Raw genomic sequence first — 57,079 nt, forward strand, 5'->3', positions numbered from 1 at the left:
CCTCTACCGCCTGCAGTTCGGTGGCACCCAGCCCACGACGGTGAAGATGGAGCCGTACGCGGTGCCGCTGCTGTCGGACATCCCCGGCATCGGACCGGTGCTGTTCCACCAGCTGCCGCTGGTCTACCTCGCCTACGTGCTCGGCCCCGTCGTCGCGTACCTGCTCTACCGGAGCAGACGGGGCCTGCGGCTGCGTTCCGCCGGGGAGAAGCCCGAGGTGCTGGACTCGACCGGTGTCGACGTTGCGCGGGTGCAGTGGAGCGCCGTCCTCGCCGCCGGCGCCCTCGCCGGGCTGGCCGGTGCGTTCCTGTCCGTGGGTCAGGTCGGGTTGTTCGCCGAGAACATGACCGCCGGACGCGGATTCCTCGCGCTCGCCGCCGTCGTCTTCGGGCAGTGGCGGCCCTACGGCGTAGTCGCGGCCTGCCTGGTCTTCGGCTTCACCGACGCGCTCCAGCTGCGCCTGCAGTCGATGGGCGCGGTGCCGCAGCAGGTGTGGATCGCGCTCGTCGCACTCGGCCTCGTGGTCGGCGCCGTAGGGGCGTGGCGGGCCCGGCGCTCGGGTTCGCCGCTGCGATGGGTGCTGCTCGGGGCGGTGCTGTGTGTCGTGGTGGGGACCTTGGGCGCTGCCCTCGTGCCCGGTTTCGCGCTGCCGTCGCAGTTCTGGTTGAGCCTGCCCTCCGTGCTCAGCCTGGTCGCGCTCGCCGCCTCGGCGCGGCGGGTCCGCGCCCCCGCCATGCTCGGGCGGGCGCTCCCCGTCCGAGGCTGAGCACACCCGAGACAATGGCCCCGCAGGCCGACTGGCTGCGGGGCCCTCGTTCGAGCGCCGAGATCAGAGATGGCCCTCGTCGCGCAGGCACTCCGCGAACGCGGCGACGGTCGCCAGCCTGCTGTCGGCGTCCCCGCCGAGCGGGAACACCGCCATGCTGTCGATGCCCAGCTTGTCCAGCGTGCGGATGTGCTCGCGGGCCGCGGCCCGGTTTCCGGACAGAGACATCCGGCGCACGAAATCGTCTGGCAGGAGCGCCGCAGCTCTCTCCGCCTCCTGGAACTCCCCGCCCGCGTACTGCGCACGGACCTGCTCGACCAGCTCCGGGGACAGGCCCGCGAGCCCGCAGTAGACCGGCGTTGTCATCGGGAACCACGCGGCGATCGTGCGGCCGGCGGCAAGGGCGACGTCCTCGTCCTCGTCGATTGCCCCATAGGCGAAGACCGTGATCTTCGGGCGCGAGTCCCGGCCCGCCATGTCCACGCCGCGGTCGATGTGCTCCAGGGCATAGGTCAGTCCGTCCGGGTGCAGGCCCGCCAGCAGGATGACGCCGTCGGCCACCCGCCCGGCCAACTCCAGAGTCTTCGGGCCGCTCGCCGAGATGTAGACGGGAATGTCCTGGCGAGCCGGAAAGCGCAGGTGCGCGTCGTCGAGGGTGAACCCGCGCGCGGTCATGTCGACGTGCTGGCCGGTCCACAGCCTGCGGGCGGCGGTGATGGCGTCCTCCAGCAGGGCGAGCCGCGCGGGCTTGAGGCCGAGGGCCTCCAGCGGCCGATCACCCGCGCCGATGCCGTAGACAGCGCGACCGCCGGAGATCTCGTCGATCGTCGAGATCCCGACGGCCGCCATGGCCGGGTGCCGCGTCACCGGGTTGGTGACCGCGGTGCCCAGCCGCAGGCGATGCGAGTTCGTCGCCGCGAGGGTGAGGTAGGAGTAGCAGTAGCGGGAGTGCAGGGACGAGTCGGTGAGCCAGAGGTCGGCGATGCCGACCTCCTCGACCCGCCGGACCATCGAGACGAACTGCTCGGGTGCGTAGACCGGCTGGAGCGCGACGCCGCCGTACATGTGGGGAACCTTCCGGAGTGTGGGTCAGACGACCGGCCAGGCCGGCGCCGGGTCGATGCCGATCTTCTTGAGGATTCGGCGGTCGGTGGCCTCGACCTCCTCGCGCAGTGCGTCCTCGTCGAACACGGTGCTCTTCTTGTTCTCCAGTACCACCTGTCCGCCGATGAGGACCGTGTCGACCGAGTGGCCGGTGACCCCGTAGGCGAGGTTGGCGATGGGGTTGTGCAGGGGGCGCCAGTCGTAGTCATTCGTGTCGAACACGACGAGGTCGGCCTGCTTGCCGACCTCCAGGGACCCGGTGACGTCGTCGAACCGCAGGGCCCGGGCACCGCCCAGGGTGCCCAGCTCCACGGCGGTCTCGGCGCTGACGGCCGTGGGATCCTCCCGGGCGTCTCGCGGCAGCAGCGCGGCGAGGTAGATGGCGCGGCAGATGTCCTGGTGGTTCGAGCAGTTCTCCGCGTCCGTGCCCAGTCCCATCGGGACGCCCGCGGCGATCAGCTCCGGCCACTTGCTGTGCTGGGTGGTCCCCTTGGCCAGCTTCAACGCCGTACTGGGGTTCCACGAGACGGTCGCGCCGGTGTCCGCGATGGCGGCCACGTCTTCCAGGTCGAGGCTCGTGACGTGGTTGAGCAGGGTGTACGGGTTCAGCGCCTTGATGCTCGCGGTGTGCTGGATCGGGCGCTCGCCGAAGACCTGCAGCTCGAGGGCCACCTCACGCTCGCTGGTCGACTTGTGCTGCACCGCGAGGGTCTGTGACTCCTCGGCCAGCCGAGCGGCGGCGACGGTCAGCTCGTCGGAGCAGGTGGTCACACCCTCGACGCACACGGCCGGGCGGATCCGCTCGTTGCCCAAGGCCTGTACGGTCTCCAGGCCGTGCTCGAGGCGCTTGATCGCGGCGGCGGTGTCGAGCGCCAGCCAGTCCGGCAGGCCGGCGTCCCCGCCGGAGCCGCGCTGGTCCCACGTCCACAGGCCTATGCGCGCGCGCATGCCGGACTCGGCGATGGCGGGAAGGACAGCGTCGATGTGGTTGCAGCCGGGCTCCTCGAACAGCGTGGTGCCGTTGCGGATCATTTCGGCCGTGGCGTGGCGCGCGTAGACGTTCATGTCCTCGGGCTCGAGCGACGAGAACGACGGGTAGATGAAGCGACGCAGGGACTCCAGCGTGGTGCCGCCCTCGGGCATCGCGCCCTTTGCGCAGCACAGCAGGTGCCGGTGGCCGTTGGCCATGCCGGGCAGCACGACGGCCTCCGGTCGGTCGATCCGCCGAGCGGGCCGGTAAGTCCGGTCCAGCTCCGCAGCCTTGCCGACGGCGACGATGACGCCGTCGGTCACCGCGACGGCACCGTCCCGGACGATCCGCCGCTCGGCGTCCACCGTGATCACCCACCCGGCCGTGACGAGCAGATCGCAGGACGCTGGGGACGCGGTGGGGTCTGTCATGAGATCTCCTGAGGCAGGAAGCACTTGAGATCGCAAAACTCCCTCAGGCCTCATGGGCGTGTCAAGAGCCCACCAGTGACGCCACTCCCCCCGCGTGTTACCAGTACGTTACTGCTGCTCAATGCGACTACACGACCCACCAGTTCGGTCTTGCCAACCATGAGATCTTGAGATCTCATTCCTGTGTGAAGCCTTCAACGCGTCCCCCAGGCGCAATCGCCACCCTCTACCACTGGGCCAACGGCCAGAAGGTCGATGGCAAGTCCGGCCGGTTCTCGGACGTGACGAACCCGGCCACCGGTGAGGTGACCGCGTCGTTGCCGTTGGCGTCGGAGGAGGAGGCCGCGGAGGTGATCGCGGCGGCGAAGGCGGCGTTCCCGGCGTGGCGGGACACCTCGTTGGCGAAGCGGACCCGGATCCTGTTCTCGTTCCGGGAGTTGCTCGATGCGCGGGCGTCGGAGTTGGCGGCGATCATCACCTCCGAGCACGGCAAGGTGCTCTCCGACGCCGCCGGTGAGGTGGCGCGTGGCCAGGAGGTCGTGGAGTTCGCCTGCGGCGCGCCGCACCTGCTGAAGGGCTCGGCGACCGAGAACGCCTCGACCAGCGTGGACGTGGCGTCGATCCGCCAGCCGCTGGGCGTCGTCGGGATCATCTCGCCGTTCAACTTCCCGGCCATGGTGCCGATGTGGTTCTTCCCGGTGGCAATCGCCGCGGGCAACACGGTGGTGGTCAAGCCCTCGGAGAAGGTGCCCACCGCGGCGCTGTGGATGGCCGAGCTGTGGAAGGAGGCGGGGCTGCCCGACGGCGTGTTCAACGTGCTCAACGGCGACAAGACCGCGGTGGATGCGCTGCTGACGTCGCCCGACGTGAAGTCGATCAGCTTCGTGGGCTCGACGCCGATCGCGCGCTACGTGTACGAGACGGGCACGGCGCACGGCAAGCGGGTGCAGGCGCTGGGTGGGGCGAAGAACCACATGGTGGTGCTGCCGGATGCGGACCTGGACCTGGCCGCGGACCAGGCGATCAACGCCGGGTTCGGCTCGGCCGGAGAGCGGTGCATGGCGATCTCCGCACTGGTCGCGGTGGGCGAGATCGCCGACACCCTGGTCGGGAAGATCCGCGAGCGGGCCGTGGCGCTGCGCACCGGGGACGGGACGCGGGACTGTGACATGGGCCCGCTGGTGACGTCGGCGGCCAAGGACCGAGTGTCCGGCTACATCGACGCCGGTGAGTCGGCCGGGGCGACGCTGGTGGTCGACGGGCGGCAGGGCCAGTTCGAAGCCGAGGGTGCGGGGTTCTTCGTGGGCCCGACGCTGTTCGACCACGTCACGTCCGACATGTCGATCTACACGGACGAGATCTTCGGCCCGGTGCTCTCGGTGATCCGCGTGGACACGTACGAGGAGGCCGTAGAGCTGATCAACGCGAACCCGTACGGGAACGGCACGGCGATCTTCACCAACGACGGGGGTGCGGCGCGGCGGTTCCAGAACGAGGTGGAGGTCGGGATGATCGGCATCAACGTGCCGGTGCCGGTGCCGATGGCCTACTACTCCTTCGGGGGCTGGAAGAACTCGCTGTTCGGCGACACCCACGCCCACGGTGTGGAGGGCTTCGGATTCTTCACCCGCGGCAAGGTCGTGACCACCCGCTGGCTCGACCCGGCCGCGCGGGAACAGCACGGCGGCATCAACCTGGGCTTCCCCCGGAACGTCTGAGAGCCCACCTGGGTCACCGTTTTGGTCACCGCTTACGACCGATCATGACCTCTGCGACTGAACATGAGCCAAGATCGTCGAGCAAACGAGGCCGCTCTCACCAGCACGAACGCTCATCGGAGCCCGCGTTGGAACACCCGACTCCCCTCCAGCGGGTTGAGGGTTCGATTCCCTCGCGGCGCATGCAAACTAGTAGGTCAGACCGGTTGTCGGTTTGGCCTGTTAGCTTTTTCCGGAGATCGAGTAGACGTTTATCCCAGGGTTAGGGCCGGGTTAGGGCGGCGCTCAATAGAATGGTTCAAGGGTCAGTGTCGACCCCCTGTCCAGGATCGCCTGTCCAGGTTTTCGCCACGGTCGAGGCGGTCTTCAACTTTTGTCGCATCATTGCATGGCTCATTCGCGAGCTATAGGAACGGCAGAGGGTGAGAATCCGTGGGGGTCTCGGATGCGATACACGGGAAATGGGCGTCCACCGTCACCACCTCGGCCCGCCGGCAAACCACCTCGGTCCTCCCGAATACCACCAAGCCGACCGCCGGTCACGAAGCGCTGACGGGCAGGCCCTGTTCGGGGCGATCATGGCCGGCGCGGCCGGCTACCTGCTCAAACGCGTGTGCGGGGCCGAAGTGATCGCCGCGGTGCGCACCGTCGCCGGCGGCGGCTCGCTGCTTGACCCGAAGGCGACCGGGCGGGTGCTCGACCGGCTCCGCGACGGACACGCCGACGCAGACCCGCGTTACGCGGCCCTGTCCGTGCACGAACGACGAGTCCTGACACTCCTCGCCGCGGGGCCGACCAACCTGCAGATCGGCGCGCAACTGCACCTGGCGGAGAAGTCGGTGAAGAACCACGTCTCGACAATGCTGCACAAACTCGGCCTCACCCGCCGGATCGAAGCCGCCGTCTACGCGATCGAGCATGGTCACCAGTCGTACTGACCAGCAGGAGAGCGCGGGGCGACCCGCCGGGCGCGGTCCTCGAACCCGCGCTGAGAGCACCCAGTCGTCCCTTCACGCAGGCACGTCGGCGTCGGGGGGTCTTGACCCCGGCTCGCGGACACGGGGTGGATGACGACGCCGGCATGGCGGTAGCTGTGTGGGTGCGTGTCCATGAACCGGGGTCAGGGCCCGACGGTACGGCTGCGTTGCGCGAACAGATCGCGCAAGCTCATCGACCCGGCTATGGGGAGTGGCTCATGGCGCGGCGGCGGTACTGATCGCCACGAAGTCACGCCGCCGCCTCGAGTACAGCCGCGCCGGTCTCGGTGAGCCGGACCGGGCCCGGCGTCGGACCGGCGACGATGAACCCGGCGGCGCGAAGGCGCGGCGCCACGAACTGGTCGCTGAGGCAACGGCCGTCGATCAGCAGGGCGTCGTCCGTGGCCGCGGAAGCCACGCACCGGCCCGCGGCGACTGCTCGGAGAACAGCGCGGTCCCGATGGCTGAGAACGGCGGGTGTCGTCGTGTGCATCGTCGATCACCTTCTGGATACCGATCCGATGCCGGAAAGACTCCACCCGGCGCGCACCGTGGGCCATCCCGCTGGCGCTACACCCGGATGGGCGCGGGCCTACGCTGCCGATGGGGGAAGACCCCCATCGATCCGCCACGATGCGACTCGCGTCGAAGGCGGCGACCGCCGGCAGGCGGCCACGGTCGATCACGGTCGCCGCATGCTGTCGCCCGTGGAGGGCTTCCCGACGAGAACGGCGCCGGGGCCGAGCTGAACCCGTGGCGATGGGGCGCGCCTCCTGGCGATCCGGAGGGGTGGACGGCACGGCGCGTGACCGGCGAGGGCCGAGCCGGCGGCGACGATCTCCCGGGCATGGGTGCCGGGCCAGCGCGTCGGGGTCGATAATCGCGGGATGATGCCGGCCACATCCGCTCGCAGCCTCACCGGCCCGGAGGGGCCGGGACGTCCATGACTGGCCTGCGGGCGGTCGTCGCCGACGACGACGTCCTACTTCGCGAAGGACTGGCGAGCCTGCTCGACCGCAACGGCTTCGACGTCGTGGGGCAGGCCGGCGATGCCCTACGGCTTCTCGAGCTGGTCCGGGAGACCACTCCTGACCTGGTGATCGTCGACATTCGAATGCCGCCGGGATACGCCACCGAAGGGCTGGACGCGGCCAAGGAGGTCCGCCGGGAGCTGCCGACGACGGGGATCCTCGTCCTGTCGGCACACGCCGAGGTCGACCATGCGATGGGGTTGCTCGCGAGCGGGCGGGGCATCGGCTACCTACTCAAGAGCCGGGTCAGCGATGTCGCGGAGTTCCTCGAGACGCTCGAACGGATCGCCAGGGGCGGTTCGGTCGTCGATCCGGCTCTGGTGCAGGAGTTGGTCACAGCGAGCAAGCGCAACGACCCGATCTCCGGAGTGAGTGAACGGGAACGCGATGTGCTGGCGCTGATGGCGGAGGGCCGGTCCAACGCGGGTATCGCGCGCCGGCTCTGGATCACCGAAGGTACCGTCGAGAAGCACGTGCGCAGCATTCTGATGAAGCTGGGCCTTCCAGACACCACGGATGACCACCGTCGCGTGCTCGCTGTGCTCACCTATCTCGACACGCGCTGATCGGCCTTGCGCTGCGGGTCGTGAGCGGACCGGTGACCAGCACGGTTGTCCCGGGTGCCGGGCGGGCTTGTGACCTCGGTGTGCCGCCGAGCGCCTCCAGCGGATCGCGCCGGCCGATGAGGCGGGCGCGCCCTGGGGACCGCCGCCACCTACCCCCGTCGCGCGCACCGCCATGTGCAGTGGCCGTCCCTCGCGCTGAGCAAGACGCTCACCTGCGCCGGCGTGCTTCGCCGGTTGGTTCAACGCCTCCGACGCGAGGTGGTATGCCGCCACCTCACCAGATCGACCACAGTCGAATCTGCGGCGCTACCCAGCCATCCGTCATGCTCATCCGCTCCGGCGCCGACGCTCGTGGCCGCAGGGATCAGCAGTCGTTGCCGCGGAGGAGATCGCAGACGGCGCTCGCGGAGAGGAGGTTCTTCGGCAGGAATCCGGCGGCAGGGCTCAGCGCGATCAGATCGGCGAAGTCCTCCGGGTCGCGGGTGGAGATCAGGACGACGCGCGGATGAAGATCGGGGAAGTCCTCGACGAAGCGGCGGGTGAGTTCGAAGCCGCTCTCGGTGCCGAGGCTGATGTCCACGAGTATCACGTCCGGGTGCAGCTCCTCGGCCTTGTCCAGGGCCTCCGCCTGGGTGGTGGCGGTGCCGACGACCTCCAGGCCGTCGCTGGTCAGCCGATCCCGGGCGACCGCGAGGAATCGTTCGTTGTCGTCCACGATCATCAAGCGCCCCACATGAAGCAGGGTCGCAGTCCTCGCGAGCTGCCCGCATTGCAGGTAGCGGGAAGGCGGGCGGGCAGCGCCGATCCCGGGCTACGGATGACACCGCTGCTGGGATGGCAGCAGCCTGGGCCTTCTGGTAGGTGTTCGGGGTCTGGTAGCGGCACCAGGAGTGCCGGGAGGAGTGCCGCCGGCGGGTCGTGTAGCGGGGTTGAGCCAGCGGAACAGCTCGCGGCGCCAGGACCCCCTCCGGCAGGATCCCCTCGATAGCGCCCTGCCCCGATCACCTTGCTCGGAACTTGTCGGGCCGTCGGCTCGGTCAGCCGGAGATCGCGCGGTCCGGGCCCGATGGGAGCTCGGCCCGCACGGTGGTGCCTGCGCCGGGCCCGGTGTGCACCCAGAGCCGGCCGCCGAGCGTCTCCACCCGATCCTTGAGCCCGACCAAGCCCGTTCCGCCGGCGAAGTCGGCGCCGCCACGGCCGTCGTCGCGTACCAGGACCCGCAGTCCGCCGCCGGGGTCGACGGTCTCGACCTCGACCTCGACGGTGGATGCCTGCGCGTGCTTGGCCGCGTTGGTCAGCGCCTCGCAGACGACGTAGTAGGCGGCGATCTCGATGGGCTCGGGCAGGCGCCGGTCGACCTGCACGTCCAGTTCGACCGGGACCGCGGAGCGGCGGGCCAGCCCCTTCAGCGCGGGGCGCAGTCCGCCTTCGGCGAGGATCGCCGGGTGGATGCCGCGGGCGAAGTCGCGCAGCTCGTCCAGGGCACCGGTCAGCCCGGCGGCCAGGTCGTCCAGCAGCGCGGCCAGCTCACCGGCCCCGGGCGGCACCGCCGCCTGCGCCGCGTGCGCCTGCAGGGCGAGCAAGACCAGCCGTTGCTGGGCGCCGTCGTGCAGGTCGCGCTCGAGGCGCCGGCGGGTCTGGTCGGCGGTGGCGACGATCCGCGCGCGTGACGCGGTGAGCTCGGCGTAGAGCTGGGCGTTGTCGAGGGAGACGGCGAGTTGGCCGGCGATGAGCTTGACAGCGTCGAGCCGTTCGGTGGTGAACGCGCCGCGGATGAGGCGGTTTTCCAGCAGCAGCACCCCCCGCAGGGTGCCACGGTTGAGGATGGGCAGGGCCAGCAGCGAGCAGCAGGCGACGTCGGTGAAGTAGGGGTCGCGGGCGAACCGGTCGTCGCGGGTGGCGTCGTCCACGACCAGCGGTTCACCCGTGCGCTGGGTGTAGCGCAGCACCGACAGCGGCACCGCGTGTTCGTGGCCGGTGCCGCCGGCCGGGACGGTGCCGCCGCCGGGTGCGGGCAGCAGCCAGTCGTGCCGGTCGTCGCCCCATAGCAGCAGGTGTACGCCGGTGGCGCCGGTCATCGCGCCGAGCACCTCGGCCACGCGGGCGTGCAGCCGGTCGATGCTGGTCTCGGAGCTCAGCGCCTGCGACGCGGAGAGGATGCCGAGCAGGTCGATGGTTCCTGTCGTGACCGTGGAGAAACGGGCCGGGGCACCGGGCTGGTCGCCGCCGGGCCCGGCGGTCGTATCGGGTTGTGGCCGCAGGGTGGGGTAGGCCCAGTCGAGTTGGTCGACTTTCGCGGTCGCGCCCCAGGTGAGGTACTGCTGGCGGGCTTGGGCGAGCAGGTCGTGGCCGGCGTGTTCGAGGCCGTGGGCGAGGTGGAAGCGGGCCGCGCGTTCGGCGATCAGGGCTTGATGCCAGGGGCGGCGGCGCCCGGCGGCCTCGCGCCGGGCGGCGTCGAAGGCGAGGGCGGCGGCGTGGAAGTCGCCGACGGCCCAGGCCCGTTCGGCCTCGACAAGCCGCAGCAGGTGCAGGAAGTTCTCCGGCGCGTCCGCGGCGCGGGCGCCCAGCCACTGCGTCACCTCGTCCAGTTCGGACAGCAGACTGCCGCGCTCGTCAGCGTCCGCGGTGCGGGCCTGCTCGGCGAGGGCGAGCCCGTGCAGCAGGTGGGCCACGGCGGTCGGGTAGAGGCCCAGGACGGCGGGTAGCAGCGGCATCGCCGCGGCGGTGTGCCGCGCCAGGGCGACCGCATCGCCGAAAACGACGGCCGCGATCGCGTGGCTGATATGCGCGAAGAGAAGCGCCATCGGGTTGTCGGCGTGCCGGTCGATGGTGGCCGTCTGACCGGCCGCGGCGGCGCGTTCGCCGCGCAGCACACCGGCCAACCGCCGGAAGGGGTCGAGCCACTGGCCGGTCTGTTCGCTGCCGGTGCGCCACGCGAAGGCCAGCCCCACCTCCACCTCGGCGACACAGACGTCCAGCGTTGGCGCGCAGTCCAGCAGGCCCGAAACGGTCAGGTGGTAGGTGTAGCTGGCGTAGGTCAGTTCGCCGCCCGCGATCAGCCCCTCCCGGGCCCGCCGAGCCGCGTGGACACCGTTTTCGATCGGTTCGAACCAGCAGGCCAGGATCGCGAACAGGGAGCGCGCCTGCGAGGTGTCGGGCTCGTAGCCGCGGGCCTCGCCCAGCGCCAGGATCCGCCGCACCGCCCGGTACCCGGCGGCGTAGTCGTCGCGCAGCGTCACAGCGGCGAAGGCCGCGATGCTGGCCGGGCCGACCAGGGTAGGGCCCGGGCCGTGCGCGATCCAGATCCGCAACGCTTCCAGGCTCAGCCAGGCGATCGTGGCGTGGTCGGGGACGAAGTAGGCCGCCGGCAGGACCGCGTTGAGCAGACGGCTCGCGGCGAGCAGCGCGGGCTCGGTGACGTCCGGCCGAGCCAGATCATCCGCAGCTTCGGTGTGGTCCAACCACCGGTACAGATAGCAGAACTGGCCGTCGAGCTCGGCCGCGAGCCGGTCCGCCGCCGGGACGGAGACGCCCAGCTCACGCAGCGACTCCAGGCCGAGCTCGATCGCCTCGGCAAAGCAGTTTCGGTGGGTCAGGCTGCGCACCTGTACCGCCGTCGCGGTCGCGCGCTCCACGGCGGTAGGGCACAGCCTTTCGATCGTGCGGTACTCCTCGTCCGCCTCGTCCAGGCGCCCCAGGCCGTACAGGGCGGCGTGCCGGGCGGTGTGCACCTCGATCAGCGTGGCGGTCTCACCCGGTTCGATCAGCCGCAATGCCGCGGCCAGCAGCGCGTTCTCCAGCGCGTGGTCCCCGATCAATACCGCCTGGGCGGCGGCGCGCCGCAGCAGCCCCACGACCCGACGCCGCTCCGCGGGGTCGTCGACCGTGTCGATCACCGGCAGGTACTGTTCGGCGGCGACGGCGAACAGGTCGGGCACCTCGGCCAGCCGTCGGGCCGTGGCCAGCTGCAGGGCGCGTCGCTGCCCCGGGTCGAGCCCGCGCAGGATCGCCTCGCGGATGCGGTCGTGGCGGAACCGCACCGCCTCGTGGGCGCCGGGCTCCATGACGAGAAGGCCTTCGTCGAGGGCGGGCGCCAGCATCGGTTGCAGCTCGGCCGCTGGGTCGCCGGTCGCGGTCTGCAGCAGGCTCAGCTCGGCCCGCCCTCCCAGACACGCCATCGTCTCCACCAGCTGCCGGGACCGCGGCGGCATGGCCTCGAGCGGGGTCGCCAGCAGCCCGGCGGCCTCGGGGCGACCCAGGCGAACACGCACGGCCGCCGTGTCCCACCGCCAGCCCGTGGCGGTCGCGGTGAGCACGCGGTCGCGGCGCAGCGCGTTGAGCAGCTCCACCGTCTCGTAGGGGTTGCCGGACGCGTGCGGGGAGATCGCCTCGACCAAGCCCGCCGCGGCGGCCCGGTCCACGTGCAGCATCTCGCCAACCATGGCGATGGTGTCGGATACCGGCAGGTTGACCAGGCGCAGGTGCTGCACCCCGGCCTGCTCCCGCCATCGGGACAGGGGTGCCGCCAGCGGATGTGCCGCATCCAGATCACCATCGCGATACGCGGCCACCAGCAACAAGCCGTCGATCGGCTCCTCGCCCAGCACCAGGTCGACGAGGCCGAGCAGGGTGCGCCCGGCCCACTGCAGGTCGTCGAGGAACATCACCACCGGTCGTGTCGGCGAGGCCACGGCACGCAACACGGCCGCATCCGTCCGCTGCGCCCGCACCTGCGCGGTCAGCGGATCTCCCGCATCGGGCGGCACCGCCAGCAGCGCCGCGTACTCCGGCACAACCGCAGTCAGCAGACCCGCGTTCGGGCCCACCGCGTTGAAGATCCGTTCGCGGACCTGCGCCAGCTCGTGCTCCGGCTCGGCCAACAGCAGCCGACCCAGCGCGCGGATCGCCTGATGGCCTGCGTCGAACTCCAGATCCCGCCGGTACTGGTCGAACTTGCCGGCCACGAACCAGCCGTCCCTGCCGGTCACCACCGGCCGCAGCTGATCGACCAAGGCGGTCTTGCCCACCCCCGGCGCCCCACTGACCAGTACCCCACGGCACTGGCCACGCAGTGCGTCCTCGAACGCCGCCTGCAGCGTCGCTGCCTCGACGTCGCGTCCCGCCAGCCGCGCCGGTGGCAGCAACCGCAGCGGAACATCGTGCTCACCGACCCGCAGCGCCGGCGCGCCGGGGCCTGTCCGGGCGTCCCGCACCCGCTCCAGGTCGTAGGCCACGCTGTCTGCGCTCTGGTACCGGTTGTCCGGTTCCTTCTCCAGCAGATGCATGATGATCTCGGACAGCGGCGGTGGTATTGCCGCGTTCACCTGGGCCGGCGGCACCGGCACCCGAGCCAGATGATCATGCGTGAGCCGCAGCGGGTCCCCGAAGCCGAACGGTGGCTCGCCGGTCGCCAGCTCGTACAGCGTTGCACCCAACCCGTAGAGATCGGCACGGTGATCCACCGATCGGCCGGTGCGCCCGGTCTGCTCCGGCGCCAGGTACTCCAACGTCCCCACGATCTCGGTGTGGTGGGTGAACTCCGGGCGGATCTCGGCGAAGGAGGTCGCCAAGGCGAAATCGACCAGGCACGGGACACCGTCGTCGGAGATCACGATGTTGGCCGGGGTGATGTCGCGATGCATCACACCCCGCCGGTGCATCCCCGCCACAGCCTGGGCCAACCCCACCGCCAGCCCGATCAGGACGTCGACCGGCAGCGGCCCGGCCAGCCCCTCCAGGCTGGTGCCACCATCCGCCAGCACGAGGGACCCCGGGCACCGGGGCGCCTCGAGCTGCGCCACCCCCACGACATCGCGCAGCCGCTCCAGCGTCGCCACCTCGTGCCGCAGCCGACGCTCGGCGTCGGGTCCCAGCGGCTCCTTCCGGATGACCGTGCGCCCGGTCAAGAACAGCCGACTTACGCGCGCGCGTTCGCTCTGGTGCAGGACTTCGGCCTGCGGATCTCGGCCCGGCAGCGCCCCATCTGCCTCCATCCGACACCTCCACGCACGGCCGGACCCGGCTCACACCCCGTGCCTACACCTGTTCGAGGGCGAAGGCGACTATCCGTCAGACCGAGACAGGGCACAACCCCGCTTCGCGGCACCGGCACGGGGGAGTTGCCGGCGGACGGGTTCTCCGGAGGGGGAGACCTCCATCGGCGCGGAGCCGCCCTCGGCGCTCGGGCTGCTCTCGACGAAAACGACGTCCGGGCGTAGCTCGTCGGCCTTTGCCAGCGCTCTGCCTGTGTCCTGGCCGTACCGACGTCGTCCAACCGTCGCGGCCGAGGTGGTCTCGCGCGACGTCGGCAAACCGCTCGTTGTCGTCCACGATCATGCACCGCACACCGGCTCAGGATGGCAGCCGAACAGCCCTCCGCACATTGCAGATAGCGGCAAGCCGAGGGGAGCCCCAGCCGGCATCGGAGATGGGCGGGAGCCGTAACGACACGCCGACCTCGGGCCGCCATTCTTGAGGTCGTGGACACCGCAGTGATCGGTAGCGCGATGACTGACTACGTGCGCACCGAGGGCACGACGAGGATACGTGCTGACTATGCGCCGCGCACATGGCCGCGTCGCTGGAACCCACAGGTCACCACATCGTCCGCTTCCCCACTCCGGGCCCGGTCGATCCGGGCGGCTGCGCCGCGGTCGCCCGGATCGCCGGTCCTCGCGGCCGCCCGCGAAAGGGCCCGAGGAGACCAGAGATCACCGACCCCCGCCGGGTGGCGTGACGCGACCCGCTGCCCGGCGGACCGACCAGCCGCGGTGGACAGACCGGGCGCGGTCCGTATCGAGCTGATCGGAGTTGTCATGCCAGTCTCAGCGGCGCTCCTCATGAGGATCGCCTCAGCCATTGCCCGCGCCGCGACGGTCACCAGTGTCAGCCCGCAGGTGGAAAGCCACGGGGTGCCGCGTTCCCCCCAGCGCGGCACCCCCTTCCCCCTGGCCTCCAGCATGCCCACGACGGTTGCGCCGCCTGGTGGGGCAACCGCTGGGCAGCATCGCCCCGGGCGCGCGGACGAGGCGCCGAGTCTCCCTGGTGAGAAGGGATCCCGATGATCAATGTCAAGCTCTCCACCCGGTCGCTCGCAGCGGCCAGGTCCGTCGACCCCTACGTGACCCCGGCCGCGGTGCACGCGGCCGTCGAGATCGCGGTCCTCGAACAACTCCGTGAGGTCGTGAGCTGGGACCCGGACGCGATCCAGGCCCGGATCGCCCGCATCGAGAAGGCCACCGGTGGCTCGTGATGACGCGTCCCGCACCGGGCCGACACCCCGGCCCGCTCCCTGACACCGCAGTTCCGGGACGCCCCCGCCGAGGCCACCGGCCTCCGGACGGCACCGTAAGCGACCTGCTCTGCGACTGGTGCGGATGGTCTCCGAAGGACTGCGCGTGCCAGCCCGACACCCCGGCGACCCGCGCCCCCGTCGAGGCCCGCCACGCCGCGGCGGTGCGGCTCGCCGCGGCCCGACCCACTGAGCCCACGTCGCTGCACCCCGGGCTCGGCCACTGGGTGGCCACACCCAAATGGCGCCGCACCCGCTGACCGCGCCCGCGCCACCCTTGATCGCCTCGTGCTGCTCGGTCCACGTCCGCGCCTCACAGGCCGAGTGCGGGCAGCACCAGATGCGCTTTCGGGACGCCGGGATCAAGCTGACCTCGGTGACTTCGACGATCCTCGGCAAGACCGGACGGGCGATGCACGTCGGTCTTGCGGCCGGGCACGATCTTCACACGTGGGGCTGCGTCCTCAGGGATGGTGTACGAGTCCCTCGCTGGTGAGCGGCGTGGCGTCGTGCCGTAAGACGGCCACCACGTGATCTTGACGAGTACCGACCAAGGATGTACTCCCAACCATCGGCGGATCTCGCGGCGCTCCACACGACGCCCGCGGCGAGGACCTGGTCGAGGGAGCGCCCTTTGGACGATGTTCGCCCCCAGCGTCTCGGTGTCAGCCTGCGGGACACCTGATCAGCTGCGCCAGGACCTTGGCGTCCGCCGGGTCCTTGAGATCCAGGACGGCACTGTCCGGGCTGACCGGCAGCCACGCCGGCCCGATCGGCTCGAGCACTACCTCCAGCCGGGTCCCCGGGCGGCGCCGGCCAGCGCGGCCCGGGACGGCTCGGCCACCGTCCGGCCGGTCCGGCGCCGGCACACCTGCTGGCCGGTCTCGTCGAGCACTGACCGTCGAGTGCGCCCCTCCTCGACCCGGCGAGGGGTGCGCGCGACGACCGGGCCTGCGCCAGCAGGAGCAGCGAGCGGCTCAGCCTCCTGTCACCACGGCCACCACTCAGGACTGTTGAACAGGTGCCTCTACCAATCGACCTGCTCTCCGCCCTTACCCCCCTTGACGTCGGTCGGACGGCCCCACCGTGAGCGGCGTCGGAACGCGCGGTCGCGCTCAACGGGATGCCTCCTCGGGCGGCGTCTGCTCACTCGTAGTGGTATCGGCACGCAGCGATCCGGACTTCGTCGTCCTCGACGCGATACACCAGGCGGTGCTCGTCGGTGATGCGCCGGGACCAGTAGCCGCGGAAACCGTGTTGCAGGGGTTCGGGCTTGCCGATGCCCTCGTTGCCGTTACGGATGATGTCCTGGATCAAGCTGTTGATGCGTTTGAGCACCTTGCGGTCCTGGGCCTGCCACCACAGGTAGTCCTCCCACGCCCTGGAGGCGAACACGATCTTCACGCCTCGTGCAGCTCCTGGACCTGCCCACCACCGCCCTCCAGCTCTTCGATCGACGCCAGGAGCCTGCGGGCGTTGATGGGCGAGCGCAGCAGGTAAGCAGTCTCCTTCAACGACTCGTAGTCATCGAGCGCCACCATTACCACCGGCTCGTGTCCGGCCCGGGTGATGATGACCTCCTCACGGTCGTCGGTCACCGAATTCAGGGTCTCCGCGTACCGGGCCCTGGACTCGGAGTACGACATGGTCCTCATAGCCACCTCCACACGACGTACGTAAAATTGTACGCGTTCCTAGCAGGCTGCGACCAGCGAGAACCCGCCCGCACAGGACGGCCAGGGGCACGACGCGGCGGTGGCGTTGACGCCTGCGGAGGCCTCAGTTGCTCCACGGAAACTCCCGAAAGGGAGTCACATGCTCACGCTCCTGCCCCGATCGGTCTCACCAGGGGCCGGCTGCCGGCTTCACGAGGGGCATGGTGCCTCCATCTGGCCGTTCCCTGAACACCGACACCTCTGCCAGCACTCATGGGCAGTCTGCAGGCCGCGATCTCGCTGGCCATGCCCGATGCCCGCTACGACCGCCCACGGGTCGGAGTGGGTGACGGAGGTGCGCCGAGAGCCGCGGAGGTCGACCAGCCTGCGACTCCTCGGCTTGTCAGCGCCGCGATCGCGAACTCGACGATGCTGTCGAACTCGGGCCTGCCGCTCGGCGAGGCATCTCCCGACACCATCTGCCACACGGCACCACGGACGCCTCCCGCTACGACTCCGGCCGGGCGATGCCGGCGTTGTGCTTATGTAGCACCCGTTCCGCGGCCCTGACGTCCCCGCTTGCGATCGCGTCCACGAGCTGCACGTGCACCCGGTACCGCTTCTGGTGGAAGCCTGCGAGCGGGCGCTCGGCCCGGTCGCTGGCGATCGCGATCGTGTGCTGCTCGATGAGGTTGAGCAGGCTGACGTAGAAGGCCTTGAGGATCGGCCGCGGGCTCACGTCCGCGATGACCGCGTGCAACTGCCAGTTGGCGTGCAGGAAAGCGATGCCGTCGTCGTCCCGCACCGCGGCCGCCATGTGGTCCAGCTGCTCGCGCATCAACGCGACGTGATGGCTGGAGTGGTGCTCGACGGCGTCCTGGATGAGCAGGGGGTCGAGGACGTCACGGATGTCCATGGCCTCGGTGACCGATGCGGCGTTCGTGTCGAGCTGCAGTACGGCGTGCCCGAGCTGGGCCATCGGGGACCGTTCGGCGACGAAGAGCCCCCCGTGCGGCCCGCGCCGGAGCTCGATCTGCCCCTGCGACTGCAGGATCCGCAGGGTCTCGTTGAAGGTGCCGACGGAGACCCCGGTCCGCTCCCGCAGCTCGTTCTTGGTGCCCAGACGCTCCCCGGGGCGCAGCTTGGCGATCACCTCGCTCAGCTGTGCGGCGACCTGGTCGGCCCGACTCGGCGCCGCGGCCGCGCGCCTGACCAGCGGGGCGAGATCGACGGCGACAGCCGACGCGCCACCGTCGACGGGCAAGCCGTCCGGACGAGATGTGGTCACCGAGGGTGCCTCCTGTCAGCGTCTCCGCGGCGTTGCGCCGCCCAATCACCATATTCACAATACTCAACCTTGACCGGCGAGCGGAAGTGATGCAGTCTTCCGAAGGCCGTATTCATCATGTTCATTGGAGAGCACATGACCGCCGCTGCCCCCGTCGGCACGAGCCCCGACGCCTCGGACGTCGGTGCCATCCCCGCCGACGTCGACGTCTCCACGCTCTCGCGCGACGAGCTGATCGCCCACAACCTCAAGGTGGTCGAGGCACACTTCCACAACGAGAACCCGGAGAGCATCGACAAGGCCATCGCCCTGTACGGCCCGGACATCGTGTGGGAGGCGCCCAACCGCGGTCAGGTCTACACCGACCCGGCCCAGGTGCGCGAGGCCTACATGGCGATCTTCCGGACGGTGCACTTCAACCGGGCGATCACGCTGCGCCGCTTCGCTACCGAGACCCACGTGTTCGACGACCAGCTGTGCGACCTCACCGTAGTCGGGGACGAGATGCCGAATCTCGGCTTTCCCCCGGGCGCCCGCATCAGCATGCGGCTCGTGCACTGCTTCGAGATGAAGGACGGCAAGATCGCCCGCGAGATCGCCTACGAGATGTCGCGCCCCTACGGCGGTCCTACGGACTTCGACTCGGTCCCCGCGGGCTCGCCGGTCGAGGAGTTCCCCGACGGACCCCACTTCGCGGACCTGCCTCCCATCCGCTTCGACGACAGGAAGTCCTGACATGCGACTCATCGGGTTCACTGCCGAGGACGGCGAACGCTGGATCGCCGCCCGGGACGGCGACAAGGCCCGCCCGCTGGCGCCCGCCGAGAAATTCTACGGGGACTCGCGCCGCTACCTCGACCATCCCTCCGAGGAGCTCGTCGACGTCGCGAGCCTGGACCTGGCGCCCGCCGTGCCGATCACGGCGCGGATCTTCTGTGTCGGGATCAACTACCGCAGCCACGCGGGCGAGTCCAAGGAGCTCGCGGGGCTGGACGAGCCCGCCCTCCCGATGATCTTCGGTCGCTGGCAGCAGACCCTGGTCGTCGAGGGCACCCCGGTGCCCGCCCCGCCGAACGAGGCCGGGCTGGACTGGGAGGTCGAGCTCGCCGCCGTCATCGGGTCATCGGTGTGGCGGGGCGACGAGGCGACCGCGCTGGAGCACGTGCTCGGCTACGCGGCGTTCAACGACCTCAGCGCCCGGCGCAAGCAGCTCGAGACCCCGCAGTTCACGATCGGCAAGAACGCCGATCTCTCGGGTCCCATCTCGGAGATCGTCACCGCCGACGAGGTCGGCGACATCAGCGGCGGGCTGCGGGTGACCACGCACGTCAACGGCGAGCTGATGCAGGACGGCAACACCCGCGACCTGATCCACACGCTCCCGCGGATCATCGCCTACATCACCGACACGCTCACCCTGCAGCCCGGCGACGTGATCGCCACCGGCACACCGGGTGGTGTGGGGGCCGGTCGGAAGCCGCCAATGTTCCTCACCGACGGCGACGAGGTCGTCGTCACTGTCGACCAGGTCGGGTCCGTGCGAACGCCGATCGTCGCCCCGCGCGACTGACCGCGCCCCCGCGATTCCCGCAGAGAGAGAGTGTCCCAATGACACCGGACCTGACCCACTTCATCGCAGGCAAGCGCGTCTCGGGGACGAGCGACCGGTTCTCCGACGTCTTCGACCCGAACGCCGGGACGGTCGCGACTCGGGTCCCCCTGGCCTCCACCGCAGAGGTCGACGCGGCGGTCGCCGACGCCGTGGCGGCCCAGCGCGAGTGGGCGAGGTGGAACCCGCAGCGCCGGGCCCGGGTCCTGCTCCGGTTCCTGCAGCTGGTGAACGAGGAGATCGACGCGTTGGCCGCACTGCTCGCGAGCGAGCACGGCAAGACCGTGCCGGACGCGCGCGGGGACATCCAGCGCGGACTCGAGGTCATCGAGTTCAGCGCCGGTGCCCCCCACCTCCTCAAGGGCGAGTACTCGACCGAGGCAGGGACCGGCATCGACGTCTACTCGATGCGCCAGCCGCTCGGCGTGGTCGCCGCGATCACCCCGTTCAACTTCCCCGCGATGATCCCGCTCTGGAAGGCCGGACCGGCCCTGGCCAGCGGGAACGCGGTGATCCTCAAGCCCAGCGAGCGGGATCCCAGCGTGCCGCTGCGGCTCGCGGAGCTGTTCGCCGAGGCCGGTTTGCCGCCGGGCGTGCTCAACGTGGTCAACGGTGACAAGGAGGCCGTCGACGCGATCCTGCACCACCCCGACATCCGGGCCGTCGGGTTCGTCGGATCGACCCCGATCGCCGAGTACGTCTACACCACGGCGACCGCGAACCGGAAGCGTGCGCAGTGCTTCGGCGGCGCCAAGAACCACGCGATAATCCTCCCCGACACCGATCTCGACCGCACCGTCGACGCCCTGATCGGCGCCGCGTTCGGCTCCGCGGGCGAGCGGTGCATGGCGATCTCGGTTGCGGTCCCGGTCGGCGAGGAGACCGCCGACCGGCTCGTCGAGAAGCTCGCCGAGCGGACCCGCGGCCTGCGCATCGGGGTGTCCTCCGACGAGTCGGCCGACCTCGGCCCACTGGTCACGGCGGCAGCGAAGAAACGCGTCGTCGACTACATCGACCTGGGCGTGCAGGAGGGTGCAGAGCTCGTCGTCGACGGGCGGGACTTCGTGCTCGACGGCCACGAGGAGGGCTACTTCCTCGGCGGTTCCCTCTTCGACCGGGTCACCCCCGACATGACGCTCTACCGCGAGGAGATCTTCGGGCCGGTCCTCGTCGTCGTCCGGGCGAAAGACTACGAGGAGGCGCTGCGCCTGCCGTCCGAGCACGAGTACGGTAACGGCGTCGCGATCTTCACCCGCGACGGTGACGCCGCCCGCGACTTCGCCGCCCGGGTCGACACCGGGATGGTCGGGGTCAACGTCCCGATCCCGGTGCCGCTCGCCTACTACACCTTCGGCGGCTGGAAGGCCTCCGGCTTCGGCGACCTCAACCAGCACGGCCCGGACGCCTTCCGCTTCTACACCAAGACCAAGACCGTCACGTCGCGCTGGCCGAGCGGGGTCAAGGACGACGCGAGCAGCTTCGTCATCCCCACGATGGCCTGACGGCCCCAGAAACGGAGAAGGACCATGCACGCTGCGGTGCTCCAGGCCCACGACCGGCCCGTCGTCCTCACCGACGTGCCCAAGCCCGTCCCGGGTGCGGGCGAGGTGCTCATCCGGGTCCGCGCCGTCGGCATCTGCGGCACGGACGTCAAGGTGACGACCGGGCTGATCCCGAACCTGCCGCTCCCGCTCATCCCCGGCCACGAGGTGGCGGGCGAGGTGCTGGAGGACGTCGGCGACCTGCGTGCCGGGCAGCGGGTCGCGGCCTACATCTTCCAGCCTTGCGGGGTCTGCCAGTGGTGTCGCCGTGGCCAGCAGACGATCTGCGCGACCTCGCCCCGGATCGGCTTCGAACGCGACGGCGGCCTCGCCGAGTACCTGGTGATGCGCCCGCAGGACCTGCTGCCCTTCTCCGACGAGCTCGACTTCGCCCAGGCCGCGGTCACCATGGACGCGGTCCTCACCCCATGGCATGCGCTCCGCACCCAGGGCGATGTGCAGGAGGGCGACACCGTCGTGATCGTCGGGGCAGGCGGGCTCGGCCTCCACGCGGTGCAGATCGCCAAGGCGCTGGGGGCGCGGGTGGCCGTGATCGACGTCGACGAGGGACGTCGGGAGTTCGCGGTGAAGCTCGGGGCCGAGCTGGCCGTCGGCCCCGAGGAGGCGCCCGAGCTGCGCGTCTGGACGGGCGAGGGCGCGGACGTCGTGCTCGAGGCGTCCGGCGCGCCCGCGGGCTTTGCGGTCGGGATGGACCTGGTCCGTCCCGGCGGGACGGTCGTGGTCTGCGGCTACAAGCCCGGGTCGGACCTGCCCGCCGACTCGATGCGGCTGGCGCTCTCCGAGATCACCGTCGTCGGCTCCCGGAGCGGGTCCCTCGCCGATGCACGGGACGCGCTGCGCGCCGTCGAGGAGGGCCGGATCGCGCCGCTGATCGCCGACACCGGGTCACTGGCCGACGTGCCTGACTTCCTCGAACGGACCAGGCGGGGCGGCGTGCTGGGACGCACCGTCGTCCGGCTCTGACCGGCCCCACCCATCCCGAGACCACCACAGCCGTACCGACCGAGAAGAGTGTGGGACAACGATGTCGAAACGCCTGGAAGGCCTGGTCGCCTTCGTGACCGGCGCAGGCCGAGGACAGGGACGCAGCCATGCCGTCCGGATGGCCCAGGAGGGCGCCGACGTCATCGCCGTGGACGTCTGCCGCAACATCGACGGCGTCACCTACGACATGGCCGACGAGGCCGACCTCAAAGAGACCGCCCGGCTGGTCGAGGCGACGGGACAGCGCGTCGTCGCGCGGGTCGCCGACGTCCGGAACATGGCGTCCCTCGCCGCCGCCGTCGACGAGGGGGTCGGCGAGCTCGGCAGGCTCGACATCGTCTGCGCCAATGCGGGCATCAACATCCCGTCGTCCGACGGCACCCTGAGCGAGGCGGACTGGCTGCAGGTCATCGACGTCAACCTCACCGGGGTGTGGCGCACGACCACGGTGTCCGTCCCGCACATCCTCGCCGGCGGCCGCGGCGGCTCGATCATCCTCACCAGCTCGGCCGCGGGTCTGCGCGGCTACGCCAACATCGTGCACTACACCGCCGCCAAGCACGGGGTGAACGGCCTGGTCAAGACCCTGGCGCTGGAGCTCGGCCCGCACCGGATCCGGGTCAACACGCTGAACCCGACCCAGGTCGACACCCCGATGATCATGAACGAGGCGAGCTACAAGCAGTTCTCGCCCGAGGCGCCGAACCCGAGCCGGGACACCTTCGCCCCGGTCTCCCAGTCGATGCACGTCCTCCCGGTCCCGTGGGTGGACCCGGTCGACGTCAGCAACGCCGCGGTCTTCCTCGCCTCTGAGGAGTCCCGCTACATCACCGGCATCGCCCTCCCCGTCGACGCAGGCGTCCTGCTCAAGTGAAGAAGGAAACCCCGATGACACTGAAGTCCGGACTCGGAGCCGCGCTGTGCTCCGTCGCCCTTCTCGCCCTCGCCGCCTGCGGGCAGGCGGGCGGTGACTCCGCCTCGTCCGACGTCGAGGGGACCGGCACCCTCGACGGCGGCGGCAAGCAGATCGTGCTGTTCTCGCCGTCGGCGGCCAACGTCTACAGCGGCAGCGTGATCAAGGCCGCCACGGAGACCGCCCAGAAGTACGACTACACCCTCAAGGTCTTCCAGAACGACTTCGACCAGTCGCAGCAGGACCAGCAGGTCCAGCAGTTCCTGGCCAGCGGGGAGAAGCCCGCGGCGATCATCTGGTGGCCGAGCAACGTCGACGCGAGCGTGAACTCGCTGCGCCAGCTGTCGCGGGTCGCGCCGGTCATCCAGATGAACCAGGCGGTCCCGGAGGAGGCGAAGCAGTACGTCAAGGCGTACGCGGGCGCCAACGACCTGGTCGTCTCGGGCACCGCGGGTCAGGAGGCGCTGAAGGCGCGCGACGAGGCCGTTGCGGCGGGCAAGCAGCTCGCAGACCCGAACGGCAACCTGATCGAGTTCCGCTTCGGCACCGGCTACAAGGGCGGAGACAACCGGCACCAGGGGTTCATGGACGCCACGAGCGCCAATCCCTTCACCGTGCTCACCGTCGAGGCCGCCACCGCCGGCTTCGACGCCCAGGACGGCTTCAACCACGCGTCGCAGATCGTCCCGAAGTTCAAGGCCCAGGGCATCGACTTCGTCTACGCCCAGAACCTCGACATGGCCTCCGGCGTCGTGAAGGCGCTGGAGCAGAACGGGCTGACCCCGGGCAAGGACGTCACTGTCGTCGCGGGGAACTGCTCCGGGAACCTCGAGCCGCTCGCGAACGGGAGCGTCTACGCGGCGGTCATGCAGCCGCCGCTCATGGAGGGCAAGCTCGCCGTCCGAACCACGGTGCAGTACCTCGCCACGGGATCGGTGACCGACGAGGAGGTCACCCTCCAGCCCGACGCGCAGGAGCCCGAGCTGACGGTCGCGCCCCCGCCGCGGGCGACGTACCTGCCCGCCGCGGCGCTCACCAAGGACACCATGAACAGCCTGACGGTCTGGGGTCTGTCCGGCCCCCAGTTGTGCAGCTGACCCGATGACCATGAAGACCGAAGAGACCGTCCTGTCCCTCCGGGGGATCACCAAGACCTACGGCGCCGTGCACGCGCTCACCGACGCGACGTTCGAGCTGCGGGCGGGCGAGGTGATGGCGCTGCTCGGCGAGAACGGCGCGGGCAAGTCGACCATGGTCAAGGTGCTGTCCGGCCTGGTCCAGCCCGACGCGGGCACGATCCAGATCGCGGGCGAGCAGCGCGAGCTGCGGTCCAGCGCGGACGCCCAGGCCGCAGGGATCGCGGTCGTGCAGCAGGAGTACAGCGCGGTCCCCGCGCTGACCGTGGCCGAGAACCTGGCGCTGGGTGACCGCACCCGATCCTGGTGGTGGTCCCGCCGGACCCTGCACGCGGGTGCCCGTGAGGTGCTCGACCGGGTCGGGCTCGACCACGTCGGCCCCGACCGCGTCGTCTCCACCCTCAGCGTGGCCGAGACCCAGCTCCTCGAGCTCGCCCGGATCCTGCTGCGGGACGCCCGGATCCTCATCCTCGACGAGCCGACGGCCGCCCTGTCGGACCGGGAGATCGCCCGGATCCTCGCGGTGATGCGCGATCTCGCCGACGAGGGCCGGAGCATCGTCTACGTCACCCACCGGCTCGACGAGGTGTTCCGCCTCGCCGACCGGGCGACCATCCTCAAGGACGGGCGCAGCCGACCACCGGTCCCGGTCGCCGACCTCACCCACGACTCCATCGTTTCCCTCATGCTCGGGCGGCGGCTGGCCAGCATGTTCCCAGACCGGACACCCGTCGACGACGCGGCACAGCCGCGAGTCGAGGTCCGGGGACTGCGCGCCGCCGGTCTGACCGCCCCGGTCGACCTGGCCATCCGGCCCGGGGAGATCGTCGGGCTGACCGGGCAGCTGGGCAGCGGCGCGAGCTCGCTCGTGCGGGCGCTGGCGGGTACCCTCCCCGTCGCCGAGGGCGAGGTTCTCCTCGACGCTGAGCCCGTCGACCTGCGCGGGAGGTCCCGCGGCATCCGGCAACGGATCGCCTACTGCTCGGACGACCGGAAGAAGGACGGGATGTTCCCCGGTCTGCCGGTCCTGGCGAACCTGTCCTCACCATGGCTGGCCGCGGTGTCGCGGGGGTCCTGGATCGACCGGCGCCGAGAGAAGGAGAAGGCCGCGGACATCGCCCGCGCGTTCTCCTTCGACACCCGGCGCCTCACCACCGAGATCGACACGCTTTCGGGCGGCAACCAGCAGAAGATCGTGCTCGGCCGGTGGGCCGGTGCGGAGCCCCGGCTGTTCCTCATCGAGGAGCCCACCCGTGGGGTCGACGTCGGGGCCCGTGCCGAGATCTACACGAAGCTGCGGATGCTCGCCGACCAGGGCGCGAGCATCGTCGTCTGCTCGTCGGACTCCACCGAGATCCTCGGCCTGTGCGACACGGTCCTCTCCTTCTACCGCGGCCGGGTCACCCGGCAGGCGGCCCACTCCGATTGGAACGAGGAGTCCTTGATGGCGGCCACCCTGCACGAGGGAAGGGAGCGGGCCGCATGAGCGACGTCGACCTCGCCCCACCCGCCCGGTCGACCCCGCCGGCGGCCGAGCCCGCGCGGCGGAGCCTCGGCTCCCGCACCGTCTCGGTCGGTCCCCTCCCCGCCGCCCTGCTCCTGCTGGTCCTGGTCGGTACCGCGACCACCAGCGGGTTCGCCACCGTCGACAACATCCGCGCGATCCTGACGGCGGCGTCGATCACCGGCATCGTCGCGGTCTGCATGACCTTCCTGACGCTCTCGGGGAACTTCGTCTCGCTCGGCGTCCAGCAGAACACGGTGCTGGCCGCGATCCTGTTCCTGTCCCTCACCGCCGCCGGGGCACCGCTCGTCCTGGCGGTCGGCGTCCCGCTTGTCGTGCTCGTCGTCATCGCCGTCGTGCAGGGCGTGGTGGTGGCCCGCGGGATGAACACGGTCATCACCACGCTCGCCGTCGGGGCCATCCTCTTCGGCGCGATGTCCTCGGTCACCGGTGGTCAGGTGATCACCACCGGTGGTCGGAGCGTCGGCGTCCTCGGGCAGAGCCTGCTCTTCGGCGTCCCGGTCGTGGTGTACGGCCTGGTCGTCGTGACGGCGGTGGCGTGGCTGATCGCCACCCGGACGTCCGTCGGCAGGCGGTGCCTGCTGCTCGGCGCCAGCCGCCCGACCGCCGTGCTCAGCGGCGTCAGCATCACGCGGACCACGGTCTTCGCGTTCGTCGTCCTCGCCGTGGGCGCGACGATCGCAGGGGTGCTCACCGCGGCCCAACTCGGTCAGGCCACGGCCAACGACCTCAGCACGCTGACGATCGACGTCGTCGCCGCGGTGCTCGTGGGCGGCACGGCGATGGCGGGCGGGTCCGGCTCGCCGGTCCGCTCGGCCGCGGGTGCCCTGCTCATCGCCCTGCTGAACAACCTCATGGTGCTCAACGGCTTCACCACCGGCTGGCGCCTCGCGGTGCAGGGCGCGCTCGTGGTCGTCGTCGTGCTCGCGGTGCAGCGGTTCTCGAGGGCGGCCCGATGACCCGCCTCGCCGTCTCGCTCCACCGCTACGGCGTCCAGGTGGCGATCCTGCTGGTCGTCCTCGTCGTCCTGACGACGACCAGCACCCAGTTCCGCGGACCGAGTGCCGCCTTCTCCACGCTGGAGGGGTTCGGGCTGCTCGGGATCGTCGCCCTGGGCGTGGCGGTGACCATGATCGCGGGCGAGCTCGACCTGTCCGCGGCGTCGATGACGACGCTCGGCTCGGTGATCGCGGTGCGCGCGTCGGACCTCGGTCTGCTGCCCGCGATCCTCGCGGCCGTCGCCGTCTGCCTGCTGATCGGGCTGGTCCACGGTCTGGTCATCGCCCGCACGGGGATCAACTCCCTGGTCCTGACCATCGGCTCGCTGGTCCTGCTCCAGGGGATCGCCTGGGTGGCGAGCGGGGAGGGCCCCGTCGTCGTCACGGACTACGCCGTGTCCGACCAGGTCCTGCTGCGCTGGTGGATCCTCTCCCCCTCGTCGGTGATCGCACTGGTCGTGTTCGTGGGCGTCGGGGTGTTCCTGGCCAAGACGCGCAACGGCCGGGAGATCTACGCGATCGGCGGGGGCCGGAAGGAGTCGTTGGCCGCGGGGGTGCCGCTGGCACGACCCCTGACCACGGCGTTCGCGATCTCGGGCGCCTGCGCCGGGCTCGCCGGGGCGCTGGCCGCCATGCGCAGCGGCAGCGCGACCCCCGACGCCTTCGAGACGCTGCTGCTGACCGGCGTCGCGGCCGCGCTCATCGGAGGCATCGCGCTGTCCGGCGGGTCCGGGACGGTGCTCAACGTCGCCATCGGCGTCGCGGTGCTCTCCCTGATCACCGCGGGGTTCTCCGCGCAGGGCGCCGCCACCTACGTGGTGCAGCTGTGGACCGGCGTCGTACTCATCGCCACCATCGCCATCCGCCTCGTACTCGGCCTCGTCCGCACCACCCACACGAAGACAGGAGACACGACATGACAGGGCAACTCGAGGGCAAGGTCGCGCTGGTCACCGGCGCCGGACGCGGGCAGGGGCGGGCCGAGGCGATCGCCCTCGCCCAGGACGGGGCGTCGGTGGTGTGCCTCGACGTCGGCGACGCGAGGATCGACTCGATCGACTACGAGCTGTCCTCCGAAGCGGACCTGCACGACACGGTCGCGCTCGCCCGGAAGACGGGCGGAGCCGCCGTCGCCGTCGTCGGCGACGTCCGGTCGCAGGCCGACCTCGACGGTGCCGTCGCCACCGCGCTCGCGGAGTTCGGCGGGCTGGACATCGTCGTCGCGAACGCCGGCATCTGGGGCCTGGCCAACCTCTGGGAGATCACCGAGGAGCAGTGGGCCGACACCCAGGACGTCGTCCTGGCCGGTGTGTGGCGCACGGTGAAGGCCGCCGTGCCGCACCTCATCGCGCAGCGCTCGGGCTCGATCGTCGTGACCTCGTCGGTCAACGGCGTGGAGGGCGGAACGCGGTTCGCGCACTACTCGGCGGCCAAGCACGGGGTGCTCGGGCTCATGCGCTCCGCCGCGCAGGAGCTCGCCCCGCACAACGTACGGGTCAACGCCGTCCTCCCCGGTTTCATGGACACGCGAATGAACATGTGGCAGGGCGCCTACGACATGATGGCCGGCCGCCCGGGCGGGACCCCGGAGGACCGGGTCGCCTCGGCCTACCACTGGAGCGCGCTCGCGGGCCGCGGCGCACTCCCGGCCGACGCCGTCAGCGACGCCGTCCGGTGGCTGGTGTCCGACGGCGCCCGACACGTGACCGGTGTCGCCCTGCCCGTCGACGGCGGCCACCTCGTGCTCCCCGGCTTCAACACCGACCCGCAGCACGAGTCCGACTGAGCGGGTGCGGCGCTGCCGCGGCGGCGCCGCACCTTCTCGGACAGTGAGGAGCAGTTCCATGACATCCGACACCGCCGCGATCATCACCGAGCTCGAGGACCGGCGCTTCGCCGCCGTCGAGCAGGGGGACTACGCCGCGTTCGCCGCGCTCGCGCACCCCGACCTCGTCTACGCCCACTCCAGCGGGGTCGTCGACACGCTCGACAGCTACCTGGCCAAGTGCGACAGCGGGTTCTACGTCTACCACCGGGTCGAGCACCCGATCGACCGGATCGTCGTCGCGCCGGGGACGGTGGTCGTGGTGGGCGAGATGCACGCGGACATCACCGCGGGCGGCGTGTCCAAGCACCTCGCCAACTGCTCCGTCGCCGTGTGGACGCAGACCGAGGACGGGTGGCGGCTGCTGTCCTTCCAGGGCACGCCGCTCCCCGCCTCCGCCCCGGCTCAGCCGCAGGCCGCGGCCACCTCGGCCGTGTCCCAGTAGAAGGGTCGGAAGTCGCGGATGAGGTCGTCCTGGATGCGGACGACGTGCACCATCGGCATGTCGACCTCCCGGCCCGTGGCGCGCGAGCGGGCGCGGAGCCGGAGCACGATGGCCACGGTGTCGTCCGTGGTCAGGAACTCGGTGTCGGTCACCTCGAGCGAGGACCAGGTCTCGCTCATGGCGGTGAAGAACCGCTCGACGCCCTCGTGCCCGGTCCAGTCCCCGCCGTAGGGCAGGCCCGCTGCCTGGTGCATGACCACGTCCGGGTGCAGGGTCGCGGCCATGCCGTCGAACGACGCGCCGCCCGCGGGCCCGCCCGCGGCGAGGTAGGCCATCTCGGCCTCGTAGAACCGGTTCAGTGCCGCCTGTGCGGCGGACGGGATCGTGTCCGGTGTCGCCATCGTCATGCTCCTTCGCCTCTCCTCATGGCCTGAATTCGCGTATTCATCATAGTCAATGTCCCAGCCCCGACGACAGGAGACCGATGACTCACCACGAGCTGATCCCGGCCTGCTGGACCACCGCGGGCGCGTGCGAGCCGCTGACCGACCGGGAGCTGAGCCCCCTCCCGATCCGGGGGCGGGTCGAGATCGCGGCCGCCGCGGGGTTCGCGGGGTTCGGCATCCGGCACGGCGACCTCCTCGCCGTCGAGCGCGACCTCGGATTCGCCGAGTTCCGCCGGATCCTCGACGACCACGACCTCCGCCACCTCGAGCTCGAGTTCCTGGAGGGCTGGTACGAGGAGGGGCCCGACCGCGCGGCGTCGGACCGCGCCCGCGCCGACCTCCTGCGGGCCGCGGGTGAGCTGGGCGTCCGCTGCATCAAGATCGGCGGTCGGCTCTCCGGTGGCACGTACGAGCCGGATCGGGTGGTCGCGGAGCTCGCACTGCTCGCCGAACAGGCCGACCGCGCCGGGACCACGGTCGGCCTCGAGCCGATGCCGTTCGCCGACATCCGCACCCCGCAGGACGCCCTGGACGTCGTCATCGGTGCGGGTCATCCGGCCGGCGGGATCTTCCTCGACGTCTGGCACGTCGGCCGGGCCGGTCTGGACATGGCGACCCTGGCCGACATCCCTGCCCACCACATCGCGGGCGTCGAGCTCGACGACGCAGACGCCGAGGTCCGCGGCTCGCTGCTCGAGGACACCCTGCACCACCGGCGGTTTCCTGGGGAGGGGGATCTCGACGTCGTCGGGTTCGTCAGCGCGGTCGCCGCGACCGGGTACGTCGGGCCGTGGGGTGTGGAGATGCTCTCGCGGGAGTTCCGCGCCCTCGATCCCGGCGAGGCGGCGCGCCGCGCGCATGACACCACCGCCAGCGCCCTCCGGGCCACCGCCCCATGAACGACTCGGGAAGGACAGCCATGACGGACTCACCTCTCGCGGGCAAGGTCGCGCTGGTCACCGGTGCGGCACGGGGCCAAGGTCGCTCCCACGCAGTACGGCTCGCCCAGGCCGGCGCCGACGTCGTCATCCTGGATATCGCCGCCCAGATCCCGAGCGTGCCGTACCCGATGGCCACGCCGGAAGACCTGCAACGGACCCAGGCACTCGTCGAGGCCGAGGACCGCCGCTGCGTCGTCGTCCAGGGGGACGTCCGCGACACCGCGGCCGTCGACCAGGCGGTCGAGGCGGCCCGCGACACGTACGGACGGCTCGACGTGGCCGTGGCGAACGCCGGGATCGTGCAGGTCGTGGACGCGCTCGAGACGACGGACGCCCAGTGGGCGGACATCGTCGCCGTCAACCTGACCGGGGTGTTCAACACGGTCCGGGCCGCGAGCCGCGTCATGGTCGAGCAGGGCCAGGGCGGCTCGATCGTCTGCACCGGATCGGTGTGCTCCCAGCGACCCCAGCCCGGCCTCACCGCGTACACCGCGTCGAAGCACGGGGTGCTCGGGCTCGTCCGGAGCTTCGCCCTCGAGCTGGCTCCGCGGAACATCCGGGTCAACGTCGTCGAACCCGGCAACGTCGACACTGACATGATCCACAACGACACGCTCTACAAGCGGGCCCGCCCCGACCTGGACCTCGCGACCCGTGAGGACGTCGCCGCGGCGTTCCAGGCCATGAACGTCATGCCCGTCCCGTGGGTGCAGCCGGTGGACATCAGCGAGGCAGTGGTGTGGCTGGCGTCCGACGCCTCGCGCTTCGTCACCGGCATCGAGCTGCCCGTCGACTCCGGGCTCCTGCTCGTCTGACCGTGAACCACGACCGAGAAAGGCCTAGGCCTATGGACGCAGAGATGCACCGAGACCCCAACCCGCAGACGATCGCCGTGCCTCCGGACGGCGGGGACCACCTCACGCTCGGCGCACTGCCCTTCCAGCTCATGGTGAACCAGGAGTGGGTCGGCGGGGCGTACACGCTGGCCAAGCAGCCCATCGCCCCCCGGCTGCTCGTCGCCCCGCACGTCCACCGACACCAGGACCAGGTCGCCTTCGTCACGCGCGGGACCGTGGGCTTCCGCGTCGGCGAGGAGGAGCACGTCGTCGAGGCAGGCGGTCTGTCCTTGCGCAATCGCGGCGAACCCCACGCCCTCTGGAACCCCACCGACGAACCCGCCGAGATCCTCGAGATCACCAGCCCGGGGGACTTCGAGCGGTACTTCCGCAGGATCGGGGCGCTGTCGGCCGCCGGAGAGGTCACTGCGGGTGCGGTTCAAGAGGTCGCCGACGAGTACGGCCTGAGCTTCTTCGACGACTGGAACAAGGACCTGATGCGCCGCTACGGGGTGTCTCTCACCGGTGGCTTTTGGGACTGAGGCCCGCCCCCGTGGGCCGAGTCCGGATCCCATGTCGAGGCGCGAGCCCCAAGACTGCGCATTCGTGCTCCAGTACCTCGCGATCCGGCACGCGTAGATCTTCCCGCTGTGACTGCCGCGGCGTGGCAGTCTTACCCACCCCGTCGGGCCTGCGCGCGTAACCAGGCGGAAGCCCGAGCGCCACCGCGGTCGCCTCCATTCGGCCTCGCGTCCGATGCACGCCGAGACTGAGGTGTCGTCAGGCGTTCTGGGGGAAGGCCACGGGCCCGGATAGCTCCTCGGCACCGTCCGCGATCACCGTTTTCGTCACCACTCAAGACTTCAGATGGGTAGGTTCCGGTAGCGATGTGCACCGTGTTCAGGTCGTAGAACTTCCCCGTCCCCCGGGAGGTCGTCACCACTCTGAGTCCGACAGCGGCCGAAGTGGTAGAAATCGTCACGCTCAAACCGACCGCACAGTGACCAGATCGCGCTGGTTGGCCGAAGTCAGTTGCGCAGTCGGTCGGGTGGAGGATCTGCCGTCAACAGGAATGGGATGCCGTCGCGGGACATCCAGGCCCGCTCGGCGCATCGAGTACGGAACTGTTGACAGAAAGGCTGCTGACGCCTACTGTGAATGGCGTCACCCGGAGGGTCTCCACCTTGAGAGTCGGTGGTATTCATGCAGAACCAGACCTATTTCGATGCAGTCGAAGTCCTCGACGCTGAATTAGCTGGCCTGGGGGCTTTGCTCCAAACGCTCGACGGAGAGCGAGCCTGGCTAACGCCGACCAACCTGGTACCGGAGGGCGAGGGTCTGCCGCCGTGGCGTGTGATCGATCTGATCGCTCACATTGATATCTCGATAGGACTGACGCACCAGTTGCTGGATTCACTGCAAGACGGACAGCCGGGCCGTGATCGCGCCAGCTTCTTCATCGCTAACCGAAGCGAGGTCGCTCCCGTCGTATATGACTATGCACGTGCCACGGCCAGGGATCACACTCCCGAAACTCTTCTTCCGCGGGTCCTGAATACGCTCGAGACGTCACTGAAGCGAATCCGCGAGTCGCAACCAGAGTTCGTGGGATCCGGATACTTCGCTCTGATGAGTCTGGAAGAGTGGGTGCCGACGAGAGTTGTTGAAGCGGTAGTGCACGGACTCGATATCACCGACGCGCTCGGAATGGAGCCGATCGCGACTCGGGGCGGCCTCGAAATGACGGCAGGTATTCTGGACGAGCTGCTCGCACGAAAGGCTGTCGCCGGACGACCTCGGGACCTGGGCGAAGATCTGGACTGGGTGCGTGCCGGCTCCGGTCGCGCTCCACACTCCGATCCGAGACTCCCGCTAATTGTCTGACTTGGCGCCCGAGATGGCAGGGCTGTACCGACTGCTGCTTAGCCAGCCATCCGTCGAGATCGCCGTTCGAAAGTGCGTCGATCGCCGCCGCGAGCCATTCCGGAAGTGTCGATTCCGCACTCGTGACGGCCGCGCTATTCGGCGGCAAGCGCTTCGATACGATCGCTGTGGAAGCGGATGGCCCGCGAGTGGTAGCGGATGAGCTCGTCCCGGGTGCGGCCCCCAGGACCCTCGACCGGTTCGTCCTCGCGCGACGCAAGACCGTACAGAACGAGATCGGTGAATCTCTCGGCGATCTCGTCCGGACTCAGCGCCCCGGACGAACGGTACCATTTCCACAACCAGTTGCACATGCCGTCGATGGCGAAAACGGTGAGGTTCTCGTCGCTGCTGACGAATTCACCGCTACGCATTCCTTCGCGAATGATCTCCTGAACCACGAGATCGCTTTCTCGCTTGAACTTCCGGAACTCGGCACGCACCTCGTCGGGCAGTTCGGACTCGGCGCTGAAGGACAGTCCGTACAGCTCGATGTTCCCGGTGATGCACTCGATGTGGTGCTGGACGTAGAGCCGCAGCCTCTCCCGTGTCGTTCCCGGTGCGGAGGTGACGGCGTCGAGCTTCTCGATGTCGCGCTTGAGCCAGTCGCCGAAGACATGGCGGAGGAGGTCGTCCCGGTTGCTGAAGTAGTGGTAGAGCGCTGCCTTGGTGAGCCCTACCTCGTCGGCGATCTCCTGCAGGGTGACGGCCCGGATGCCTTTCGCCTGGAACAGTCGTGTCGCGGTCCTGATGAGCTCTTCCTGCATGACGGCGCCCTTGGGCATGACGGTCCTCCTCTACCTGGTCAGCGCGGGACTTCGATGAACTCGAGCTGCACGCCTGCCATGTCCCGGGGATGGGTGAAGTTCACCGCGCCGTGGCCCTCGCCGCGAACCGGCTCGTCCAGGAGCGGGGCCAGCCCGTTCTCTCGCAGCTCACGCGTCGCCACGTCGACATCCTGCACGGCGACCGACACGAGGAAGACACCCTCCCCTCGCCGCTCCAGGAACCGGCTGACGGAGGTCCCTTCGTCGACACTGGTGATGAGGTTGAGCTGGAAGCCGCCGATGTCGAAGTTGGAACCCCGCAGGCCGGGGAAGGCGAAGCCGCTCTCGTCCACCGGCTTGGCCTCGATCCCGAAGATCTCCTCGTAGCGGCGGGTCCACTGGTCGAGGTCCTTCACCGCGATGTTGATCCCGTGGATTCCGTTGAACTGCATGCATCTCTCCGTTGTGTGTGGGGCGTCAGGTGACCGACATGCCGCCGTCGACGACGATCGTCTGGCCGGTGACGAAGCCGCCCGCGGGCGAGGCCAGCCACACGCCCACGCCGGCGATCTCCGTCGGGGATCCGAAGCGGCCCAGCAGCAGGCGGGGTGTGATGACCGTGTCCACGTAGTCGGCGCTGTACTGCTCGGTCATCTCCGTCTCGAAGAACCCGGGGGCGATGGCGTTGACCCGGATACCCTTTCGGGGACCCCACTGCTGGGCCAGGTCGCGGGTGAGGCCGAGCAGCCCGGCCTTGCTCGCGGTGTAGGCGGCTTGCGGCAGGCCTGCGGTGGTGAGGGCGAGGACGCTGGCGACGTTGACGATCGAACCGCCGGGCGGCATGACCTCCGCGCAGGCCTGGGCCATCCAGAACGCGCCGTGCAGGTTGACGTCGACGACCGCGCGGAACTCCTGCGGCGTCTCGCGCGTGGCGGGTACCGCGGTCCCGACGCCTGCGTTGTTCACGAGGATGTCGACACGGCCGAACCGGTCGTGTGCATGCCCGACGGCGGCCCGGCACTGGGCGGGGTCGCTGACGTCGGCCTTCACCGCGAGCGCCTGACCGCCCGCATCCTCGATGGCTGCGACCGTCTCGTCGAGCAGCGCGGCGCGCCTGGCCGCGACGACGACCTGCGCGCCGGCCGCAGCGAACGCTCGGGCGAACGCCACGCCCAGACCGGAGGACGCGCCGGTCACGAGGGCCACCCGACCGTCGAGCCGGAAGAGCGCCTCCGGACCGAGATCGGTCATCGCAGGTCCAGCAGGCGTTTGACCTTGCCTTCGCCGCCGAGTCCGGTGTGGGTGGCCAGTGACCCCGCGGGGACGATCTCCACGTCCACACCGACACCGAAGGCGGTGTGCAGCTTGGTGACCATGTCGGCCTGGAGCTCGGCCTCGTGCCCGCCGCGCGTCTCGATCTGCACGCGCATGCGCTCGCGGGAGGCGAGCCCCTCCCCCACGGTCTCCACGATGCAGAGGAACTCCCCGGTCGTGCGGGCGTCCCCAGCGACGACGTCCTGCGCCGAGCGGGGATAGACGCTGGTCGCCCGGAGCTTGACCATCTCGTCCGAGCGGCCGAGGAAGCCGGACAGCTTCGTTGTGCGAAGCCCGCACCCGCAGGTGTCGCGGGCGCTCGTGCGCATGAGGTCCTTGAGGTCGTAGCGGATGATCGGCGGGACGGAGCGGTGCAGGCTGGTGACGACGAGGTTCCCGGGCTCCCCCACGCCGAGGATCGCGCCCGTGTCGCGGTCGGCGATCTCCAGGTAGGCGGTGTCGTCGTTGACGTGCAGGCTGTCGTGGGCCCGGCACTCGAACCCGACCAGCCCGACCTCGTGGGTGCCGTAGTTGTCGAAGACCTCGCAGCCCCAGGCGTCGGAGAGCAGCTTGCGCAGGTGCCCCTCGACGTCCACCCCGAGGTAGGTGTGGATGAACTTCGTGGTCAGGTCCCGTCGCAGGTCGATGCCCTCGCGCGCCGCCGTCTCGGCGAGGATCTTCATGTACTCGCCGAACGCGACCCAGCCGGCGGTGCCCCACTCCCGGGCCAGCTCCAGCTGCCGCTTCGACGGTGTCACCACGCCGGAGCCGGTGGTGAGCGGGACCATTCCGCACCAGTGCATCGCCGCCGTCGACGAGCACCAGGCCGTGTTGGCCAGGCTGTTGGTCAGGGTGATCTGCAGGATGTCGCCCACCTCGCCGCCCTGGGCGTGGAAGGCGCGGGCGAACTGGATCGCCTGGCCCTCCCACGCCACCGGATCGAAGAGGGTCGGCCGCGGCAGCCCTGAGGTCCCGCCGCTGGACTGGATCTTCAGCGGTGTGGCCATCGCCTTCAGCGCGAAGTTCTGGTGCGCGCCGAACGGCGGCTCGGCCTCGATGCTCTCCTTGACGTCCTCGCTGGTGAACGTGGGGATCTTGGTGATGTCGTCCAGCCCGCGGACGTCTCCGGGCTCCAGCCCGGCCGCCCGCCACCGGTCGCGGTAGAAGGGCACGTCCCAGGCCTCGCGGACCCGCTCGCGGAACCTCTGGTCCTGCAGGGCGCGGAGCCCGTCGTCGGACAGGGCGGCCATCGCGGAGGTGAACGCGGGGGGCGGAGGGTAGTCCTCGACGAACCGCGGCCAGTCCACGCTGGACCAGTAGTAGGGGATGGTCATGTCTCCTCCTGGGTCACAGGCAGGCGGGGTCGAGGTCGAGGATCGTCCGGTCGAGGCCTGCCAGCAGGTCGAGCTTCGCCTGCGCCGCCGGCAGCTCGGAACGGTAGAAGTGGCGGGCGGCGGCGCGTTTGCCGTCGTAGAAGGCACCGGTCCTGCCGTCCGCGGCGATCACCAGGTCCAGCCACGTCCACGCGATCGCGATGTGCCCGAACGCCTCCAGGTAGGCCGACGCGTTGGCCAGACCCACCTCGGCGTGCTCCGGCTCCGTGAGCCGCGCCGTGACGCGTTCCAGTTCGTCGAGGAGGTGGGCCAGCGGGGCCGCGAGCTCGTCGAGCCCGTCCGCCCGTCCGAGGGTCGCGCGGACGGCGTCGGTGAAGGCGCGGAAAGCGGCCCCGTCCTGCAGGCGAACCTTGCGCCCCAACAGGTCCAGGGCCTGGATCCCGTGGGTGCCCTCGTGGATGGGGTTGAGCCGGTTGTCCCGGTAGTGCTGCTCGACGTCGAACTCCCGGCTGTAGCCGTAGCCGCCGTGCACCTGGATGGCCAGTGAGTTCGCCTCGACGCACCACTGCGAGGGCCAGCTCTTCGCGACGGGCGTGAGGATGTCCAGCAGCAGGCTCGTGTCCTCCCCCGTGCGCTGTCGGTCGACCAGGTGGGCGCACCGCAACACGAGCGCGAGCGCGCCCTCCACGAAGGACTTCTGCGTCACCAACATCCGCCGCACGTCCGGGTGCTCCACGATCGGGACGCCGCCCTGGACGCGGACCTTGGCGTACTCCAGCGACTTCTGGTACCCGGCCTGCCCCAACGCCGCGGCGACGAGCCCGACTCCGATCCGCGCCTCGTTCATCATGTGGAACATCTGGGCGAGTCCGCGCCCCTCCTCCCCGACCAGGTGACCGACCGCCCCGTCGAAGGCGAGCAGGGTGTTGGTCGTGCCGCGGGCACCCATCTTGTGGTTGAGCGACACGAGGGTGACGTCGTTGCGCCGCCCGTCGGCGAGGACCTTCGGCACCGCGACCAGCGACAGCCCCCGCACCCCGGGGCCCCCGGTCCTGGCCAGTACGAGGTGGAGGATGTTCCCGAGCTCGTGGTCCCCGGCGGAGATCCACATCTTGGTGCCGGTCACCCGGTACGTGCCGTCCTCCGCCCGCACGGCCCGCGTCGAGACGTCCGCGAGCGACGACCCGGCGTCCGGCTCGGACAGACACATCGTGCCGAAGAGGTCCCCGGCGAGCATCGGGCGCACCCACTGCTCGACCTGCTCTGTGCTCGCATGCGCGGTCAGCAGGTTCGCCGCGGCGATGGTGAGGAAGGCGTAACCCGTCGTCGCGGTGTTGGCCGCCTGGAACCACGCCATGCAGGCCTGGAACACGGTCAACGGGAGCTGCATCCCGCCGACGGCCTCGTCGAACTGCGCGGCGAGCAGGTCCGCCTTCGCGAAGGCGGACAGGGCGGCCCCGACCTCGTCGGGGAGGACGACCCGGCCGTCCGGCCCGACCCGGGGCTCCTGCTCGTCGCTGCGGCGGTTGTGCGGGGCGAACTTGTCGGCGGCAAGACTCTCGCTGAGCTCCAGCAGACCGGTGAAGGTCTCCCGGGAGTGTTCGGCGAAGTGCGGGTGTGCGGTCAGCGACTCGACATCGAGCCAGTCGAACAGGAGGAACTCCAGGTCGCGGCGCATCTCAGAGCCGCTCGAGGACCATGGCCATGCCCTGCCCGCCGCCGACGCACATCGTCTCCAGGCCGATCTGCTTGTCGTGGCGCTCCAGGTTGTTGAGCAGCGAGGCCGTGATCCGGGCCCCGGTCATGCCGAAGGGGTGGCCGAGCGCGATTGCGCCACCGGAGACGTTGAGCTTGTCCTCGTCGATGCCGAGCTCGCGTGCCGACCCGAGCACCTGGACGGCGAAGGCCTCGTTGATCTCGACGAGGTCGACGTCGTCGATGGTCATGCCCGCCAACGCGAGGGCCCGCCGGGACGCCTCGACGGGACCGAGGCCCATGATCTCCGGCGACAGCCCGGACACCCCGGTCGAGACGATCCGGGCGAGCGGCCGCAGGCCCAGGTCGCGGGCCCGCTCGGCCGACATGATCACCAGGGCGGCGGCGCCGTCGTTGAGCGGGCAGGCGTTGCCCGCGGTGACCGTGCCGTCGACCCGGAACACCGGCTTCAGCGCGGCGACCTTCTCCAGGGTGGTGCCCGCGCGTGGGCCGTCGTCGGTGCTGACGACGGTGCCGTCCGGCAGGGTGACCGGCGTGATCTCGCGCGCGAAGTGCCCCTCGGCAATGGCCTGCTCGGCCCGGTTCTGCGAGCGGACCGCCCAGCGGTCCTGCTCCTCGCGGATGATCCCGGTGGCGTGCGCGACGTTCTCGGCGGTCTGGCCCATCGCGATGTAGGCGTCCGGGAGCAGGCCGGTCCCCCGCGGGTCGGTCCACGGGTCGTTGGTCTCGGCGAGCTGGGCGGTCCGCTTCTGCGCGTCGTCGAACAGCGGGTTCTGCGTGTCCGGCAGCGAGTCCGACATGCCCTTGACGTAACGGGAGACCGTCTCGACCCCGGCCGACACGAAAGCGTGACCCTCTCCGGCCTTGATCGCGTGGAAGGCCATACGGGTGGTCTGCAGCGACGACGCGCAGTAGCGGGTGACCGTGGTGCCCGGCAGCTCGTCGTAGCCGAGCTGGACCGCGACGATGCGGGCCATGTTGAAGCCCTGCTCGCCGCCGGGGTTGCCGCAGCCGAGGATGAGGTCGTCGAGCTGCGTGGGATCGAGCTCGGGTACCGCGTCCAGCGCCGCGCGCACCATCTGGGCGGCCAGGTCGTCCGGGCGCATGTCCTTGAGCGAGCCCTTGCCCGCCCGGCCGATGGGCGAACGGGCGGTGGCGACGATGACGGCGTCGGTCATGTGATCAGCTCTCTGCTGGGGGCGTGACGGCGGGGACGAAGCGGTAGGCGTCGCCGTCCAGCACGATGCGGCCGGCGCTGCGCCCGCTGAAGTGGGTGCCGAAGACGAGCATGTCGGATCCGGCGACGGCCCGCAGGAAGCCCGTCCGGGTCTCGGCGGACAGCGCCCGGTCGGTGTCGCCGCGCGAGCTCCACGCCGGGTGCGCGATCTGGATCGGATGGTGGATGAAGTCGCCGGTCACCAGGCCGACCTGGCCCTGCGACTCGAGGGTGACGCTGTGGTGGCCGGTGGTGTGCCCGGGCGTCGCGGTGTAGCGCACACCGGGGGTGACCTCGTGGTTCGCGTCGACCAGGTCGACCAGGCCGGCGTCCACACACGGCTGGATGGACTCGGCGAACACCAGCCGGGTCTGGGAGTGGATGTCCGGGTTCGCGCCCTGGTAGACGACGGCGTGGGCGAGGTCGTCGGTCGCCGCCACGCCTTCGCGCAGGCCGGAGTGGTACTCGAACTCGTCCCGAACGTAGGTGTAGCGGGCGTTCGGGAAGGTCGGGCGCCACTTGTCCCCGTCGAGCACGGTGTTCCAGCCGACGTGGTCGAGGTGCAGGTGGGTGGCGAGAACGAAGTCGATGTCCTCCGGCTGGTAGCCGGCCGCCGCGAGGCGCTCCAGGAACGGGGTGTCCAGGCCGCCCCAGTTCGGGATCAGTGGGAGGTTCTTGTGATTGCCGCAGCACGCGTCGACCAAGACCCGGTGTGTCGGGGTCTCGACGACGTAGGCGTGCAGGCTCCACAGGGTCTGTCCGGCCTCGTTGGCGTAGTCCGGGTACAGCCACTCGACCGACCGCACCGCCTCGGGCGTGGCCTCCTCGATCAGCCCGTCGAGCTCCCCGGGCTCGACCGGCATCTCGACGATCTGGCTGACCTTGATGTCTCCCACCCGCCAGCTGGTCATCGTTGACTCCTCTCGGCTCATCAGACGGTCCGTCCCGCCATCTCGCCCTCGTAGATCGCCTCGTCGACCCTGCGCGGGGCCACGCAGTCGCCGATCTCGGTCACGGGGAAGCGCCCTGCCAGCGCCGTGGCCAGCGCACCCTCGGGCGCCCGCATCGCCACGGTCACGATCGAGTCGATCGGGACCACCTTCGTCCGCCCGTCCCAGATCCGGCCGACGACCGCACCCTCGGGGGTGACCTGGAAGACCGCGTGCTGAGGGGTCAGCTCCACACCCGCCGCGTGCAGCCGCGGGTAGAGGTGCGCGGTGTCGAGATACAGGACCGTGTTGTCCCCCAACGACATCCGGGTGGTGACGACCTCCACCTGCTTGCCTTCGGCGGCCAGCTTCTCGGCGAGCCCGAGCGCGAGGTAGTCGCCGGTGTCGTCGATGATCAGCACCCGCTCCCCCGCCCGCTGCGGCTCCGTGATCGCGGTGATCGGGTCCAGGACGGTCGTGTGCTCCAGCCCCGGGATGCCGCCGTGGTTGCCGACGGCGGCCAGGTAGCCGTCCGTCCTCCAGGAGGAGCCGGTCGCGACCACGACGTGATGCGGGTCCTCCGCCGCGATCGTGTCCACGGTCGCGACCGAGCCCAGCCGAATGTCGACCTTGAACTTGTCGAGCGTGCGCTCCATGTCAGAGACCATTGCCGCCCACCGGCCTCGGGTGGGGAGCTGGGCGGCGTAGCGGATCTGGCCGCCCAGCACGTCGTCCCGCTCGAACAGGACGACGCGGTGGCCGCGTGTGGCGGCGGTCTCCGCCGCGCGCATGCCGGCGGGTCCACCCCCGACGACGACGATCGTCCTCGGCTCGGTGACATGGTCCAGGGTGCCCAGCCCCAGCTCGGCCTCGCGGCCCGCTGACGGGTTCTGCGTGCAGGTCAGCGACCAGCCCTTGGCCATGCGGGAGAAGCAGCCCTGGTTGCCCGCCACGCAGTGCCGGATCTCGTCCTCGCGCCCGGTCTGCGCCTTGGTGATCAGGTGGGGGTCGGCGATGTGGGCGCGGGTCATCGCCACCAGGTCGGCGTCGCCCCGCTCGATGATCCCGTTCGCGGTGTCCAGGTCCGCGATCCCGTTGGCGGTGAGCACCGGCTTGTCGGTGATCCGCTTGGCGCGCACCGCCAGGTCGACCAGCGGGGTCCCGGGGATGCTCATCGGGGACACGGTCTGGTGGAATGTCAGAGCGGCTCCGCCGCTGACGCTGAAGTAGTCGAACAGGCCGGTCTCGTCCAGGGTCCGGAGGATGCGCTCGCCCTCGTCGGGCTCGATCCCGCCGGCCACGAACTCATTCAGCGACAGGCGGACGCCCACCGCGAACTCCCCCGCGGGCATCGCCTTCCGTACCGCCTGCGCACATTCGACGACGATCCGGCACCGGTTCTCGGTCGACCCGCCGTAGGCGTCGGTACGACGGTTGGTCAGCGGAGAGAGGAAGCTGCACAGCAGGTAGCCGTGGGCGGCGTGGACCTCGGCGCCGTCCAGGCCCGCGACGGCGGCGTTGCGCGCGCTGCGGCCGAACCCGGCGACCAGCTCGGCGATGTCCTCCTCCGTCATCGGCCGCGGGATCTCACCGAAGGTCGGCGACGGCAGGCCGGACGCACTCCACAGCGACCGCCAGTTGTCCAGGTGCATCGTGTTGTTGTCCTCGGCACCGAAGTGCGAGAGGTCGACGAACACCTTGGCGCCGTGCCTGTGCACGGCCTTCGCGAGCCGCTCGTAGACCGGGATGACGTCGGTGGGCCAGCTCTGCAGGGTGCGGAGCATCATCCCGCGGCTCGACGGGTGCACGACCTGGGCCTCGGTGAGGATCAGACCGGCACCGCCCTTCGCCCGCTCCTCGTAGTAGTCGACGCTCTGCTGGGTCATGAGGTTGTCGCGGCCGTAGGCCAGCGCGTGCGGGGTCACCACGACCCGGTTCTTGAGCGTGACGGGGCCGACCTGCAAGGGCTGCCAGAGAGAGTCGTACTCGCGCATCGTCGCGCTCCTCAGTGTCGAAGTGGTGGCTGAGGCACTGCCCGCCCAACCGTGAGGTTGGAAATTTGAACGAACAGTAACTCGCGGCAGGTTAGGGGTGCCCGACGGGCCTGTCAAGGATGGCCTCGGCGAACCGGCTGACCTGCACGGCGACGCAGACCGGCTTCTGCCCGGTGTCGCTCTCGAAGATCGTCTCTGTGAGCACGTGGGCGGTGTCGGCGCCGACCCGATCGACGGACTGGATCACCGCCCGCATCCTGACGCGCGACCCGACCGGTGACGGCGCGGGGAAGCGCACCTTCTCGTAGCCGTAGTTGAGAGTGTGGGCGAACCCGTCGAAGGACATCAGCTCGCCCAGCAGGGCCGGGCCGAGCGAGAGCGTGTACAGACCGTGCGCGATCGTCGAACCGAAGGGGCTCGCGGCGGCGCGTGCGAGGTCGACGTGGATCCACTGGTGGTCGTCGGTCACCCTCGCGAAGTCGTCGATCGCTCCCTGGGAGACCGTGCGCCACGGGGTCGGGCCGAGCTCGACGCCGACCAGGGCTCTGAGCTCGTCGACGGTGGTGGGTCGGAGCGGGCCCATCAGATCGCGATGCCTCCGTCGACCGGGAGGACGACGCCAGTGATGTAGGCGGCCTCGTCCGATGCCAGGAAGGCGACGGCGGCCGCCATCTCCGACGGGGCCCCGAAGCGGCGAAGGGGAATGGCCTCCTCGATGTCCCTGCGCCGCTCCGGCGGAATCGAGTCGATCATCCGGGTCTCCGCGTTCGGCGAGATCGCGTTCACGGTGACCCCGAATCGGGCGAGTTCCTTCGCGGCAGTCTTGGTGAACCCGATGATCCCCGCCTTGGCGGCGGCGTAGTTGGCCTGTCCGAGGTTCCCCCGGAGTCCGCTGTAGGAGGTGACGTTGATGATCCGTCCTCCGCCCTGGCGACGAAAGTGGGGCACCGCCGCCCGAGTCATGCGGAAGGTCCCACCGGCGTGCACCGCGAGGACCGCCTCCCACTCGTCGTCGGTGAGTTTCCACAGCATCCCGTCCCGCAGGATCCCGGCGTTGTTGACCACGACGTCCACCCGTCCGGTCTCGGTCACGACCCGCTCGTAGAGCTCCTCGACCTGAGCGGTGTCGGAGATGTCGGCGGCGACCCCGGTCGCGCCGATCTCCTTGGCGGTCTCGGTCACCGCGTCGGCGTCCGCGTCGACGCAGAACACCTCACCACCCGCCTCTCGGAAGCGTTCGGCGATGGCCCGGCCCACGCCACGGGCCGCGCCGGTGACGACGATCGTCCGGGCGATGTAGTCGAAGGTCAGGTTGGCCATGAAGTACTCCTGTTCGCGATGCGGCGGTCACGCGGTGTTGTTCGCGATGAGGCCCGCGGACACGTGCAGGACCTCGCCGGAAACCATGCGCGCGTCGTCCGAGAGCAGGTAGAGGTAGGCATTCGAGACGTCCTGCGCGGCGACGTGGGGGACGCCGAGCGGGTGCATCGCCGCCATCCGCTCGAGCATCTGCCCACGTGTGGGGTTCTCGAGGTCGGGACAGAACAGCTTGTACGCCTGCTCGTTGTTGTTCATCCAGGGTAGTTCACCCGGGTCGACGTTCGTCGGCGCGACGCAGTTCGCCCGGATCCCGTAGGCGCCGTACTCGGCCGCCACGGTCTTCATCAGCCCGATCACACCCCACTTCGACGCGCCGTAGTCCGCGATGTGCTGGTAGGCGAACCGGCCCGCGGTCGAGGCCGTGATGACGATCGCCCCCTTGCGTTGCGCGACCATGTGGGGCAGGACCGCACGACAGGCATGAAACGCCCCTGTCAGGTTCGTGTCGATCACCGCTCGCCAGTGTTCGGGATCGAGGTCGGCCACTTTGCCGAAGCCGAGAATGATCCCGGCGTTGCACAGCAGGTGGTCGATCCGGCCGAGCTCGTCGACCGTCTGCTGCGCGGCCTTCACCATCGCGTCGGCGTCGCGGACGTCGGCGACGATGCTCACGCACCGACGACCGAGATCAGAGACCATCCGGTGGGTCTGCGCCAGGTCCTCCCGGGACCCGCCCGGGTAGAACTGGCCCTCGACGTCGGCGACGCAGTTGTCCAGGAGCGCGACGTCCGCACCCTCGCGCGCCACGGCGACGGCGTGCGAACGCCCCTGCCCCTTCGCCCCACCGGTGATGAGGGCGACCGTTCCGTCCAACCTACCCATCGCGCATCACCTCGTCCCTCTCCTCGGCCCTCTCCTCGGCCCTCTCCTCGGAGAGGATCGGATGGAGCACGTGAATGTCCAGGTCACCGGCGAGCAGGGCCGCACTGTCCGCGAAGAACTCACGCATGTGAGGCTGCTCGAGGTGCGCCCGGACGGCGTTGCCGTCGCGGTAGACCTCGTAGAACGCCACGCTCCCGGGTCGCGACGGGGCCTCATGGACCTCATAGGCGAGGACTCCGGGCTCGGCACGGCTCGGGTCGCCCAGCGCGAGCATTCGCTCGCGCAGGTCCCGCTCGAGGCCAGGCTTGGGATCGGCGTAGCCGAAGAACGCGACGGGCCGGGTGCTCGCCAAGAGCTCGGCCGATACTGGTCCAGACATGGGACATCTCCGTCCGATGCGAAGTGCGGGTGAGGGACGTGCGAAGCCGCTACAGCAGCGGGTAGCCGGCCGTGATCTCGAGCTGGGCGCCGGTCACGTACCGGCCCCCCTCGCCCGCCAGGTAGACGACGGCGCGCGAGACGTCCTCGGGCGAGACCCAGGGTGTATCCAGCGCCGCCATCGACTTGAACGCCGGCTCGACCGCCTCCCGCGTGGGACCGTCGACCTCCGGCGCGAACAGCCCGTAGATCGCCGGGTTCTGGATCATCGCGGTATCGCAGTTCGTCGGGTGGACGACGTTGACCCTGACCTGGTACTTCGCCAGATCCTTCGCGAACGACTTGGTCAGACCGACGACGCCGTGCTTCGAGGCGATGTAGGCCGCCATGTTGTACGTCGGCGTGAGCGTGCTGGCCGATCCGACGAAGGTCATCGACCCGCCCCGGCCCCCCGCCACGATGTGCTTGGCCGCCGCCTGCGCGGAGAAGAACGCGCCGGAGAGGTTCGTCCCGATCACCGCGTTCCACGCCTCCGCCGAGACCAGCGGGGTCTCCGTCACCTCGCAGATGCCCGCGTTGAGCACCGCGACGTCCAGACGCCCCAGTTCGGCCACCGCCCGGTCCAGGCCCGCCGCGAGCGCAGCTGGATCCCGGACATCGCACTCCAGCCGCACGGCACGGCGGTCGGCCTTCTCGACGAGCGCCACCGTCTCGTCGAGATCCCCCGGCGTGGACATCTCGTAGGGGACGGTCGGGACCTGCTGACAGATGTCGAGCAGGATCACATCCGCGCCGGCCAGCGCGAGGTGGACCGCGTGCGAGCGACCCTGTCCACGGGCCGCGCCCGTGACGAAGGCGACCTTGCCCTCGAGACTCGCCATTTCAGTGACCTCCGTACGGACACCGCAACGTGTCCTCGTCGGGATGGGTACGTCCGAGACCACGTCCGTGCTGTCGGATCCCGAGAGGCGTCCGAGCATCACGCTCAACGGACGTAACCAGCTAGTTGGTAATCCAACTGCCTGTTCAAATTAGGTGTGCCTCGCGCTCCTGTCAACAGCCGCAAGCGGACGTCAGGCAGCGTCTTGACACCCCCGCGCCTCGCATCACGATGTCCAACCACACGTTCAGTAAGCCGACCATGTGGTCAGCGGGGTCGGTGCCCGCCGTCGAGTGGCTCGCGGGTACCTCCCTCGTCGAGCAGGGCCAGGCGGTGGCGCGCGCAATCTGCGGAGCACCCGCCACCGGCCGCGCGACCCCGTTCTTCTGGACGACCAGTTCGACCTCAAGATCCAGGTCTGGGGCTCGACGTCGTCCGCGGCCGACGTCGACGTCGTGCTCGAGGATCCCGGCGAGCCCGCGTACGTCGCGGTCTTCCACAACGGCGACGTGGCGTCCCCGACCGGTGTCCTCGCCTGGAACGCCGCGGGGCCGTCCAGACCCTACGAGAGGCGCTTGCCCGGGAGCGGTCAACCGCCCGACGACGGTGTCGCCGTAGGCCTCCGCGTCGAAGACGGGTGGCCGCCCGCCGCGTGAGCCTCGCTTGAGGCGGTTGCCGATCTGGTCGTCCGGTTCCGGGATCGTGGCCGTGATCCCACGTCCGCGCAGATGGGAGCGGATCGCGCGGCTGGAGAAGGCCTTGTCGCCCAGGACACGGCCCGGTCGGGTCCGCAGCCGTCCCGGTCCGCGGCGCGTCGGCCAGGCGGTCCTGGTACCACTCGAGCTGGACACGGGGGGCTCGGTCGAATGACAAGAAACGCCCGATCCGGCCGGCCCGGGAGGCGATCGGCCGTTACCGCGGCGGCCTGACCAGCAAGATCGTGCTGGCTCGGGCGATCAGCCGAACGTGTGACGTCATCCGCCAGCCGGGATCAGCGAACGGCTCGTTGACGGTGTTGCCTCGTCGGTGTGGGGAGCCCGTCTGGCGAGGCGGGGTCCGCGGCCGGTCAGGTGCGTGTCGTGGCCGGTCCGGTCGCGGACGTGCCGTTGGGTGTCGCGCCTAGACCACGTCGGGTCGACGTGCCTCGAGCTTCAGCTGTCGTCGTGCCTTGGGTAGATCCAGTGTCCGTCGAACTGTCCGCCGGTGAGAGCGTAGGTTCCCGGGCGGACCGTGTGGTCCCCGGTCATGGCGAGGTAGACCAGTGTCGCCGGCGGCCCCCTCCCACAGCCGGTCGCAGGCAGGGTACCTACCCTATGGGAGGCGCAGAAACACCGTCCGGTGCTGTCGTCACGTGGGGGTGAGTCTGCCGCGCAGGATCTGCAGGGGGATGGAGATCGGAACACGATCTCTTCGCCGTCGAGCGCATAGTGAACCGGGTGCGCGGCGGGCAGGCTGGTACCGAAGCCCCATGTGGCGGAGGCCACTGTCCCTTCTGGTCGGATCCGACCATGGTGCTGGTGGGCCTCGGGGTCATGCCAAACTGCGCGGTGCGTGAGCTCCCGCGGGCGGGGGAGGTGGTGGCCGCGGCGGATCGTCCGCCGTACGCGGGCCCACCTCCCGGTAGGCCTACCGGGCCAGCTGCTCCAGGAGTTGGGTGCGGCGGGTCCGGTAGCGCTCGAGCGAGGCGAGCTTGATGTCCTCGTAGCCCCGGACGACGTCGGGCAGGCCGGCGAGCTCGAGCACCGTGTCCCGGGTGGCCGGGGTCAGGGCCGCCATCGCGGTGGTCATGGAGTGGACGAAGTCGTCGATCAGCCGTCGCTCCTCGCGCCGCACCTCGTCGTAGCCGAAAGGGTCGAGCCGGGTTCCGCGCAGCGGGCGCATCGCGTACAAGGCGCGCAGCACCGGCTTGGCCCACCACGAGCGGAGCCGGATCTTGTTCTTCAGACCCATGGCTCGCAGGATCGGCGGATGGAGCAGGATCGAGTACCGGGCTCCTGCCCCGAACTCGTCCGCGAGGCGCCGTTCCTGTTCCGGGTCGAGGTGCAGCCGGGCCACCTCGTACTCGTCCTTGTAGGCCATGACCTTGTAGAGGTGTCGGGCGTAGGCCTCGGTGATCGCGGTGCTGTCGCCGAGCGCACTGGCCTCGGCGGCGCGGACGGTCTCGACCTCGCGGGCGTACCGCTCTGCCCATGCTGGGTTCTGGTAGTCGACGAGCTCGTCCACCCGGCGGCGGACCAGGGCACCCAGCTCGCATCCCGCCGGAACCTGCACGATCGCGGCGATCCGTGCCGTCCGGTCGCTCGTGACCCGTGCCGCGGCCGTGGCGGCCGTGGCGCCCGCCCCGCCGGTGACCACGTGGCGGCGGCCGAGCCGGAACGCCGCGAGGTTGCGCTCGACCTGGACACCGTTCAGGTCCAGTGCCCACTCGATGTCCTCGGGCGAGAGCGGGAGGACCCCTGACTGCACGGCTACGCCGAGCAGGAAGATGTTGTCGTACTGGTCCTCGTCCAGTGCGGCGGTACCGGTCGCCGTGTGCGCGTCGACGAAGACGTTCTCCGGGCGGGATCCGGCCCACTCGATCCGGTCGATCAGGTCGTCTGTCGCCGGGAAGAGGCTCGTCGTGTCAACGATCATCTGGCTGGTCGGGGTGACCGAGGTCGAGACGACGGCGTAGGTCCGGTCGGGCGCCATGACCGCGAGGTTGGTGTCGGTCGCCGCGACCAGGATGTCGCAGCCGAGATAGAGGTCGCAGCCGCCGGGCCCGATCTTGTTGGTCCCGACGATCTCCGAGGTTGACATGCGGACGTCGGACACGACGGCACCGCCCTTCTGGGCCAGGCCCAGTTGGTCGAGTCCCTTGACCTGGAGCCCGGCGTGGGAGGCGGCCGCGGCGAGGACCTGCGCCACCGTCACCACGCCGGTACCGCCGACGCCGGTGATGCGCATGGTGAAGTCGTCCGCGGTGACGAGCCGGACGGGGGTGGGCAGGTCATCGGCCTCCACCTGCTGGGGGAACGCCTTCCCGGGTCGCTTCGCCGCCTTGCGCGGGAGTACCTCGACGAACGAGGGGCAGTCACCCTTCAGGCACGAGAAGTCCAGGTTGCACGAGGCTTGGTGGATCATGGTCTTGCGGCCGAACTCGGTGTCGGTGGGGCGCACCGACAGACAGCCCGACTGGTCGCCGCAGTCGCCGCAGCCCTCGCAGACCCGCTCGTTGATGAAGATGCGCCGGTCCGGAGTCTCGACCAGGCCCCGCTTGCGCTTGCGCCGCAGCTCCGTGGCGCACTCCTGCTCGTGGACCAGCACGGTCACACCGGCGACTCGGGCGAGCTCCTCCTGCACGGAGATCAGCTCGTCCCGATGCCGGATGGTCACCTTCGCGGGGAGCCTGCGCCCGAACGCCCGCCTGCTCCGCTTCGGTTGGTCGCTGGTGATCACGATCCGGGCCACGCCCTCGGCCAACAGCTCGGCCACCATCTCCGGCACCGCCATCTTCCCGACGGCTTGCTGGCCGCCGGTCATCGCGACAGCGTCGTTGTAGAGCACCTTGTAGGTGATGTTCGTGCCGCTCGCGATCGCTGCCCGGATGGCGAGCGAACCCGAGTGGTGGTAGGTGCCGTCGCCGAGGTTCTGGAAGAGGTGCTCGCGCGTGACGAACGGGCTCATGCCGATCCAGGTGGCGCCCTCGCCCCCCATCTGGCTGTGCCCGATCGAGGTGCCGACGCGGTCCTCGGGCATGTAAGCGACCAGGGCGTGACACCCGATGCCCGCCCCGAGCAGCGAGCCGTCGGGCACCTTGGTCGAGTTGTTGTGCGGGCAGCCGGAGCAGAAGGCGGGGCGGCGGGGCAGGATCGGAAGTAGCGTCGGTACCCGGCGCGCGGACTGCTGCCGGTCGAGCCAGGCGCTGGCCGAGGCGGCGCCCAGACCTGCCCCGGCGTGGTCGCGGATTCGCGGCGCGAGCCGGGCCGCGATGTAGTCTGCCGGCAGGTCGCCGTCTGCCCGGAACAGCTCCCGGCCCTGCTCGTCCCGCTTCCCGACGACACGGGGGGCCCACGGCCGTCCGTACAGCAGGTCCTTCAGCGCGAGCTCGACGAACGCCTTCTTCTCCTCGACCACGACGATCTCGCTCAGGCCCTCGCTGAAGCGGTCGACCACGCCGGGCTCAAGAGGATGGATCATGCCGAGCTTGAGCACGCGGACACCGCTCTGGCCGAGCGTCGCCGCAGTAATTCCCATGTCCGACAGAGCCTGTCGCACGTCGAGGTAGGTCGCCCCGGCGCAGACGACACCGATCTCGGCGGCGTCGTCGCCGATGATCTGGTTGAGGTCGTTGGCGGCCGCGTAGCGTCGCGCGAGTTCCATGCGCTGGCGGACCTGAGTCGCCTCGAGCCTGCTCAGCGTCGGCTGCAGGAGGTTCCCGGTCGGCTCGTGGACGAATGGCACACCGTCGAAGGTCGTGTCCGGGACGACCGGCATGACCCGCGTCGAGCTGAGCCGGACGGTGCCTGCCCCGTCGACCACGTTCGTCGCCAGCTTCATCGCCACCCACAGCCCACACGTCCGCGACATCGCGATGCCGTGCAGACCAAGATCGAGGATGTCCTGGGGGTCAGCCGGGGACAGGCAGGGCATGCCGAGCTCCGCGATGGCCGGCTCGGAGCTGCTGGGGACGGTCGAGGACTTCGCGGTCGAGTCGTCACCGACCAGGGCCAGGACGCCGCCACGGTGGTGGGTGCCGCCCAGGTTGCCGTGCCGGATCGCGTCGGTGGCTCGATCCAGACCCGGCGCCTTGCCGTACCAGATCCCGACCACGCCGTCACCGATGCGATCCTCCGACGCAGATGCCAGCTGCGTTCCCTGGACGGCGTTCGCCGCCAGCTCCTCGTTCACACCGGGCTGGAAGACCACTCGGTGGGCGACGAGCCGCTTCACCTGCCGCGAGAGCTGCAGGTCCAGCCCGGCCAGGGGCGAGCCCTCGTAGCCCGAGACGAAGATCCCGATGTCGAGATCGCGCCGCTGGTCCAGCCGCCGCTGTTCCAGCGGCAGCCGGACCAGCGCCTGGATGCCGGACAGATGGACCTCGCCGTCGAGCAGGTCGAAGCGGTCGTCCAACGGGTTGCCGCCGGGGGCGGCGCCTGCGGGGCTCGCGGTGGGAGTCGTCATTGGGTCCTCGGGACGCTGGAGTCGGGGCTATCCCCATCCTGGCGCGGAGGGAGGCTAGCTTCCATAGGAGAAAACCAGGTCTTTCGCGGAACGGAGCTGGACATGGTTCGTGATAATCACGAGGACTGGGTGGCGGTGGAGCGGATCTGCCGGGGCATGGCGCTGGAGGTCTCGGCCATCGCGGGGACCGTCACCGAGTCCATCCGCCGCGCTCAACCCGTGTACTCCGTCGTCATCGAGGCCGAGCACCGCAGGGCCGTCGCGGTACAGATGGGCAACCGGCTGCAGGCGCTGGCCGAGCAACGCGGGCTGAGTCCGTTCGAGCTGGAGGCGGCCTCCGACCTCGCCGCCGAGCGGGCCGCCGAAGGCATACCCATCGACGCGCTCATCGCGGCCTACCAGGCGGCTGACGCCGAGATCTGGCGGATCGTCGTCGAGCGCTCGACTCCCGCGACGGCCCCGCTGCTGCCTCGCATCGGCACCCTGATGTTCGACGCGATCCGCGAGACCACGACGGTGATGGCCCGTGCGCACAGCCGGGTCGCCAGGGCCATCGACGGTGACCGGATCACCCTGGCCCACCAGTTCCTGGACTGCGTCGAGGACCCCGAGCAGCGGTCTGTCGCCTCGGTCATCGCGACCCGGCTCGGGCTCGATCCGGCCGGGTCGTTTCTGGGCATCGTCTGGCTGCCCGATCTCGCCGATCTCGAGCCCGCGACCGCGCGGACCGTCTCGGCACTGCCCGCGCATCTCGCCGCGGACGTCGTGAGCCGCGCGGTGGCGGGCGGTGGGCTGGAGATGGTCACCCAGACGCAGCGGTTCCCCGAGCTGGTCGCGCAGTGCCTCGCCGCGGGGTCGCTCTCGGGGCGGTGGGGGGTCGGGGTCGCGCGGGCGGGCCTGGCGGGTGCGAGCGCGAGCCTCGGCGACGCCCGCCTGGCGTTCGGCGCCACGTCCGCGCGGCACCCGATCCGCACGTTTGCCCGGGACTGGCACGAGGCCGTCGTGCTGGCCGAGCGGGCGCGGCTGGAGGTGCTCCTGGCCTCCGCGGTCGAGGTGGCCCGGAGCAACCCCCACCTGACCGAGACCGTGCTGGCCTTCGCAGCCGCCGACATGTCCGTCGCCGCGACCGCCCCCGCCGTGCAGGTGCACGCCAACAGCGTGACCTACCGACTGGAGCGGTGGGCGCGGCTGACGGGCCTGGACCCGCGGACGTTCGCCGGTCTGTCGCAGTCGGTCGTCGCGTGCCGGCTCGCCGGGTCGGACCACGAGCGGACCGGCGGGGAGCACCACGCCCGATAGCCCGGTTGCACCGAGCGTCGTCGGTCGCGAACCGGGCGTCGTCGGACCGGCGGTGCCGCAGTCCCCGTCAGTAGAAGATCGGCCCCAGCCGGCCGCCGCCTGCGGCGACGCCGTCGCCGTTGATCGACACACTCCACGGTGACGCCAGGAATGTCACGACGTGCGCGATCTCGGCCGGGCGCACGAGACGGCCGATGCTGACGTCGGCGGCGAAGGCTTCGGCTAACTCCGCCTCCGTCACTCCGCGCGCCTGCGCGCTGGCGCGGATCATGTCTTGCACCCCCTCGGTCTCGGTCAGTCCGGGATGCACGACCGTCACGTTGATCCCCTGGGGGCCGAACTCGTCGGCCAGGTTCTTCGTCAGGGCGGACACCGACACGTTGCGGATCGAGCCGAAGACGGAGCCGGTGCGGCGGAAGTTGAGCCCACTGATGTTGATCACGCGCCCCCAACCCCGCTCGACCATCTGGGGCGCAACCGCCCGCGCGCACCGGAGGTAGCCCAGGACCTTGGTCTCCACGGAGCGCGGCTCGTCGTCGTCGCGCGATCGCCAACCCCAGCCCCCGACTGCCGCCGGTCCCCAAGGCGCGCTTGCCTCGCAGCTTCAGATCCACTGATGTGGTCCTCTCTCGATCGGGCGGCCTTCCGGCTCACTCCCGGGTGGGGCCAGCGCCGCCGCCGCCTACACCCGTGACGTCGGAACCGTGCCGAAGATGGCGCCTCAGGTGTTCTGAAGCGCTCGAGCCGCGGCGGCCGAGTGGATCCGCTGCAACGCGAGTTCGCGGGCTGCGGCGCCGGTCGTCATCCGGTGTGCGGCCGCATGCGCGACAACTCGTTCCACGGTGTCGAAGATCCCTCCGACGCGTTGCCGGGTCTCCGCTGCGTCCTGACCGGCGATCTCGGCGGCCGCCTGGATGAGCCCGCCGGCACTGGCCAGGAAGTCGGGCACCCAGAGCGCTCCACGGTCGATGAGCCGCTGTTCCACATCCGGAGTGGAGAGCTGGTTGTTCGCGCCACCGCAGATCAGCCGAGCCGTGATGCGGTCGACGGCGTCGGCGTTGACCGTGCCGCCCAGAGCGCACGGCGCGTAGATGTCGAGTGCCGCGGAGGACACGTCGCGAACGAACCGGACAGTGGGCAACGCGGAACGGGCTCGCTCGACGGCCCGCTCGTCGATGTCGCCTGCGATCACCGTCGCGCCGGCGTCGACCAGAAGTGCGGCAAGACGGGAGCCGACCTTGCCGAGTCCTTCGACCCCGACGGTCCGGCCGACCAGCGAGCTGGTGCCCCACTGAGCCTGCGCACCGGCGCGCATCGCCTGCAGAACGCCGAGAGCGGTGTTGAGGCCACTGTCTCCGGAGCCGCCTGCCGAGACGGTGCGGAATGCCACGTAGCCGGTCGTCCGTCCGATGACGTCCATGTCATCGGAGTCGGTGCCCGCGTCGCCTGCCGTGATGTACCGGCCGCCGAGCTCGTCGACGAATCGGCCGAAAGCCTCGAAGAGACCAGGCGACTTGGCCGTACGGGGGTCCCCGATGATGACCGCTTTCCCGCCGCCGTGGTCGAGGCCCGCTCCGGCGGCCTTGAACGTCATCCCACGGGAAAGCCTCAGTACGTCGAGCAAGGCCGACGCGTCGTCGGCGTAGGGGTACATCCGGCAGCCGCCGACGGCGGGTCCGAGGGCGAGGGAGTGGATCGCGATGATGCACCGCAGGCCGCTGACGCGGTCGTGGCAGAACAGAACCCGCTCATGCGAAGAGTCCGCGAACTCGGGATTGTCGAACACACCGAATCGCCCCGGCATGGTGGTCGAAGTGGTCATGATGCTCCTGAAGGTGCTGCTCAGCAGGGGTCGCCCGGCGCAGCCAGGCCGGTGTCGGTGCCGTCGAGAACGTCCGGCAGCGGCGGTCCGGCACGCTGACCATCCGGTCCCGCCTGGACGTTCACCAGTGTCATCGAGGGTGGCCCCGCGGACCGGAGCAAGCACCGATTCGCCGCAGAAGACGCAGGAATCCAGCGCGCGAAGCGCGATCTGGTGTGGATGTGTGCGCGCCCGCGGCGCTCCTGCGACTGGTCACGCACCACCGTCAAATACCTCGAAAGTATGGATGACCGGTCGCGGCGGTATTGGACCGTGAGTCCGCTCACTCCTTACCTTTCCTCGCACGGCCATCGACGAAGTGGTCGGCAGCCGAGACGGGAGACGGCCTGTGGGGTTCGAACGATGTCCCGATCGGGCGGACGGCGGTGACGACCGGTGCACGACACCGCGAACTGGTGCCGACGGTGATAGCGCTGCGCAGTCGGCAGAGGCCGTCCCGACCGTCCGCCTGGAGGGGATCACGGTCCGGTACGGCGGCATCACCGCTCTCGACGGGGTCGACTTCCAGGTCGCCCGCGGCGAGGTACGCGCGCTGCTCGGTGAGAACGGCGCAGGCAAGAGCACTCTCGGCAAGGTCATCGCGGGGGCCGTCCGACCAAACGCCGGATCGGCCACTGTGGACGGACACCTGCTCGACTTCCGGCCCTCCTCGGCGATCCGTGCCGGGGTGCGCATCATCTCGCAGGAGATGTCGCTGTACCCGCCACTCAGCGTCGCGGAGAACCTCGTGACCGGAGGCTTCGGCCACCGTCGGAGGCTCGTGCGATGGCGACAGGCGCAGGCAACCGCGCAGGACCACCTTGACCAGCTCGGGCTGTCCATCGACGCGCGAAGGAAGGTCGGAGAGCTGTCGGTCGCCGAGCAGCAGATGATCGAGATCGCCCGAGCGCTGTTCTCCGGCGGCAAGATCGTCGTGCTCGACGAGCCCACGTCCGCCCTCGGCGTCGCCGAGGCGGATCGCCTCTTCGCGTTCATCCGCCGGATGTCCCGCAAGGGCACGTCCTTCGTCCTCATCACCCACTTTCTCGACGACGTCATGGCCCACACGGACAGCGCGACCGTGCTGCGCAACGGCTCGGTCGCCGGCGAGCGCCGGACGGCGAAGGTGACCAAGAACGACCTCGTCCGTCTCATGGTTGGCGCGGACAACCGCATCGCGAGCGTGGTGTCCGGGGCCGAGTTCAGGCTGCAACCGGTGCCGGAGTCTCGGCCGCGCCTGCGCATCGCCCGCGTCGCGGCCCCCTCGCGGATCACGGACATGAGCCTCGAGGTTCACCCCGGTGAGGTCGTCGGCTTGTTCGGGGACATCGGCTCCGGGAGTGTCGAGCTCGCCGAGGCGGCGTTCGGAGTGCGCCAGGCGCACTCCGGATCGGTCGAGGTCGACGGGGTGGCGGTCCGGTCTCCGGAGCACTCCGTCCGGACGCTGGAGTCGGCCTACATACCGCAGGACCGTCGGGAGGCACTCGCCTTCCCGCAGCACGCCGCGGCGAACGTGACGATCGCGCAGCTGCACCGGCTGCTCGGCCTCCGGCTCGCCCGGTCGAAGGAGTTCGCAATCACCAGCGAGCAGCTCGGCAGGCTGTCGGTCAAGAGCTGCGACCCACGCACCCTCCCCGGCACCCTCTCGGGGGGAAACCAGCAGAAGCTGCTGTTCGCCCGCTGTCTCGTGCGACCGCCACGACTGATGATCCTCGTCGAACCGACGCGCGGCATGGACGTTGGCGCCAAGGACGACGTCGTCAGGCTCATCCGCTCCTCGGCGGCCGAGCACGGCACCGCGGTCCTCGTCGTGTCCGCCGAGCCGGAGAGCATCCTCGCTGTCGCGGACCGGGTCTACGTCGCCCAGCAGGGCCGCATCCGCGCGCACCTGCACGACTGCCCGGCCAGCAGCTCGACGCTCATGACCGCAGCCCACCTCGGGGAAACGGAGATCTCGGCGTGACCACGACATCGATGCTCAACGAGTGGGCTCGGCGCAGTCTGCCGACGCTTGCGCCCCTGGCCGCGCTCGTGGCGGTCATCGTCGTCTTCTCCGCGATCGCACCGGAGACCTTCCCGACCCTCGCGAACGTGCGGAACATCGCCATCCAGTCCTCGGTGCTGGCGATCCTGGCGACCGGCTTGACGCTGGTCGTCGTGCTCGGCGAGATCGACCTGTCCTTCGCGGCCATCGCCTCCGTCAGCGGGCTGGTTGCCTCGCTCGTGGTGTCCCAGACACCGTTCCCGCTGCCCTTCCTCGGGCAGGTCATCGTCGGCGCAGGCAACGAAGTGTTCGCGGTGATCATCGCCATCGCTGTCGGCCTGATGTTCGGCCTGATCAACGGTCTCATCGTCGTGCGCGTCGGGGTACCCAGCTTCGTCGCGACACTGTCGATCCTTCTCGTCGCCCAAGGTCTCGCGTACTACTTCGCCCAGGGCAACTCCGTCGCGGCCACCACCTCGATCGGTCGCGGCATAGCCCAGGCCACGTGGGGCCCGGTCCCCGTCATCGCCGTGTTCGCGGGGGTGATCATGATCATCAGCTACCTGGTGCTCCGCCACACCCGAATCGGCCGGTACATCTACATGGCTGGTGCCAACCGGCAGGCCGCGGTCCTCAGCGGCGTCCCCGCCGGGCGCATTGTCGTCTACGTCTTCGTCGCAGCAGGGGTGCTGTTCGCGATTGGCGGGTTGGTCAACGTCGGCCGCCTCGGGTCAGCCCAGGCCGACACCGGCCTGAACAACCTGCTGCCCGTCTTCGCCATCGTCGTCCTCGGCGGCAACTCGCTCTTCGGCGGCGTCGGTGGCATCCGGCAGACGCTCGTGGGCGTGCTGCTCTACTCGATACTGCAGAACGGGCTCGACCAGAGCGACATGAACGTCTACATGAAGCCGCTGGTCGGCGGCATCATCCTCGTCCTGGCCGTCATCCTCAACGTCTACACCGGCAAGATCGCGACCGCTGCCGCCACGGCCGGACCCGGCCCCAAGGACGAGTCGCGAGACGACGCGCCGAGGACAAGCCTCGAGACCGTCGGGAACCCCTGAGACACCCCACCTGGCGACGACACGACAAAGGAGTAGCG

At 70.2% G+C, this 57,079-nt stretch carries 48 protein-coding genes and 1 pseudogene (1 of these 49 running past the window's edge); 23 read left to right on the forward strand and 26 right to left on the reverse strand.

Annotated elements, in window-relative coordinates:
- Window positions 1–766: the 3' portion of an ABC transporter permease gene (locus ACL02T_RS15410; protein ID WP_412831397.1), read on the forward strand. It extends 317 nt beyond the left edge of the window; only the last 766 of its 1,083 coding nucleotides appear in the window; its start codon lies beyond the left edge, outside the window; its stop codon occupies window positions 764–766.
- A 63-nt stretch (window positions 767–829) separates the two neighbouring features.
- On the opposite strand, the gene ACL02T_RS15415 is transcribed toward ACL02T_RS15410, so the two are convergent.
- Window positions 830–1,831, reverse strand: a complete 1,002-nt coding sequence (locus tag ACL02T_RS15415; RefSeq protein WP_412831398.1) for an LLM class flavin-dependent oxidoreductase — start codon at window positions 1,829–1,831, stop codon at window positions 830–832.
- 24 nt (window positions 1,832–1,855) lie between these two features.
- A complete protein-coding gene (locus ACL02T_RS15420) occupies window positions 1,856–3,271 on the reverse strand; it encodes an amidohydrolase family protein (RefSeq protein ID WP_412831399.1) in 1,416 nt (471 codons plus the stop codon).
- A 185-nt stretch (window positions 3,272–3,456) separates the two neighbouring features.
- Here ACL02T_RS15420 and ACL02T_RS15425 point away from each other — a divergent pair, with 185 nt between their 5' ends.
- Together ACL02T_RS15425 and ACL02T_RS15430 are read left to right on the forward strand one after the other, a co-directional pair.
- Window positions 3,457–4,989, forward strand: coding sequence for a CoA-acylating methylmalonate-semialdehyde dehydrogenase (locus ACL02T_RS15425; protein WP_503129089.1), 1,533 nt, complete (start codon window positions 3,457–3,459; stop codon window positions 4,987–4,989).
- A gap of 548 nt (window positions 4,990–5,537) precedes the next feature.
- Window positions 5,538–5,927 (forward strand): annotated as a pseudogene (locus ACL02T_RS15430) (LuxR C-terminal-related transcriptional regulator); the annotation flags it as partial.
- A gap of 289 nt (window positions 5,928–6,216) precedes the next feature.
- On the opposite strand, the gene ACL02T_RS15435 reads toward ACL02T_RS15430, so the two are convergent.
- Window positions 6,217–6,384, reverse strand: coding sequence for a hypothetical protein (locus ACL02T_RS15435; protein ID WP_412831400.1), 168 nt, complete (start codon window positions 6,382–6,384; stop codon window positions 6,217–6,219).
- A 525-nt stretch (window positions 6,385–6,909) separates the two neighbouring features.
- Here ACL02T_RS15435 and ACL02T_RS15440 point away from each other — a divergent pair.
- Window positions 6,910–7,563 carry a response regulator gene (locus ACL02T_RS15440; protein WP_412831401.1) on the forward strand — a complete coding sequence of 218 codons (654 nt, stop codon included), beginning with the start codon at window positions 6,910–6,912 and terminating at the stop codon, window positions 7,561–7,563.
- A gap of 364 nt (window positions 7,564–7,927) precedes the next feature.
- Here the strand turns inward: ACL02T_RS15440 and ACL02T_RS15445 are convergent, their stop codons facing one another.
- A complete protein-coding gene (locus ACL02T_RS15445; RefSeq protein ID WP_412831402.1) occupies window positions 7,928–8,296 on the reverse strand; it encodes a response regulator in 369 nt (122 codons plus the stop codon).
- A gap of 304 nt (window positions 8,297–8,600) precedes the next feature.
- The gene (locus ACL02T_RS15450) at window positions 8,601–13,556 is read right to left on the reverse strand and encodes an AAA family ATPase (RefSeq protein WP_412831403.1); all 4,956 of its coding nucleotides are present in this window, start codon (window positions 13,554–13,556) and stop codon (window positions 8,601–8,603) included.
- Window positions 13,557–14,623: 1,067 nt separating this feature from the next.
- On the opposite strand from ACL02T_RS15450, the gene ACL02T_RS15455 reads away from it, so the two are divergent.
- Entirely contained in the window at window positions 14,624–14,815 is a 192-nt protein-coding gene (locus ACL02T_RS15455; protein ID WP_412831404.1) for a hypothetical protein, read from the forward strand.
- A gap of 352 nt (window positions 14,816–15,167) precedes the next feature.
- Here ACL02T_RS15455 and ACL02T_RS15460 read toward each other — a convergent pair whose 3' ends face one another.
- The 4 genes from ACL02T_RS15460 to ACL02T_RS15475 form a co-directional block, all read right to left on the reverse strand.
- Entirely contained in the window at window positions 15,168–15,302 is a 135-nt protein-coding gene (locus ACL02T_RS15460; RefSeq protein ID WP_412831405.1) for a hypothetical protein, read from the reverse strand.
- Window positions 15,303–16,000: 698 nt separating this feature from the next.
- Window positions 16,001–16,258, reverse strand: a complete 258-nt coding sequence (locus tag ACL02T_RS15465; RefSeq protein WP_412831406.1) for a Txe/YoeB family addiction module toxin — start codon at window positions 16,256–16,258, stop codon at window positions 16,001–16,003.
- Window positions 16,255–16,509, reverse strand: coding sequence for a type II toxin-antitoxin system Phd/YefM family antitoxin (locus ACL02T_RS15470; protein WP_412831407.1), 255 nt, complete (start codon window positions 16,507–16,509; stop codon window positions 16,255–16,257). The genes ACL02T_RS15465 and ACL02T_RS15470 overlap by 4 nt, the downstream gene beginning before the upstream one ends.
- Before the next feature lie 508 nt (window positions 16,510–17,017).
- Window positions 17,018–17,797: a FadR/GntR family transcriptional regulator gene (locus tag ACL02T_RS15475; RefSeq protein ID WP_412831408.1), complete on the reverse strand. Its 780-nt coding sequence runs from the start codon at window positions 17,795–17,797 to the stop codon at window positions 17,018–17,020.
- 135 nt (window positions 17,798–17,932) lie between these two features.
- Between ACL02T_RS15475 and ACL02T_RS15480 the strand changes: the two genes are divergently transcribed.
- The 11 genes from ACL02T_RS15480 (at window position 17,933) to ACL02T_RS15530 (ending at window position 28,794) form a co-directional block, all read left to right on the forward strand.
- Window positions 17,933–18,532: a nuclear transport factor 2 family protein gene (locus tag ACL02T_RS15480; protein ID WP_412831409.1), complete on the forward strand. Its 600-nt coding sequence runs from the start codon at window positions 17,933–17,935 to the stop codon at window positions 18,530–18,532.
- A gap of 1 nt (window position 18,533) precedes the next feature.
- On the forward strand, window positions 18,534–19,367 hold the full coding sequence (locus ACL02T_RS15485) for a fumarylacetoacetate hydrolase family protein (protein WP_412831410.1): 834 nt from the start codon (window positions 18,534–18,536) through the stop codon (window positions 19,365–19,367).
- 38 nt (window positions 19,368–19,405) lie between these two features.
- The gene (locus ACL02T_RS15490) at window positions 19,406–20,908 is read left to right on the forward strand and encodes a CoA-acylating methylmalonate-semialdehyde dehydrogenase (protein WP_412831411.1); all 1,503 of its coding nucleotides are present in this window, start codon (window positions 19,406–19,408) and stop codon (window positions 20,906–20,908) included.
- 24 nt (window positions 20,909–20,932) lie between these two features.
- Entirely contained in the window at window positions 20,933–21,931 is a 999-nt protein-coding gene (locus ACL02T_RS15495; protein WP_412831412.1) for an alcohol dehydrogenase catalytic domain-containing protein, read from the forward strand.
- A 61-nt stretch (window positions 21,932–21,992) separates the two neighbouring features.
- Window positions 21,993–22,826 (forward strand): mycofactocin-coupled SDR family oxidoreductase, encoded by an 834-nt coding sequence (locus tag ACL02T_RS15500; protein ID WP_412831413.1) that lies wholly within the window; start codon window positions 21,993–21,995, stop codon window positions 22,824–22,826.
- 14 nt (window positions 22,827–22,840) lie between these two features.
- On the forward strand, window positions 22,841–23,962 hold the full coding sequence (locus tag ACL02T_RS15505) for a sugar ABC transporter substrate-binding protein (RefSeq protein WP_412831414.1): 1,122 nt from the start codon (window positions 22,841–22,843) through the stop codon (window positions 23,960–23,962).
- A gap of 4 nt (window positions 23,963–23,966) precedes the next feature.
- Window positions 23,967–25,487, forward strand: coding sequence for a sugar ABC transporter ATP-binding protein (locus ACL02T_RS15510; RefSeq protein WP_412831415.1), 1,521 nt, complete (start codon window positions 23,967–23,969; stop codon window positions 25,485–25,487).
- The gene (locus ACL02T_RS15515) at window positions 25,484–26,485 is read left to right on the forward strand and encodes an ABC transporter permease (protein WP_412831416.1); all 1,002 of its coding nucleotides are present in this window, start codon (window positions 25,484–25,486) and stop codon (window positions 26,483–26,485) included. The genes ACL02T_RS15510 and ACL02T_RS15515 overlap by 4 nt, the downstream gene beginning before the upstream one ends.
- Window positions 26,482–27,444, forward strand: a complete 963-nt coding sequence (locus tag ACL02T_RS15520) for an ABC transporter permease (RefSeq protein ID WP_412831417.1) — start codon at window positions 26,482–26,484, stop codon at window positions 27,442–27,444. Before ACL02T_RS15515 ends, ACL02T_RS15520 begins: the two co-directional genes overlap by 4 nt.
- The gene (locus tag ACL02T_RS15525; RefSeq protein WP_412831418.1) at window positions 27,441–28,310 is read left to right on the forward strand and encodes a mycofactocin-coupled SDR family oxidoreductase; all 870 of its coding nucleotides are present in this window, start codon (window positions 27,441–27,443) and stop codon (window positions 28,308–28,310) included. Before ACL02T_RS15520 ends, ACL02T_RS15525 begins: the two co-directional genes overlap by 4 nt.
- A gap of 58 nt (window positions 28,311–28,368) precedes the next feature.
- Window positions 28,369–28,794, forward strand: coding sequence for a nuclear transport factor 2 family protein (locus tag ACL02T_RS15530; RefSeq protein WP_412831419.1), 426 nt, complete (start codon window positions 28,369–28,371; stop codon window positions 28,792–28,794).
- Here ACL02T_RS15530 and ACL02T_RS15535 read toward each other — a convergent pair.
- Window positions 28,755–29,195, reverse strand: a complete 441-nt coding sequence (locus tag ACL02T_RS15535; RefSeq protein WP_412831420.1) for a nuclear transport factor 2 family protein — start codon at window positions 29,193–29,195, stop codon at window positions 28,755–28,757. The two genes, ACL02T_RS15530 and ACL02T_RS15535, sit on opposite strands and share 40 nt — an antisense overlap.
- 83 nt (window positions 29,196–29,278) lie before the next feature.
- Between ACL02T_RS15535 and ACL02T_RS15540 the strand changes: the two genes are divergently transcribed.
- The 4 genes from ACL02T_RS15540 to ACL02T_RS15555 all read left to right on the forward strand — a co-directional run bounded on the left by ACL02T_RS15540 (window position 29,279) and on the right by ACL02T_RS15555 (window position 32,901).
- Complete coding sequence (locus ACL02T_RS15540; protein WP_412831421.1) at window positions 29,279–30,139, forward strand: sugar phosphate isomerase/epimerase family protein; 861 nt, start codon at window positions 29,279–29,281, stop codon at window positions 30,137–30,139.
- Between the two features lie 20 nt (window positions 30,140–30,159).
- Entirely contained in the window at window positions 30,160–30,996 is an 837-nt protein-coding gene (locus ACL02T_RS15545) for a mycofactocin-coupled SDR family oxidoreductase (protein ID WP_412831422.1), read from the forward strand.
- 44 nt (window positions 30,997–31,040) lie between these two features.
- Window positions 31,041–31,559, forward strand: a complete 519-nt coding sequence (locus ACL02T_RS15550; RefSeq protein WP_412831423.1) for a cupin domain-containing protein — start codon at window positions 31,041–31,043, stop codon at window positions 31,557–31,559.
- A 661-nt stretch (window positions 31,560–32,220) separates the two neighbouring features.
- Window positions 32,221–32,901: a maleylpyruvate isomerase N-terminal domain-containing protein gene (locus ACL02T_RS15555; RefSeq protein ID WP_412831424.1), complete on the forward strand. Its 681-nt coding sequence runs from the start codon at window positions 32,221–32,223 to the stop codon at window positions 32,899–32,901.
- A 134-nt stretch (window positions 32,902–33,035) separates the two neighbouring features.
- Here ACL02T_RS15555 and ACL02T_RS15560 read toward each other — a convergent pair whose 3' ends face one another.
- The 14 genes from ACL02T_RS15560 to ACL02T_RS15625 all read right to left on the reverse strand — a co-directional run bounded on the left by ACL02T_RS15560 (window position 33,036) and on the right by ACL02T_RS15625 (window position 50,833).
- Window positions 33,036–33,725, reverse strand: coding sequence for a TetR/AcrR family transcriptional regulator (locus ACL02T_RS15560; RefSeq protein WP_412831425.1), 690 nt, complete (start codon window positions 33,723–33,725; stop codon window positions 33,036–33,038).
- A gap of 20 nt (window positions 33,726–33,745) precedes the next feature.
- Window positions 33,746–34,159 carry a VOC family protein gene (locus ACL02T_RS15565; RefSeq protein ID WP_412831426.1) on the reverse strand — a complete coding sequence of 138 codons (414 nt, stop codon included), beginning with the start codon at window positions 34,157–34,159 and terminating at the stop codon, window positions 33,746–33,748.
- A 25-nt stretch (window positions 34,160–34,184) separates the two neighbouring features.
- A complete protein-coding gene (locus ACL02T_RS15570; RefSeq protein ID WP_412831427.1) occupies window positions 34,185–34,958 on the reverse strand; it encodes an SDR family NAD(P)-dependent oxidoreductase in 774 nt (257 codons plus the stop codon).
- Window positions 34,955–36,355 carry a phenylacetate--CoA ligase family protein gene (locus tag ACL02T_RS15575; RefSeq protein ID WP_412831428.1) on the reverse strand — a complete coding sequence of 467 codons (1,401 nt, stop codon included), beginning with the start codon at window positions 36,353–36,355 and terminating at the stop codon, window positions 34,955–34,957. Before ACL02T_RS15575 ends, ACL02T_RS15570 begins: the two co-directional genes overlap by 4 nt.
- A 13-nt stretch (window positions 36,356–36,368) precedes the next feature.
- Window positions 36,369–38,033 (reverse strand): acyl-CoA dehydrogenase, encoded by a 1,665-nt coding sequence (locus tag ACL02T_RS15580; protein WP_412831429.1) that lies wholly within the window; start codon window positions 38,031–38,033, stop codon window positions 36,369–36,371.
- A 1-nt stretch (window position 38,034) separates the two neighbouring features.
- A complete protein-coding gene (locus ACL02T_RS15585; RefSeq protein ID WP_412831430.1) occupies window positions 38,035–39,249 on the reverse strand; it encodes an acetyl-CoA C-acetyltransferase in 1,215 nt (404 codons plus the stop codon).
- A 4-nt stretch (window positions 39,250–39,253) separates the two neighbouring features.
- Window positions 39,254–40,198, reverse strand: a complete 945-nt coding sequence (locus ACL02T_RS15590; RefSeq protein WP_412831431.1) for an MBL fold metallo-hydrolase — start codon at window positions 40,196–40,198, stop codon at window positions 39,254–39,256.
- 20 nt (window positions 40,199–40,218) lie between these two features.
- The gene (locus ACL02T_RS15595; protein ID WP_412831432.1) at window positions 40,219–42,210 is read right to left on the reverse strand and encodes an oxidoreductase; all 1,992 of its coding nucleotides are present in this window, start codon (window positions 42,208–42,210) and stop codon (window positions 40,219–40,221) included.
- A 91-nt stretch (window positions 42,211–42,301) separates the two neighbouring features.
- Entirely contained in the window at window positions 42,302–42,793 is a 492-nt protein-coding gene (locus ACL02T_RS15600; protein ID WP_412831433.1) for a MaoC family dehydratase, read from the reverse strand.
- Window positions 42,793–43,530, reverse strand: a complete 738-nt coding sequence (gene fabG / locus ACL02T_RS15605) for a 3-oxoacyl-ACP reductase FabG (RefSeq protein WP_412831434.1) — start codon at window positions 43,528–43,530, stop codon at window positions 42,793–42,795. The genes ACL02T_RS15600 and fabG overlap by 1 nt, the downstream gene beginning before the upstream one ends.
- A 27-nt stretch (window positions 43,531–43,557) precedes the next feature.
- Window positions 43,558–44,412 (reverse strand): mycofactocin-coupled SDR family oxidoreductase, encoded by an 855-nt coding sequence (locus ACL02T_RS15610; RefSeq protein WP_412831435.1) that lies wholly within the window; start codon window positions 44,410–44,412, stop codon window positions 43,558–43,560.
- Window positions 44,405–44,791, reverse strand: coding sequence for a putative quinol monooxygenase (locus tag ACL02T_RS15615; protein ID WP_412831436.1), 387 nt, complete (start codon window positions 44,789–44,791; stop codon window positions 44,405–44,407). Before ACL02T_RS15615 ends, ACL02T_RS15610 begins: the two co-directional genes overlap by 8 nt.
- Before the next feature lie 49 nt (window positions 44,792–44,840).
- Window positions 44,841–45,671: a mycofactocin-coupled SDR family oxidoreductase gene (locus ACL02T_RS15620; RefSeq protein ID WP_412831437.1), complete on the reverse strand. Its 831-nt coding sequence runs from the start codon at window positions 45,669–45,671 to the stop codon at window positions 44,841–44,843.
- A gap of 1,625 nt (window positions 45,672–47,296) precedes the next feature.
- Complete coding sequence (locus ACL02T_RS15625) at window positions 47,297–50,833, reverse strand: indolepyruvate ferredoxin oxidoreductase family protein (protein WP_412831438.1); 3,537 nt, start codon at window positions 50,831–50,833, stop codon at window positions 47,297–47,299.
- A gap of 102 nt (window positions 50,834–50,935) precedes the next feature.
- Here ACL02T_RS15625 and ACL02T_RS15630 point away from each other — a divergent pair, with 102 nt between their 5' ends.
- Window positions 50,936–52,132 (forward strand): RsbRD N-terminal domain-containing protein, encoded by a 1,197-nt coding sequence (locus ACL02T_RS15630; RefSeq protein ID WP_412831439.1) that lies wholly within the window; start codon window positions 50,936–50,938, stop codon window positions 52,130–52,132.
- 67 nt (window positions 52,133–52,199) lie between these two features.
- Here ACL02T_RS15630 and ACL02T_RS15635 read toward each other — a convergent pair whose 3' ends face one another.
- Together ACL02T_RS15635 and ACL02T_RS15640 are read right to left on the reverse strand one after the other, a co-directional pair.
- Window positions 52,200–52,652 carry an SDR family oxidoreductase gene (locus ACL02T_RS15635; RefSeq protein WP_412831440.1) on the reverse strand — a complete coding sequence of 151 codons (453 nt, stop codon included), beginning with the start codon at window positions 52,650–52,652 and terminating at the stop codon, window positions 52,200–52,202.
- A gap of 201 nt (window positions 52,653–52,853) precedes the next feature.
- Window positions 52,854–53,954: a Glu/Leu/Phe/Val family dehydrogenase gene (locus ACL02T_RS15640; RefSeq protein ID WP_412831441.1), complete on the reverse strand. Its 1,101-nt coding sequence runs from the start codon at window positions 53,952–53,954 to the stop codon at window positions 52,854–52,856.
- Window positions 53,955–54,342: 388 nt separating this feature from the next.
- On the opposite strand from ACL02T_RS15640, the gene ACL02T_RS15645 reads away from it, so the two are divergent.
- On the forward strand, window positions 54,343–55,956 hold the full coding sequence (locus ACL02T_RS15645) for a sugar ABC transporter ATP-binding protein (protein WP_412831442.1): 1,614 nt from the start codon (window positions 54,343–54,345) through the stop codon (window positions 55,954–55,956).
- On the forward strand, window positions 55,953–57,041 hold the full coding sequence (locus tag ACL02T_RS15650) for an ABC transporter permease (RefSeq protein ID WP_412831443.1): 1,089 nt from the start codon (window positions 55,953–55,955) through the stop codon (window positions 57,039–57,041). The genes ACL02T_RS15645 and ACL02T_RS15650 overlap by 4 nt, the downstream gene beginning before the upstream one ends.
- The last annotated feature ends 38 nt before the right edge of the window (window positions 57,042–57,079 follow it).

Source organism: Pseudonocardia oceanicola, assembly GCF_047200735.1.
In the GTDB taxonomy this organism is placed as follows: domain Bacteria; phylum Actinomycetota; class Actinomycetes; order Mycobacteriales; family Pseudonocardiaceae; genus Pseudonocardia.

Excerpts from the sequence above, each read along its gene's own strand:
- ACL02T_RS15415 (WP_412831398.1), bottom strand. The coding sequence starts at position 1,831 with ATGTACGGCGGCGTCGCGCTCCAGCCGGTCTACGCACCCGAGCAGTTC.
- ACL02T_RS15420 (WP_412831399.1), bottom strand. The coding sequence starts at position 3,271 with ATGACAGACCCCACCGCGTCCCCAGCGTCCTGCGATCTGCTCGTCACG.
- ACL02T_RS15440 (WP_412831401.1), top strand. The coding sequence starts at position 6,910 with ATGACTGGCCTGCGGGCGGTCGTCGCCGACGACGACGTCCTACTTCGC.
- ACL02T_RS15450 (WP_412831403.1), bottom strand. The coding sequence starts at position 13,556 with ATGGAGGCAGATGGGGCGCTGCCGGGCCGAGATCCGCAGGCCGAAGTC.
- ACL02T_RS15455 (WP_412831404.1), top strand. The coding sequence starts at position 14,624 with ATGATCAATGTCAAGCTCTCCACCCGGTCGCTCGCAGCGGCCAGGTCC.
- ACL02T_RS15470 (WP_412831407.1), bottom strand. The coding sequence starts at position 16,509 with ATGAGGACCATGTCGTACTCCGAGTCCAGGGCCCGGTACGCGGAGACC.
- ACL02T_RS15480 (WP_412831409.1), top strand. The coding sequence starts at position 17,933 with ATGACCGCCGCTGCCCCCGTCGGCACGAGCCCCGACGCCTCGGACGTC.
- ACL02T_RS15485 (WP_412831410.1), top strand. The coding sequence starts at position 18,534 with ATGCGACTCATCGGGTTCACTGCCGAGGACGGCGAACGCTGGATCGCC.
- ACL02T_RS15490 (WP_412831411.1), top strand. The coding sequence starts at position 19,406 with ATGACACCGGACCTGACCCACTTCATCGCAGGCAAGCGCGTCTCGGGG.
- ACL02T_RS15495 (WP_412831412.1), top strand. The coding sequence starts at position 20,933 with ATGCACGCTGCGGTGCTCCAGGCCCACGACCGGCCCGTCGTCCTCACC.
- ACL02T_RS15500 (WP_412831413.1), top strand. The coding sequence starts at position 21,993 with ATGTCGAAACGCCTGGAAGGCCTGGTCGCCTTCGTGACCGGCGCAGGC.
- ACL02T_RS15505 (WP_412831414.1), top strand. The coding sequence starts at position 22,841 with ATGACACTGAAGTCCGGACTCGGAGCCGCGCTGTGCTCCGTCGCCCTT.
- ACL02T_RS15510 (WP_412831415.1), top strand. The coding sequence starts at position 23,967 with ATGACCATGAAGACCGAAGAGACCGTCCTGTCCCTCCGGGGGATCACC.
- ACL02T_RS15515 (WP_412831416.1), top strand. The coding sequence starts at position 25,484 with ATGAGCGACGTCGACCTCGCCCCACCCGCCCGGTCGACCCCGCCGGCG.
- ACL02T_RS15520 (WP_412831417.1), top strand. The coding sequence starts at position 26,482 with ATGACCCGCCTCGCCGTCTCGCTCCACCGCTACGGCGTCCAGGTGGCG.
- ACL02T_RS15525 (WP_412831418.1), top strand. The coding sequence starts at position 27,441 with ATGACAGGGCAACTCGAGGGCAAGGTCGCGCTGGTCACCGGCGCCGGA.
- ACL02T_RS15530 (WP_412831419.1), top strand. The coding sequence starts at position 28,369 with ATGACATCCGACACCGCCGCGATCATCACCGAGCTCGAGGACCGGCGC.
- ACL02T_RS15535 (WP_412831420.1), bottom strand. The coding sequence starts at position 29,195 with ATGGCGACACCGGACACGATCCCGTCCGCCGCACAGGCGGCACTGAAC.
- ACL02T_RS15540 (WP_412831421.1), top strand. The coding sequence starts at position 29,279 with ATGACTCACCACGAGCTGATCCCGGCCTGCTGGACCACCGCGGGCGCG.
- ACL02T_RS15545 (WP_412831422.1), top strand. The coding sequence starts at position 30,160 with ATGACGGACTCACCTCTCGCGGGCAAGGTCGCGCTGGTCACCGGTGCG.
- ACL02T_RS15550 (WP_412831423.1), top strand. The coding sequence starts at position 31,041 with ATGCACCGAGACCCCAACCCGCAGACGATCGCCGTGCCTCCGGACGGC.
- ACL02T_RS15555 (WP_412831424.1), top strand. The coding sequence starts at position 32,221 with ATGCAGAACCAGACCTATTTCGATGCAGTCGAAGTCCTCGACGCTGAA.
- ACL02T_RS15560 (WP_412831425.1), bottom strand. The coding sequence starts at position 33,725 with ATGCCCAAGGGCGCCGTCATGCAGGAAGAGCTCATCAGGACCGCGACA.
- ACL02T_RS15565 (WP_412831426.1), bottom strand. The coding sequence starts at position 34,159 with ATGCAGTTCAACGGAATCCACGGGATCAACATCGCGGTGAAGGACCTC.
- ACL02T_RS15570 (WP_412831427.1), bottom strand. The coding sequence starts at position 34,958 with ATGACCGATCTCGGTCCGGAGGCGCTCTTCCGGCTCGACGGTCGGGTG.
- ACL02T_RS15575 (WP_412831428.1), bottom strand. The coding sequence starts at position 36,355 with ATGACCATCCCCTACTACTGGTCCAGCGTGGACTGGCCGCGGTTCGTC.
- ACL02T_RS15580 (WP_412831429.1), bottom strand. The coding sequence starts at position 38,033 with ATGCGCCGCGACCTGGAGTTCCTCCTGTTCGACTGGCTCGATGTCGAG.
- ACL02T_RS15585 (WP_412831430.1), bottom strand. The coding sequence starts at position 39,249 with ATGACCGACGCCGTCATCGTCGCCACCGCCCGTTCGCCCATCGGCCGG.
- ACL02T_RS15590 (WP_412831431.1), bottom strand. The coding sequence starts at position 40,198 with ATGACCAGCTGGCGGGTGGGAGACATCAAGGTCAGCCAGATCGTCGAG.
- ACL02T_RS15595 (WP_412831432.1), bottom strand. The coding sequence starts at position 42,210 with ATGCGCGAGTACGACTCTCTCTGGCAGCCCTTGCAGGTCGGCCCCGTC.
- ACL02T_RS15600 (WP_412831433.1), bottom strand. The coding sequence starts at position 42,793 with ATGGGCCCGCTCCGACCCACCACCGTCGACGAGCTCAGAGCCCTGGTC.
- fabG (WP_412831434.1), bottom strand. The coding sequence starts at position 43,530 with ATGGCCAACCTGACCTTCGACTACATCGCCCGGACGATCGTCGTCACC.
- ACL02T_RS15610 (WP_412831435.1), bottom strand. The coding sequence starts at position 44,412 with ATGGGTAGGTTGGACGGAACGGTCGCCCTCATCACCGGTGGGGCGAAG.
- ACL02T_RS15615 (WP_412831436.1), bottom strand. The coding sequence starts at position 44,791 with ATGTCTGGACCAGTATCGGCCGAGCTCTTGGCGAGCACCCGGCCCGTC.
- ACL02T_RS15620 (WP_412831437.1), bottom strand. The coding sequence starts at position 45,671 with ATGGCGAGTCTCGAGGGCAAGGTCGCCTTCGTCACGGGCGCGGCCCGT.
- ACL02T_RS15625 (WP_412831438.1), bottom strand. The coding sequence starts at position 50,833 with ATGACGACTCCCACCGCGAGCCCCGCAGGCGCCGCCCCCGGCGGCAAC.
- ACL02T_RS15630 (WP_412831439.1), top strand. The coding sequence starts at position 50,936 with ATGGTTCGTGATAATCACGAGGACTGGGTGGCGGTGGAGCGGATCTGC.
- ACL02T_RS15640 (WP_412831441.1), bottom strand. The coding sequence starts at position 53,954 with ATGACCACTTCGACCACCATGCCGGGGCGATTCGGTGTGTTCGACAAT.